The organism is Waltera acetigignens (assembly GCF_025567015.1).
Taxonomy (GTDB): domain Bacteria; phylum Bacillota; class Clostridia; order Lachnospirales; family Lachnospiraceae; genus Acetatifactor; species Acetatifactor acetigignens.
The window spans coordinates 104023-149266 of sequence record NZ_JAOQJO010000009.1 but is presented as its reverse complement, the minus strand read 5'-3'; the positions used below and the strand labels follow the sequence as shown (position 1 = coordinate 149266).

The 45244-nt window shown below is 44.5% G+C and carries 59 protein-coding genes and 2 pseudogenes; 55 read left to right on the top strand and 6 right to left on the bottom strand.

The features are described from left to right. Positions 1–107 precede the first annotated feature (107 nt). The 3 genes from OCV96_RS10275 (at position 108) to OCV96_RS10265 (ending at position 2797) form a co-directional block, all read left to right on the top strand. Positions 108–857, top strand: coding sequence for a hypothetical protein (locus OCV96_RS10275; RefSeq protein WP_118538316.1), 750 nt, complete (start codon positions 108–110; stop codon positions 855–857). A 347-nt stretch (positions 858–1204) separates the two neighbouring features. Then, a complete protein-coding gene (locus OCV96_RS10270) occupies positions 1205–1684 on the top strand; it encodes a sigma-70 family RNA polymerase sigma factor (protein WP_022313130.1) in 480 nt (159 codons plus the stop codon). Positions 1685–1828: 144 nt separating this feature from the next. Then, positions 1829–2797, top strand: coding sequence for an RsiV family protein (locus tag OCV96_RS10265; RefSeq protein WP_172594712.1), 969 nt, complete (start codon positions 1829–1831; stop codon positions 2795–2797). Between the two features lie 162 nt (positions 2798–2959). On the opposite strand, the gene OCV96_RS10260 is transcribed toward OCV96_RS10265, so the two are convergent. From OCV96_RS10260 to OCV96_RS10245, 4 genes are all read right to left on the bottom strand, one after another. Continuing rightward, positions 2960–4510 (bottom strand): recombinase family protein, encoded by a 1551-nt coding sequence (locus OCV96_RS10260; protein WP_262594458.1) that lies wholly within the window; start codon positions 4508–4510, stop codon positions 2960–2962. A 171-nt stretch (positions 4511–4681) separates the two neighbouring features. Next, positions 4682–5347, bottom strand: a complete 666-nt coding sequence (locus OCV96_RS10255) for an NYN domain-containing protein (RefSeq protein WP_262594457.1) — start codon at positions 5345–5347, stop codon at positions 4682–4684. A 563-nt stretch (positions 5348–5910) separates the two neighbouring features. After that, a complete protein-coding gene (locus OCV96_RS10250; RefSeq protein ID WP_317239296.1) occupies positions 5911–6387 on the bottom strand; it encodes an ImmA/IrrE family metallo-endopeptidase in 477 nt (158 codons plus the stop codon). Between the two features lie 18 nt (positions 6388–6405). Further along, the gene (locus OCV96_RS10245; protein WP_262594455.1) at positions 6406–6711 is read right to left on the bottom strand and encodes a helix-turn-helix domain-containing protein; all 306 of its coding nucleotides are present in this window, start codon (positions 6709–6711) and stop codon (positions 6406–6408) included. A 157-nt stretch (positions 6712–6868) separates the two neighbouring features. Here OCV96_RS10245 and OCV96_RS10240 point away from each other — a divergent pair, with 157 nt between their 5' ends. Together OCV96_RS10240 and OCV96_RS10235 are read left to right on the top strand one after the other, a co-directional pair. Continuing rightward, a complete protein-coding gene (locus OCV96_RS10240) occupies positions 6869–7093 on the top strand; it encodes a helix-turn-helix domain-containing protein (RefSeq protein ID WP_262594454.1) in 225 nt (74 codons plus the stop codon). Positions 7094–7107: 14 nt separating this feature from the next. Continuing rightward, entirely contained in the window at positions 7108–7281 is a 174-nt protein-coding gene (locus OCV96_RS10235; RefSeq protein ID WP_262594453.1) for a hypothetical protein, read from the top strand. Here OCV96_RS10235 and OCV96_RS10230 read toward each other — a convergent pair. Further along, positions 7244–7795 (bottom strand): hypothetical protein, encoded by a 552-nt coding sequence (locus tag OCV96_RS10230; RefSeq protein WP_262594452.1) that lies wholly within the window; start codon positions 7793–7795, stop codon positions 7244–7246. The two genes, OCV96_RS10235 and OCV96_RS10230, sit on opposite strands and share 38 nt — an antisense overlap. A 313-nt stretch (positions 7796–8108) precedes the next feature. On the opposite strand from OCV96_RS10230, the gene OCV96_RS10225 reads away from it, so the two are divergent. From OCV96_RS10225 to OCV96_RS10035, 39 genes and pseudogenes are all read left to right on the top strand, one after another. Continuing rightward, the gene (locus OCV96_RS10225) at positions 8109–8261 is read left to right on the top strand and encodes a hypothetical protein (RefSeq protein ID WP_262594451.1); all 153 of its coding nucleotides are present in this window, start codon (positions 8109–8111) and stop codon (positions 8259–8261) included. A gap of 269 nt (positions 8262–8530) precedes the next feature. Continuing rightward, positions 8531–8821 carry a hypothetical protein gene (locus tag OCV96_RS10220; RefSeq protein WP_262594450.1) on the top strand — a complete coding sequence of 97 codons (291 nt, stop codon included), beginning with the start codon at positions 8531–8533 and terminating at the stop codon, positions 8819–8821. Between the two features lie 215 nt (positions 8822–9036). After that, on the top strand, positions 9037–9417 hold the full coding sequence (locus OCV96_RS10215; RefSeq protein WP_262594449.1) for a hypothetical protein: 381 nt from the start codon (positions 9037–9039) through the stop codon (positions 9415–9417). 152 nt (positions 9418–9569) lie between these two features. Then, complete coding sequence (locus OCV96_RS10210; RefSeq protein ID WP_262594448.1) at positions 9570–10364, top strand: rolling circle replication-associated protein; 795 nt, start codon at positions 9570–9572, stop codon at positions 10362–10364. A 2-nt stretch (positions 10365–10366) separates the two neighbouring features. Further along, a complete protein-coding gene (locus OCV96_RS10205; protein WP_262594447.1) occupies positions 10367–10855 on the top strand; it encodes an RNase H family protein in 489 nt (162 codons plus the stop codon). 225 nt (positions 10856–11080) lie between these two features. Further along, on the top strand, positions 11081–11431 hold the full coding sequence (locus OCV96_RS10200; protein ID WP_262594446.1) for an HNH endonuclease: 351 nt from the start codon (positions 11081–11083) through the stop codon (positions 11429–11431). A 36-nt stretch (positions 11432–11467) separates the two neighbouring features. Beyond that, complete coding sequence (locus OCV96_RS10195; RefSeq protein WP_262594445.1) at positions 11468–11632, top strand: DUF1778 domain-containing protein; 165 nt, start codon at positions 11468–11470, stop codon at positions 11630–11632. A gap of 112 nt (positions 11633–11744) precedes the next feature. Further along, a complete protein-coding gene (locus OCV96_RS10190; RefSeq protein WP_262594444.1) occupies positions 11745–12899 on the top strand; it encodes a hypothetical protein in 1155 nt (384 codons plus the stop codon). A 375-nt stretch (positions 12900–13274) separates the two neighbouring features. Continuing rightward, positions 13275–14978 carry a DNA cytosine methyltransferase gene (locus tag OCV96_RS10185; RefSeq protein WP_262594443.1) on the top strand — a complete coding sequence of 568 codons (1704 nt, stop codon included), beginning with the start codon at positions 13275–13277 and terminating at the stop codon, positions 14976–14978. A 14-nt stretch (positions 14979–14992) separates the two neighbouring features. Further along, positions 14993–15595, top strand: a complete 603-nt coding sequence (locus OCV96_RS10180; protein ID WP_262594442.1) for a hypothetical protein — start codon at positions 14993–14995, stop codon at positions 15593–15595. A gap of 137 nt (positions 15596–15732) precedes the next feature. Further along, positions 15733–16167, top strand: a complete 435-nt coding sequence (locus OCV96_RS10175) for a hypothetical protein (RefSeq protein ID WP_262594441.1) — start codon at positions 15733–15735, stop codon at positions 16165–16167. After that, positions 16112–16348, top strand: a complete 237-nt coding sequence (locus OCV96_RS10170) for a DUF3850 domain-containing protein (protein ID WP_262594440.1) — start codon at positions 16112–16114, stop codon at positions 16346–16348. Before OCV96_RS10175 ends, OCV96_RS10170 begins: the two co-directional genes overlap by 56 nt. A gap of 14 nt (positions 16349–16362) precedes the next feature. Then, positions 16363–16866 carry an SAM-dependent methyltransferase gene (locus tag OCV96_RS10165; RefSeq protein WP_262594439.1) on the top strand — a complete coding sequence of 168 codons (504 nt, stop codon included), beginning with the start codon at positions 16363–16365 and terminating at the stop codon, positions 16864–16866. After that, positions 16863–17768: an SAM-dependent methyltransferase gene (locus OCV96_RS10160; protein ID WP_262594438.1), complete on the top strand. Its 906-nt coding sequence runs from the start codon at positions 16863–16865 to the stop codon at positions 17766–17768. Before OCV96_RS10165 ends, OCV96_RS10160 begins: the two co-directional genes overlap by 4 nt. A gap of 107 nt (positions 17769–17875) precedes the next feature. Further along, positions 17876–18139, top strand: coding sequence for a hypothetical protein (locus OCV96_RS10155; protein ID WP_262594437.1), 264 nt, complete (start codon positions 17876–17878; stop codon positions 18137–18139). Between the two features lie 153 nt (positions 18140–18292). Further along, on the top strand, positions 18293–18511 hold the full coding sequence (locus tag OCV96_RS10150) for a hypothetical protein (RefSeq protein ID WP_262594436.1): 219 nt from the start codon (positions 18293–18295) through the stop codon (positions 18509–18511). Between the two features lie 278 nt (positions 18512–18789). Then, positions 18790–19791, top strand: coding sequence for a tyrosine-type recombinase/integrase (locus OCV96_RS10145; protein WP_262594435.1), 1002 nt, complete (start codon positions 18790–18792; stop codon positions 19789–19791). Positions 19792–19839: 48 nt separating this feature from the next. Then, positions 19840–20268: a hypothetical protein gene (locus tag OCV96_RS10140; protein ID WP_262594434.1), complete on the top strand. Its 429-nt coding sequence runs from the start codon at positions 19840–19842 to the stop codon at positions 20266–20268. 133 nt (positions 20269–20401) lie between these two features. Continuing rightward, the gene (locus OCV96_RS10135; protein WP_262594433.1) at positions 20402–20971 is read left to right on the top strand and encodes a DNA-packaging protein; all 570 of its coding nucleotides are present in this window, start codon (positions 20402–20404) and stop codon (positions 20969–20971) included. Continuing rightward, the gene (locus tag OCV96_RS10130) at positions 20971–22344 is read left to right on the top strand and encodes a terminase (RefSeq protein WP_262594432.1); all 1374 of its coding nucleotides are present in this window, start codon (positions 20971–20973) and stop codon (positions 22342–22344) included. The genes OCV96_RS10135 and OCV96_RS10130 overlap by 1 nt, the downstream gene beginning before the upstream one ends. After that, positions 22341–23939 (top strand): capsid protein, encoded by a 1599-nt coding sequence (locus tag OCV96_RS10125; protein WP_425609809.1) that lies wholly within the window; start codon positions 22341–22343, stop codon positions 23937–23939. Before OCV96_RS10130 ends, OCV96_RS10125 begins: the two co-directional genes overlap by 4 nt. Next, complete coding sequence (locus OCV96_RS10120; RefSeq protein WP_262594430.1) at positions 23863–24084, top strand: hypothetical protein; 222 nt, start codon at positions 23863–23865, stop codon at positions 24082–24084. The genes OCV96_RS10125 and OCV96_RS10120 overlap by 77 nt, the downstream gene beginning before the upstream one ends. Positions 24085–24088: 4 nt before the next feature. Next, positions 24089–25735, top strand: a complete 1647-nt coding sequence (locus tag OCV96_RS10115; protein ID WP_262594429.1) for a phage minor capsid protein — start codon at positions 24089–24091, stop codon at positions 25733–25735. Between the two features lie 2 nt (positions 25736–25737). Then, on the top strand, positions 25738–25926 hold the full coding sequence (locus OCV96_RS10110) for a hypothetical protein (RefSeq protein WP_262594428.1): 189 nt from the start codon (positions 25738–25740) through the stop codon (positions 25924–25926). A gap of 190 nt (positions 25927–26116) precedes the next feature. Beyond that, the gene (locus OCV96_RS10105; RefSeq protein WP_262594427.1) at positions 26117–26740 is read left to right on the top strand and encodes a hypothetical protein; all 624 of its coding nucleotides are present in this window, start codon (positions 26117–26119) and stop codon (positions 26738–26740) included. Between the two features lie 19 nt (positions 26741–26759). Beyond that, positions 26760–27743, top strand: coding sequence for a phage capsid protein (locus OCV96_RS10100; protein WP_262594426.1), 984 nt, complete (start codon positions 26760–26762; stop codon positions 27741–27743). A gap of 9 nt (positions 27744–27752) precedes the next feature. Beyond that, a complete protein-coding gene (locus tag OCV96_RS10095; RefSeq protein ID WP_262594425.1) occupies positions 27753–28139 on the top strand; it encodes a head-tail connector protein in 387 nt (128 codons plus the stop codon). 4 nt (positions 28140–28143) lie between these two features. Further along, positions 28144–28482: a hypothetical protein gene (locus tag OCV96_RS10090; protein ID WP_262594424.1), complete on the top strand. Its 339-nt coding sequence runs from the start codon at positions 28144–28146 to the stop codon at positions 28480–28482. Next, positions 28479–28859, top strand: a complete 381-nt coding sequence (locus OCV96_RS10085) for a minor capsid protein (protein ID WP_262594423.1) — start codon at positions 28479–28481, stop codon at positions 28857–28859. The genes OCV96_RS10090 and OCV96_RS10085 overlap by 4 nt, the downstream gene beginning before the upstream one ends. Then, complete coding sequence (locus tag OCV96_RS10080) at positions 28856–29263, top strand: phage tail terminator protein (protein WP_262594422.1); 408 nt, start codon at positions 28856–28858, stop codon at positions 29261–29263. Before OCV96_RS10085 ends, OCV96_RS10080 begins: the two co-directional genes overlap by 4 nt. Beyond that, complete coding sequence (locus OCV96_RS10075) at positions 29260–29709, top strand: phage tail tube protein (RefSeq protein WP_262594421.1); 450 nt, start codon at positions 29260–29262, stop codon at positions 29707–29709. The genes OCV96_RS10080 and OCV96_RS10075 overlap by 4 nt, the downstream gene beginning before the upstream one ends. Positions 29710–29724: 15 nt before the next feature. After that, positions 29725–30021 (top strand): hypothetical protein, encoded by a 297-nt coding sequence (locus tag OCV96_RS10070; protein WP_262594420.1) that lies wholly within the window; start codon positions 29725–29727, stop codon positions 30019–30021. Between the two features lie 10 nt (positions 30022–30031). Next, positions 30032–30358, top strand: a pseudogene (locus tag OCV96_RS10065) (Gp15 family bacteriophage protein); the annotation flags it as partial. 198 nt (positions 30359–30556) lie between these two features. Next, positions 30557–33217, top strand: coding sequence for a phage tail protein (locus OCV96_RS10060; RefSeq protein ID WP_262594419.1), 2661 nt, complete (start codon positions 30557–30559; stop codon positions 33215–33217). A 12-nt stretch (positions 33218–33229) separates the two neighbouring features. Next, positions 33230–33631 carry a DUF6711 family protein gene (locus OCV96_RS10055; protein ID WP_262594418.1) on the top strand — a complete coding sequence of 134 codons (402 nt, stop codon included), beginning with the start codon at positions 33230–33232 and terminating at the stop codon, positions 33629–33631. A gap of 12 nt (positions 33632–33643) precedes the next feature. Then, positions 33644–35428: a hypothetical protein gene (locus OCV96_RS10050; protein WP_262594417.1), complete on the top strand. Its 1785-nt coding sequence runs from the start codon at positions 33644–33646 to the stop codon at positions 35426–35428. Positions 35429–35433: 5 nt separating this feature from the next. Next, the gene (locus OCV96_RS10045) at positions 35434–35646 is read left to right on the top strand and encodes a hypothetical protein (RefSeq protein ID WP_262594416.1); all 213 of its coding nucleotides are present in this window, start codon (positions 35434–35436) and stop codon (positions 35644–35646) included. Next, positions 35630–36331, top strand: coding sequence for a hypothetical protein (locus OCV96_RS10040; RefSeq protein WP_262594415.1), 702 nt, complete (start codon positions 35630–35632; stop codon positions 36329–36331). Before OCV96_RS10045 ends, OCV96_RS10040 begins: the two co-directional genes overlap by 17 nt. A gap of 13 nt (positions 36332–36344) precedes the next feature. Continuing rightward, a complete protein-coding gene (locus OCV96_RS10035; RefSeq protein WP_262594414.1) occupies positions 36345–37034 on the top strand; it encodes a hypothetical protein in 690 nt (229 codons plus the stop codon). Positions 37035–37045: 11 nt separating this feature from the next. Here OCV96_RS10035 and OCV96_RS10030 read toward each other — a convergent pair whose 3' ends face one another. Beyond that, on the bottom strand, positions 37046–37342 hold the full coding sequence (locus OCV96_RS10030; RefSeq protein WP_262594413.1) for a hypothetical protein: 297 nt from the start codon (positions 37340–37342) through the stop codon (positions 37046–37048). Positions 37343–37434: 92 nt separating this feature from the next. Here OCV96_RS10030 and OCV96_RS10025 point away from each other — a divergent pair, with 92 nt between their 5' ends. The 11 genes and pseudogenes from OCV96_RS10025 to phoU all read left to right on the top strand — a co-directional run. After that, positions 37435–37944 carry a hypothetical protein gene (locus tag OCV96_RS10025; protein ID WP_117467395.1) on the top strand — a complete coding sequence of 170 codons (510 nt, stop codon included), beginning with the start codon at positions 37435–37437 and terminating at the stop codon, positions 37942–37944. A 121-nt stretch (positions 37945–38065) separates the two neighbouring features. Next, on the top strand, positions 38066–38410 hold the full coding sequence (locus tag OCV96_RS10020) for a hypothetical protein (RefSeq protein ID WP_262594412.1): 345 nt from the start codon (positions 38066–38068) through the stop codon (positions 38408–38410). Between the two features lie 18 nt (positions 38411–38428). Next, positions 38429–38707 carry a phage holin family protein gene (locus OCV96_RS10015; protein WP_154495851.1) on the top strand — a complete coding sequence of 93 codons (279 nt, stop codon included), beginning with the start codon at positions 38429–38431 and terminating at the stop codon, positions 38705–38707. A gap of 1 nt (position 38708) precedes the next feature. Beyond that, positions 38709–39719 carry a GH25 family lysozyme gene (locus tag OCV96_RS10010; RefSeq protein ID WP_262594411.1) on the top strand — a complete coding sequence of 337 codons (1011 nt, stop codon included), beginning with the start codon at positions 38709–38711 and terminating at the stop codon, positions 39717–39719. Positions 39720–39859: 140 nt separating this feature from the next. Next, on the top strand, positions 39860–40096 hold the full coding sequence (locus OCV96_RS10005; RefSeq protein ID WP_262594410.1) for a hypothetical protein: 237 nt from the start codon (positions 39860–39862) through the stop codon (positions 40094–40096). 376 nt (positions 40097–40472) lie between these two features. After that, positions 40473–40976, top strand: a pseudogene (locus tag OCV96_RS10000) (N-acetylmuramoyl-L-alanine amidase family protein); the annotation flags it as partial. 118 nt (positions 40977–41094) lie between these two features. Then, entirely contained in the window at positions 41095–42015 is a 921-nt protein-coding gene (locus OCV96_RS09995; protein WP_118538320.1) for a phosphate ABC transporter substrate-binding protein, read from the top strand. A gap of 29 nt (positions 42016–42044) precedes the next feature. Next, positions 42045–42983 carry a phosphate ABC transporter permease subunit PstC gene (gene pstC, locus OCV96_RS09990; protein ID WP_022312748.1) on the top strand — a complete coding sequence of 313 codons (939 nt, stop codon included), beginning with the start codon at positions 42045–42047 and terminating at the stop codon, positions 42981–42983. After that, the gene (gene pstA, locus OCV96_RS09985; protein WP_118504108.1) at positions 42970–43863 is read left to right on the top strand and encodes a phosphate ABC transporter permease PstA; all 894 of its coding nucleotides are present in this window, start codon (positions 42970–42972) and stop codon (positions 43861–43863) included. Before pstC ends, pstA begins: the two co-directional genes overlap by 14 nt. A gap of 26 nt (positions 43864–43889) precedes the next feature. Further along, a complete protein-coding gene (gene pstB / locus OCV96_RS09980) occupies positions 43890–44648 on the top strand; it encodes a phosphate ABC transporter ATP-binding protein PstB (protein ID WP_022312750.1) in 759 nt (252 codons plus the stop codon). A 30-nt stretch (positions 44649–44678) separates the two neighbouring features. Beyond that, the coding region (gene phoU / locus OCV96_RS09975) for a phosphate signaling complex protein PhoU (protein ID WP_262594409.1) at positions 44679–45244 on the top strand (566 nt) is incomplete at its 3' end.

Genomic DNA, 45244 nt, shown 5'->3' with positions numbered 1-45244 from the left:
CAGAAAAAGTGGATCAGATCAGGCAGTATTTACACCTAATGACGCAAACAACTACAATACCGTAACTAGAACAATAACTGTTAAAGTAACTAAAGCAACACCGGTAATTGCAGAGAAAAGGAGATTCAATTAAGCCATACATCAAGGACGACAGCGGCAAGGAAGGCTGGGATGTTATCAAGCCACAGCTTGAAGAAGCTAAGGCAGGCGATACGGTAACGGTTGCAATGAACGGAACAACTGTAGTACCGAAAGATGTAATTGACAGTATCAAGGGCAAAGATACAACACTTGTTCTGGATATGGGAAATGGTCTTTCCTGGAAGATTTATGGAAAGGATATTACTGATGCAGCTGGAGATATTGATTTTGATGTGACAGTCGGAGCCGACGCCGGAAAATCCATTCCTGTGGATGTGATCAATAACGTGACCGGGGAACATTCTTCCTTGAATCTGACTCTTGCTTATGACGGAGAGTTTGGATTTGCAGCCACACTGACCGTCAACATGGAATCAAAGAATGCAGGACTGTATGCGAACCTGTTCTACTACAATGAACAGACCGGAGAACTGGAATTTATCAGCGCCGGACAGATTGATCCGGATGGAAATGTGGAACTTGTATTTACCCATGCATCAGATTACACGATTGTTGTTGATGCCAAGATTATGAGTGATAACGGTCAGGCAGACAACAAATCTGATGAAACCATTCCTGCACCTAAGACAGATGACAGCACTTCAAAATATGCATGGAATAATACGATAATCATTATTATAGGTATCTGTATTATACTGAATGTTTTTGGAGCTGTATTCTATGTAAGAAAAAAGAGTGGTTCTGAGGAAGAATAAGTATCTGACATAGTAATTGAATAAAAGTGGGAATGTGGGAGCGTACTGGCAAAGGGTGTAACAGTATAAACATGAAAAGCGGTGTATGTCTTGATGAAGAGACGTATGCCGCTTATTTGCGTCAAAAATGATAGAAAACTAAAAGAAAAAAAGAAAAAAGAAAAAAACTAAAGAAAAAAAGAAACTAAAAGAAAAAAGAAAAAAAACCTCAGTCTGGAATATTTTTTGTCGGTGAAACTTTTTGCGGGAATACAGCGTCAAAATCGTAGAATATATCAAAAGAATATGTGTTACAATAAATACCGAAAAATAATTGCATGCAGTTTTCAAAAGTGAGGAAAGGATATATGTCGGACAGAAAAAAAGAACAGGCGGTGGAGCGTGCCCTGACGGAAGGGTATGAGAAGTATTACCGTCTTGCTTATAGTTATGTACATAATGAAGCGGACGCGCTGGATATTGTACAGGAAGCAGCCTATAAAGCTATTTTAAAAAGTGACAGCCTGAAGGAGCCGCAATACGTGGAGACCTGGGTGTACCGGATCGTGATCAACGAGGCGTGCAGCTTCCTGCGCAGCCGGAAGGAGAGCGTGGATGTGGAGGAGATCCAGGCGGCAAGTGAAGATATCTATGAAAATATTGATTTAAAGCGCGCAATAGAAAATCTTGACCCAAAGGATCGTGCCATCGTAGTCCTACGATTTTTTGAGGACAGGCAGCTGGAGGAGATCGCGAAGATCCTGGATGAGAACCTGAGTACGGTAAAGAGCAGGCTGTACCGGGTGATGAAAAAACTGCGGCTGAACCTCGAGGGCAGCATGGGCTGAGCAATCCGTAGTCAAAGTCGTGGGATTTTGCCCCGACATCATATATAGGCAGGACATAAGACAGATACAGACAAAGAGATATAGGAAGATATAGGAAGAGATAACATGACCGGTCCGAACCGACCGGGCAGATGGAGAATAGATATGACAGAACAGGAACAGTTGAGACAATTAAAAGAGGAGTATGAGAATATGATAATACCCGAAGCGGGACGGGAACGGCTGCAGGCAGGTATCGACAGAGCCCGGATGGAGAAAAAAAGAGTAGAGCACGCCAGAAGGCGTTCTGCATGGACAGCAGTGGCGGCTGCAGCAGTCGTGATGATCGCACTGCCAAATACCAATATACAGATAGCCCATGCCATGGAAAATATTCCGTTGCTGGGTGGCTTTTTTAGGCTGGTAACAGTGCGGCAGTACAATTACAGTGACGAGAACCATGATGCTGAAGTAGAACTTGCACAGATCAACTATGGAGAAGACGCAGGAGAAGGTGCTTCCGTTGGAGAAGTGGCAGCCACTCCTAAGGGCACAGCAGCCGGAAGTGTGGAAGGTGTCGGACAGGAGGCTGCGGTAGCAAATCTGTCGGAAGACGGTGTGGAAGCGGTCAACCAGGATATGGAGGCTACGGTAGAGGAACTGATCCGTCAGTTCGAGGATACCTTATCCGAGGAAGGATACCATGGTCTGCATGTGTCCCAGGAGGTCGTTACGGACAATGAGAGGTATTACACCGTAAAATTAAGCGTGTTGGAGACGGAAGCCAGCGGCTACGAGAATAATCAGTTTTATACGATTGATAAACAGACGGGAAATGTGGTGACACTGGAAGATCTGTTTGTGGAAGGGAGCGACTATATTTCCGCGATCAGCGAGAACATTAAGACCCAGATGCAGGAGCAGATGGCGGCGGACGAAGGCGTGATCTATTTCCTGGATAATGACGATATGCCGGAATTCAATTTTCAGGGGATCACGGAGCAGACGAACTTCTATTTTAATGAAAAAGACGAACTGGTCATTGCCTTTGACGAATACGAAGTGGCTCCCGGTTCTATGGGAGCACCGGAATTTGTGATTCCGCAGGAAGTGACGGCAGCAATTTTAAAGTAAGCAAAAAATATCTAAATGGGGAAACTCCCGCATATCATGAAACAAAAGGATATGCGGGAGTTTTTTTATGTCATTGATTGTATTGGATGCGGGGCATGGTGGGGGATGACCGGAAATACAGCTACTATTCTATAACCCCAGTGTTTATGCGGGTTATAGGATTCATTCTACCATGAGGTAATAGTGAAATTCAAGGGTATTTGTATCCTTGTAGAACACAATCTTACGCACAATGCCCCGGAGAGCCTCCGCTTTCAGGTCATTTGGAGCATCACTTTCTATGATATCCAGGACAGACTGTACCCGGTTCAAGAACTGCTCTTTGTAATTCTCAGGGCCGGAGGCAGCAGTCGTCATGTCAGCCAACAAAGCTTCCAGATCGGCACGGCGCTTTTCAATCATTTCTTTATTTCGCTTGTAATCTTCCAGAGTATCAATTTCATTCATGTAAGCTTCCCGGATACGCTCCAGTTTCCGATCCAGAGAAGCCAGCTCGCGCTGGTAACGCTGGCAATCCAGTTCTATGGTTGGTTCATAGGTCCGGACAAGTTCAAAGGATACGTCTGTGGTGCTCTCCAATACGTCTCTAAGGGACGTAATCACAGAGTCGGTCAGTTTCTTCGCTGAGATGAACTGTGAGCCACTATGGAGCCCCTTCATGTATCCCAGACACTGGAAGCCTTCCCCAGATAGGTACGTGGTCCCGTTCGTGGACTTGCGGGGATAGCCTTCCTTGTGTGACAATGACTTACCGCAGACCGGGCATTTGACCAGACCGGACAGCCAGTGCTTGGCGTGAGAGACCGGATGCTCATAGCGGCCAGCCAGCTTCTTACTGCGTTCCCGGCGCTCTTGAACGATATTCCAGGTCTCCATATCAATAATAGGTTCGTGAAAGCTGTCTGCTATAATCCATTCGTCCGGATCACGGAGGGTACTGGTGGCACTGGATTCTCTCATGTTGTAGCGTACCTTGCCAATATAGAAAGGATTCTCCAGAATATATATGACACCTTCCTGGTCAAACTTCTTCCCGGTCTTGGTCTTATAACCGTGATCATTCAGCCCTCTGGTGATATAGTTGATGTCAGATCCTGAAGCGTACATGTCGAAAATTTTCCGGACTATGGCCGCCTCCTGCTCCTCTATAACAGGATTCTCATTCGGGGGTTTGGTGTAGCCCAGAGGCATCTTACCGTTATAGAGTCCCTTCCGGGCCCGGGAGAGCATAGAACGACGCACTTCCCCGGATAGATTCACGGAATAGAATTCATCCTGCCACTCTATGATCATTTCGATGAGTCGACCGTACATACCGTCAATCAGGGGTTCGCTGACAGACACCACATCAATTCCCAGTTTCTTCCGGAGCATGGACTTATAGAAGGTGCTCTCATCCTGATTTCTTGCGAAACGGCTGAATTTCCACAGTACAATGACATCGAAGGGCTTCGGCTTGGTCTTCGCCATTGCAATCATATTCTGGAAGGCATAACGGTTACTGGATTTACGGCCGGAGCGTCCTTCCTCTTCCACGAAGATAAATTCAGACGGCAACAAGATGTTATGCTGCAGACAGTACCGTTTGATCTCTTCCAGCTGGGACTCCGGAGAATACTCCAGTTGATCATCCGTGCTGACACGAATATAAGCGGCACCGGTGCGGATCTGCTCCGTGACTTCCGGAGATTTTCGCATCACTTTCTTAGACATTGCACATTCCTCCTAAGTAAATGTACGGAAAAATGGGCATAAAAATGCCCGGACATATGTTTGCATTGCAATCCGTCCGGGAAAATGATAAAATGCACTTGTTCAAGGTGATTTATCGGTTTACCCGGTAATCGGATCAGCTCCGGTGTTGGCGCACTGGGGCTGATTTTTTTACTTATTGGTTGGCGTGAACCGTTTATCGCAGGTACGCAGTCCATCTATATGTTCAAACAGATCTGGCTTAATAGGTGCACCCAGCGGATCGAGTATAAAATCAATACCTTCCCGACGGGCAAGTTTTGCAGCAGATACAAAGTCACTATCTCCGGAAATCAGGATGATCTGATCAACTTGATGCTTATATGCCATAGATGCAATATCCAAACCGATTTTCATATCAACACCTTTTTGATCTATCTCAATGCAAAAATCAGACTCTTGCAGATCCGAAAAAGAAATGGATCCGCGGCAGAGCTTTTTGACAACATCAGGACGGATAGTGTAATGAGCCTGTTCTTCGGCGAGTTTTCCTAAGCGGATGGCAAACTTTCTCTTTTTCTTCAGCTCAGTGAGGAATTCATTCATCCAGATATACAGGTCAGTTTTGGACAGATCCACCTGTTTCTGAAGAAAGGGGTGGAAAAGTCTTTTCGAAGCAGGAGGACAGTCATAGTAAAATATACGATACAGATCGTTATTATGTTCGCCATGAGAGTTCAGGTGGCGTTTGCAATAATTTGCCAATTCAATAGCACGATCCTTGGCAGGAATATCGCCTAGAACAATTTGAGCCCGCCTGCGATAGAATCCACCATCTACAAGTATAGCAGTTTTCATATATTATCCTCCGTATAAAATAAAAAGCTCCAGGGTTCGGTCATTCTCATATATTGAGAGACGTACAACCTGAAGCATTATTAACGTGTAACCTTAGCTACACATTTATATTATATGTTCAGGATTGATTTGTCAATACATATTACACAAAATGTGTATAAATCTGTGGATAACCATGTGTAAAACTATGTGTATATCAATATCATAGTAAATTGCACCGGTGCAATTTTTTAAAATGAAGATCATAAATATTATAAGCCGTATATTGTAGCACCAAAGATTTTACCACAGACAGGGCAAGAACGTTGATATAGTATATCGGGTAACTTTGGATAATTTTTATTCTTCCCATAAAGAGAAAACACCTGTTGATTATATTGTTTACAGGCAGTACAATTTCGATTTGCAGTAATAAGCACAGTATCAATATTCCACTCATTAATTTTAGGAATAATGCGTTTCAACGAGACGTTTTCGATATCCGAGGGTAACATAGTCGAAGAACGGATACTGTTAAAGATTTTAGTGAATCCCATATAAATTTCCCCTTTTCATATTAGTATTTATATCAGCTCCAACACCACTATCGGGTCGAAGTAGATAACATAATTATCATATTGCACGCAGATACCGTATTTGCTCCGATAACACTGCAGAGCTTCCTGCAGAAACTCCTCTGTGACACCCAGGTAATCAGCCATCTCATAAGAGGTAGTATAGTGTGCTTTATGGCAGGAGATGATGCCGTGTAATCCGATCAGTTTGTTGTAACTCCAGAGACGCGCCCGGAGCTCCTGCTTGCGGTTTGAATCGGAGGACTGATCGATAATGTCTCCAACGGTAGTGTGATAGTGTCCCAGCTCTTCTGCTAAAATGCAGCGTTTCTGAGTATCAGAGCGTAAATCTTTGCTAAGAGCAATGTGGTTATCTAAATACAATCCCTTAATTTGCGTTCCACAGAAATGTGAAGTTTCATCAACAGTCACATCTTGACTATCTGCGGAATCTAAAAGCATTTCATAATCTGTCAAATAAAACACCCCTGTTCACACAATGAATTATTTCCGGTTAGCTTTGATAAAGGCAGCATACTCTTTGATTTTTTCAAGTTCCTCTTCTGTATACTCAGAGCCATCAAAATGGGCGGCAATAGTATGAGGAGCATCTTCATCATCAACAAAGTATTCAGCATTAACTCCAAATGAATCTGCAATCTTTAAAAGAACATCAATATCAGCCTTTTTACTATCACGCTTAATCATAGAGTAAATGGTTTGAGGTGATACACCTATTTTATTGGCAAGCTCATTGGCATTAGTACCGTTTGCGTCCAGTAGTTGTGATAATTTACTTCCAATTCCCATAATCATATCCTCCGTTGCTATATGCTGAATGTATCACATAATGAATAAAAAGTAAACAAAAATATATGCAAAAGCATAAAAAACTATTGACAAGATACGCAAACGAATATATACTACGAGCATAAGTTATGCAAATGCATAAACGGAGGTGAGAAAAATGCCGTGCATCAACTTAAAAGGAGAAATGGCAAAAAACGGAATTACCATTGAAGCTATAGCTAAATTACTGGGAATTCATAGAAACAGTGCTGCAAATAAAATCAATGGGGATAGTTCTTTTACCATTGATGAAGCAATAACAATTCAGCGAAGTTTTTTTCCAAAGCTTACACTGCGATATCTTTTTGAAAAAGAATCGGAAGATGGCAGTGGCGATCAGTAAAGGAGGCAGCAGGAGTGGAAATAGTAATCCACAAAGAAGAGAGCAGGAATTTTTTACAAGTAGGAAAAGAAATGATAGAAGTATCGGATTATAGTTTAAAAAGCTCCGCAGACGGTTCCACAGAGCTTTCTGTAACTATAAAGGGAAATGTCAATGTATTTGAGACATCAGCCAACCTAATAATGTAGAGGATATTGCACTTGTGATCCAGGAGTTTCTTTCCATGACATCAGAAAATTTTGAGAACATTCCTTTTTGAGCAGGAATCCGATCATTAACAAGCATTTCTAACAATGAAAGAAGCTGCTGTAAATCATCTTTATCAGGTGAACTGGAAGATTGCACCTGCTCCTTCATTTGATTAATGGAATCGGAATAGTTTAAGGAAGCATGAACCTGAGTGCCAATGATAGATCCGGTTGCAGAGCCAATATTAAAAATAGGTCCGGTGGTAAGTGCCTTTTTTTGGTGTTCAGCTTCTGTTTCTATAAAACAGCGTAATTCGTGTGGTTTGCCTTGAAATGTTGCAGTTTCTTTGTCAATAACATAGAAACGATCACCACTTGGATTTGTGAGCCAATCATCAACTTGGATATCAGTACCGGGAAGAAAACCTATGTATCGTTTGCCGGTAGATTGTTCTTGGTTGATCAAGCCCTTCACTGGGTCAACAGAGCCGTTGTCCCGTTCAATGGAATACATAGAGCCCAGGCGTTTTATGAGGGATTCTAAAGGATTACGTATGTTAATACCTCCTGAAAATGATATAGGAGAATTACATCACGGAGAAGGCAGAATGGACAAGAGAACAAATAGATTGGAGATTCAGACTAGCAATAATAAAGGAAGGAGGCAGCAGGAATGGAGAGAATCGATAGATTATATGCTCTCTTAGAGCGTAATGACATTGATGAGAACACCAAGGCAGCGCTGCGGTGGGCAATCTTTGAGTTGGAGAATGCAACTTAGACAACCATAGCACCATAAGCTGTAGAAAAGCAGTCAGGAGGTACATATGCGGATTGTAAATTTAATCCACATCGGGGATCAGGTATTGTCATTGGATGACATGGATCCCATGAAAAAGGCAGAGATTGCCTTACGGCTGAATGAACAGAGTCTGAAGACCCTGGGATATGCAGTCAAGAAAAAAGAAGAATCAGCGTAACCACAAGTATCCGTGCCCTGTACGTGGTGTATTCCCAACACCACACTCCCCTTTTACACAATTAGCGTGTGTGTCCAGTCCTCCCCTGGCTGGGCACCACGTAGAGGGCATGGGGACAAGCATCATATTATAGATCACGCTTTGTGCGTGGTGTCATGCACCACGTCCCCCCGTAGATGTGCCGTACCTGCTATGGCGGCACGAACCTCTTTCGGTGTCCGGGTAGATTCCGGGCACCACGCAGAGAGCGTGATCGGAAAGGGATAAACATGGAAATGATTAAGTATTATGCCAAGGAAGTTGTGAAAAACAAAGACGGTCACAAATACTGGGAAGCCAGCAATTCGCAACTGGCAGGGTATGTCTATGATGAAGTGAAGCAGTCAGTGCCGGAGGCGAAATATTATAACTTTGAAGGTTTACAGATCATTACAACGAATGACAAGCAGGAGCATTCATTGCTGAGCACGCTGGAAGTAATGGAGGACCTTTGCAATGAAAGGATAATCCAGATACATAGACTGAGAGATCAGATATACGGAGGGGCTACGGATGTATAAAAATATTGCGATATCACTCCTCGGAGCGTGGGTTTTGAGGGATGTTTTTGGGACAACAGAAGTAAGAGAGCAGATCGCCATAGTCATGGGCCTGGCGGCTATGCTTTTTATTTTTTGCCTTTTTTGCGAGGATCAGCTGGAAAAATTACGGAAAAAGCAGGAAAGAATCCGGGAACTGGAGCAAAAGTTGGAAGAACTGAAGGGAGGCAGAGCAGGTGAAAACAGAACAGTACTACATGGACAAGCTGTTGAAGATGGGAGACGAATTTACGAAGGCGGTAATCCGGAAGGACTGGTTTCAAGCGAAGTATCTGTATGACAAGGCAAGCGCGGTCACGGTATTTCTGGAAGCACCGCAGGAGATCCGGGAACAGTTATTCGGACGTTACAACGAGGAAAGAGACGAAAAGGAGCAGGGTGCCTTTGATGACCGCTCCATAGCAAAGGTTATGCGGGAATGCCTGATCAAGAACAACCTGGGCTTTGAGTGCATGGTCTACCGGATCCCGGGCGAGGCAGGCTACTACGGTGCCAGACCGGCGGCAGACGGTTATTACATGCCGACCGATCAGAACCCGGCATATTTCGCGCAATAAAAAAGCCGGCATTTGGCGATGCCGGCGAGCTCACAGAGCTACTTATATAGACAAGATTATTGTAACTCTGTAAGCCAAAAAAGTCAAGAAAAATGGGGCTTTTCAAAGCCCCTGCGCACTTGATAAAGATATTAAAGTTAGGATACAGAGACATGGTTAAGAGAAAGAAAATAAGGCTAAGGCATGGGGATGTGCTGGATGTAGAAGAGTACCATGATGGGAATTATGGGGGGAAGGGTAAGACCAGACAGAAGAAGGAGAAGCCGACGAAGGAACAGGTGCGGTTGATCAACCGGAGGAATAAGGCAAGGCTGTGTCGGTGGAGGCTGATCCAGTACTTTGACCAGGGAGACCTGTTTATCACATGGACCTATGCGATGGAGAATAGACCTCCTGATATGGCGGAAGCGCTGAAGGACTTTCAGAAGGCAATGAGTAAGATCCGGAAGATCTACCGGGTAAGAGGAGCACCGCTCTACTGGATCCGCAACATTGAGCGTGGAACCAAGGGAGCCTGGCATATCCACCTTGTGATCAAGCAGACACCGGATGGTGATGCGGCTGCTATCGTGACCAAGGCATGGACAAAGGGTGGCACCTACGTGGCAGAGATCCGTCACAGCAAGTTTACCGGAGATGACATGGAACAGCTGGCGAATTACCTGACCAAGGATGAGCACACAGCGGAGACCAGGGCAGACGGCACACCGGGCAAGCCGAGGATAGCGGAGTCATCATACAATACCAGCCGTAATATGCCCCTGCCGGAGCCCAAAGAGGACAAGCTGGTCCGGTGGAAGCCGGAGGTCAAGCCGCCCAAGGGATACTACATAGCCAGGATCCATGAGGGCATCAATCCGGTTACCGGGTTTTTATACCGGAGTTACACATTGATCAGACTGAAGTGCACCGAGCGGAAGAGACCGCCGGGGAGAAGGAGGTGTTGATTTTGGAAAATGAATTGAAAGTAGTGGATATCTTTATAGGCACGACTCTCCGGGGATCCGCAAAGGGCTCCGGCCGGGCAATGTACATCATGAGGACAAAGCGCAAGAACGGCAGTGACTATGAAGCAGCTCCGCAGATCGTAGAGTATGACAATACCACGGAGAGCGAGTCAGTCCTGCGTGCCATCCGTGATGCCCTGCAGCGTCTCCATTATGCCTGCACCGTAGTGATCCATACAGAGTGCAGCTACGTGGCGTCAGCCATCACACAGCACTGGCCGGAGAAGTGGCAGAGAAACGGATGGAAGAGTGCCAAAGGCAATCCGGTGAAAAACGCTGTCCTGTGGGAAATGCTCCTGCAGGACGTAGAGGATGGCGGACATATCCTGCTGGCGGAAGGCGAGAAACACGAATATGCCGAATGGATGCGCTTTAACATGCCATTGAAGAGGGCATTAAAAGACATTTTCACAGAAGTACCGAAAAATTGACAGCATGAGTAGAGCACTCATGTTAGAGACGATTTTGTTGATGTCAACAAAACATGAAAAATATAACAATTTGACAGAAAAGCGGGAAACGGGGTACAAAAAGTACCCTAGTTGAACTACCGAGAAAAGCGAACCGTACACAATGTGTGTACGGTTGAACTACCGAGAAAAATCGGAAGTTGCACCGGTGTAACCGGGAAGAACTCAGTGAGGGAGGCAGCAGGAATGACAAAGAAATCAAAACAGGCGAGAGCGAGGGAGTTTAATACGACCTCCCGTCAAAGCATCAAGGAGCGTGACCAGAACCAATGTATCTTTTGCCAGATGGAGTACCGGATGGAAGAGGTGGAATGGACGGGTCAGGGTACGTTGAGCATTATGCATTATATTCCGCGGTCGCATGGTGGACTGGGAATACCGCAGAATGGAGCACTAGGATGTATCAGCCATCATATGATGCTGGACAATGGCAATAAGGGATATAGGGAAGAGATGTTGCAGATGTTTAAGTGCTACCTGCAGGATCATTACCCGGATTGGTCGGAGGATGCCTTGGTTTACAGCAAATGGAGATAGTGTACATACAAAAATGTATGTACAAAAGGAGCAAAAATGAAATGTAAAACGGAGCGCATCACAATCCGCATGACGCCGGAGGAAAAAAAGAAATTAGACTATTGCTCCGAAAAGATGGGAAAGACCCAGTCGGATATATTAATTAGCGGTATGAACAATTACTATACCGCCATCAAGAAGGCATTGGAGCAGATTAAATAAGCCTATTGGAGTGTACTCACAATTAACCATAAACATACAATGGGGCGGCCGCTGAAATATCCTCCAAGAGGCAGCAGTCGTCCGGAAAGGAGAAAGAGGGGTAAGAGGTTTGTTGGCAAGTGATAAAGAGCTTTTACTCCAAAGCAAAATGAAAGAAGAATTTAGAAGCAGGGTTTATACCGATAGACCTGATTATGCAGATTTTGAACCACCGAAAAAATTTCAGGCAATCGAGAGCATAATTGCAAAAAGATTGCGTGAGCATCCCAATGCGATATGCTCATATTCCGGAGGATCTGATAGTGACATCATGATTGATGTAATAGAGAGAACCAGAAGAATTTTCGAATTGCCGCCTGTCAAGTATGTATTCTTTAATACCGGTTTGGAAATGAAGGCAACGAAAGATCACGTACAATTTACGGCTGGAAAATATGGTGTAGAAATAGAAGAGTGCCGTCCTAAAGTTGGAATCGTCCAAGCGGTAAGAACGTATGGAGTACCGTTTGTATCGAAAATTATGTCATCAGGATTGTCGGAATGGCAGAAAAAAGGTATTCCGCTATCGATAGCAGATGAATATGAACAGGCTGAAGACAAGAGCGTAAAAAGGAAGGAACTGAAAGAAAGGTATCCGAATTGTGAAAGCGTTATAAATTTCTTGTGCTGCTGCAATTCTGAAGGAGAGCCGCGCCCCAATATACAGCTCGTAATTAACTCATCCAAGTACATGAAGGACTTCATAACGGAATATCCACCAGATTTTTCGATAAGTGCGGACTGCTGTATATATTGTAAGAAAAATGTAGCACATAATGTTCAGAAAGATTATGAAATGATAATCACAGGAGAGCGTAGGGATGAGGGTGGAATGAGATCTGTTCCAAGGAAAGATAACACAGCGCTGTGTTTTACGGAGATGAGTTCCGGACAGTATCGATTGAGACCACTTTATTATGTGTCTGATAGGGACAAGGCTTGGTATAAAGATTATTACGGAATACGGTACTCTGATGCTTATGAAGTGTACGGACTTACTCGTACTGGATGCTGCGGATGTCCCATATCATACAAGGCTATAGATGATCTGGAACTAATACGACCATATGAGCCAAATGTTGTAAAAGCAGCGTGGAATATATTTGGGAAAAGCTATGAATACCGGAAAAAGTATAACGAGTATAAGCGGATGCGGATGAACCAGGACAAAGAAGCTGCTGCCAATGTTGAAGGGCAAATGAGCATAGATGATTTTCTTAGAGAATAAGCGCATGGCAGCTTAACGCTGCCAAGGCCATACTAGATGGAACTGTTCGGATAATTCGTAGATTCGGAACCATAGCTCAGTGTATTGCATAAATACTGCGGAACAAAAACAGAATGCAAATTCATCAGGAAGAATTGTTGAAACTATTTTAAGTGTAATGAAAAGAATAACCAAAGAAATGGTTAAAAATTGTGTTTTAAGTATTTTAAACATAGGCATGTCTCCTTTGATATAAGTGTTTTTGAAATTTTATACCATTATTATGTCAGATTTGTAGCTACAAAAGATATTTCTGCATGGAAATTCAATTTTTAATCAAGAAAGGAGCCGAACCTCCAGCTGGGGTAACGATATATCGGGTTCCTGGAAGATAGAATGATAAACGGAGAATTGATAGTAGATAACTTTGCCGGGGGCGGTGGGGCTTCCACCGGGATAGAACTTGCAACCGGCTATAGCGTGGATATTGCAATCAACCATGATCCAAAAGCTATTTGGATGCACAAGGCTAATCATCCCAATACGAAACATTACTGTGAGGATGTTTGGCAGGTCGATCCGGTTAAGGCATGTAACGGGCATCCGGTAGGACTTGCCTGGTTCTCTCCGGACTGCAAACACTTTTCCAAAGCCAAAGGCGGTAAGCCGAAAGACAAGTTTATCCGTGGTCTTGCATGGGTGGCTTGTCGTTGGGCTGGACTTGTACGACCGAGGGTAATCATGTTGGAGAACGTGGAAGAATTTAAAACCTGGGGACCACTCAACAGAGGACATCATCCTATTAAGGCAAAACAGGGCAAGACTTTTGAGAAGTTTGTACAACAGCTTACAGATTTGGGATATGATGTACAGTTCCGTGAGTTGGTAGCTGCTGATTACGGAGCACCGACCATGAGAAAAAGATTTTTCCTCATTGCCAGATGTGACGGAAAGCCGATTGTGTGGCCGGAACCGACACACGCACCTGCGGACAGCGAAGAGGTAAAAGCAGGACTTCTCAAACCGTATGTTGGAGCATATACACAACTTGATTTTTCTCTTCCTTGTCCGAGCATTTTTGACACATCAGAAGAAATCAAGGAAAAGTACGGGATCCGGGCGGTACGTCCGCTGGCTCCCAAGACTATGGAGCGTATTGCCAGAGGATTGAAAAAATTCGTACTGGAAAATCCGGAACCTTTTATTATCCAGTGCAATCATGGCGGTGAGCGTAGGCCGAACGACATCCGGGAGCCGATGCCGACCATTACCGGAAAGCACGGGTATGGAATCGTAGAACCGTATATGGTACAGATCGGTCAGACCGGATTCACGGCGGACAGAAGTAAGGATGTAAGGGATCCTCTGACTACGATTGTGAGCAAAAATGAGCATTGCTTAATCAGTCCCACATTGATCCAGTACCATTCTGAGACAGCGCAGGGAGAAGTCCGGGGGCAGACAATTAAAGAACCAATTATGACGGTAGACGGATCCAACCGGTACGGTCTGGTTACATCATTCTTGCACAAATATTATGACGGTGGTTACAAAGGTGCAGGAGACAGTGTGGAAAAGCCGTTGCCAACGGTAACAGCGTGGGATCATAACAGTGTAGTTACAGCAAATCTTATTCAGATGAATAATCATTGTGATGGGCGGGATTTACGAGATCCTATACCAACAATCACCGCTGGGGATGGTCACTTCGGTGAAGTCAGAGCATTTTTGATTAAATATTATGGGCAGGGAACCGGACAGGACATTGAGGAACCTCTTGATACAGTGACATCCAGAGATAGATTTGGACTTGTGACTATTGAGGGTGTAGATTATCAGATCGTTGACATCGGATTGAGGATGCTGGAACCCAAAGAACTGTACGGATGCCAGGGATTTCCGGAAGATTACATCATAGATCATGATTACACCGGCAAGACCTATCCAAGAAGCGAACAGGTGCGCAGATGCGGTAACGCTGTTTGTCCGCCTATACCAGCGGCATTGGTCAGAGCAAATTTACCGGAACTGTGCGTGGCAGAGCGTACACCGAACATGATGATTAAGGCAGAACAGACCGGACAGCTCCGGTTTGCATAGGAGGTATACATAGTATGGGAAAGAAGAGACATTTGACACCGGCAGAGATTAAAGAGCAGTGCAAGCGGATCGCCAGGGAAAGCCGTATGGCTGACCGGACACCGTGGACAGCAATGGGAATCATGCTGTCGTATGTGATCATGCGAAAGGAAGGATTCAAGGGGCAGAGAATCTCCAGAATTGCAAACAAGGTAAATGAGATGGAAGCGGACTGGGCGGACGGCAAGATAGACCTTAAGGAGATCAGCAAGCGATTGTATGACAAAGCCGACTGGACCATAGAGTATAAGGCATATACGGTCGATGATATCACCGCCCGGAAGGGATCCTATCAGTACTGGCTAGATAGCAAGCAGATTGCACCGCAGAATACCATCAATGAGCAGGCAACGAGGTATATGCTGTTCTTATTCACAGCCTTGATGGATGAGTACGGATTTGGTAAAGATCGGCTCACCAGAGTGGAAGAATACATGAATGAGCTGTTGCTGCAATACCAAGAGGACAAGACCACCGTCCGGGAATGGTCCCGTGCATTACTCGCGGAAGTCGGGGTGGTCATGGAGCCGCCCGTGGATCCGCTTACGCAGACGGCAGGCAGCATCATGACGGGGTGAGCGGAAGCTGAAATGTAATATTGGTATTTGAGTTAATTAAATAAGCCTTTTGGAGTGTACTCACGAACAACCATAAACATAGTCACGGGACGACAGCTGAAAATCCAAGAGGCAGCAGTCGTCCGGAAAGGAGAAATATGCAGGAGTATAAAGACTGGGATGGAACCCTTCTTCTGGATCCGGCACCTACGGTCCAGCATGTACATATAGGAGATATCATAAAGATCAAAATAAATGACGAGGACCGTATCGGCCGCACGAGCAAATACTGCGAATACGAAGTCATAGGAGTTTACCCACGGAACGTGCTGACCAGGGATAAAAAGACCGGATTCCGCCGGGGCTTTTCTTACGGAGATCTTCTGACAATGGGATTGGAGAACCAGGATCCGGAAATAGAGACCATGCGTAGATCATATGCCAAGGATCAGCGGAAAGAGAGCATATCCATGACACGCAGCTCTTTTAACCCAGATTATGATCCGGAAAACTACCGAAAGAAGAGGAAAAAGAAGAATGAAGACAGTGGAGAAGAAAATCCTGCCGAAATACTTCCAGGCAGTGAGGGATGAGAGAAAAAACTTTGAGCTTCGTAAGGATGAAGACAATATACAGCCGGGAGATGTCCTGATACTAATGGAATGGGAGAATGGAGAATATACTGGCAGGACAGAGGTGCGCCGGATCCGGTATGTGCTCCGGGATGTACCGGAATATGGACTGATGCAGGGTTACTGTATCATCGGATGGTAAAGGAGGCAGCAGGGATGGAATTACAGGAACTTACAAATAAAGTACTGAGATTATTTGATGCGAAGACAACCGAAGATCTGCCAGAGAAATTGCTGGCTGCAGTTCAAAATAATGATGAGACAGTGTATGAAAAATTTTGTGAGAATGTAAAAGATTTGAGCATCGACTGGTTACAAATGATTTTTCAGTATTACCATGCAGATAGAACGGAAAAAATGCAGGATTATACACCTAAGAGCTTAGCTGTGTTTATGGGAAAACTTGCAGGAAAATCAGATATAGTTACAGATATGTGCGCTGGATCAGGGGCATTGACAATTCAAAAATGGAATATGGACAAGAACCAAAAATTTGAATTATATGAATATGACAGCAAGGTAATGCCATTTCTACTGTTCAATATGGCAGTTAGAAATATTGAATGTAAAGTATATCATTCAGATGTATTGAAACAGGAAGTATTTCACACATACAAAATCGCAAGAGGAGAAAAATTCGGGAGATTTACGGAAATATGAAAATGAAGAAAACCTTAATATCAAATCCACCGTATAACATGAAATGGGAAATACCGCCATTCGCACAGATACAACCACGATTTGCTAAATGTTATGTAGTGCCACCAGCAAATAATGCGAATTATGCATTTGTACTAACAGGGCTGGAAAAACATGACAGGTGTGTTTTCCTTCTGCCGGCTTCTATAATGAGCAGCAATCAAAAGGAGGAAAAGGCAATAAGAGAATGGTTAGTAGAGGAAAATCTGGTAGAAGCGGTGATTGTCTGCCCGGACAACATGTTTGAGTCCACTGGGGTGGGAACCTGTATTGTTGTTCTGGACAAAAACAAAGGACATGCAACCACGGAAATGATAGACATTAGGAATAGATATGTAGAGGAAATCAGAGATCAAAAAGGGCAATATGGTGGAAACTCTCATACTAACAGGATCTATCAGAAAAAAATAAAGATTATTCCGGAAAAAATAATGGAAGATGTGATGGATGCAATCGGGAAAAGAAAAAGTATTCCAGATTTTTGCAAACCAGTAAGCATTGAAAAAATAAAAGAGGATAAATATTCTCTTTTGGCGAGTCACTATCTTGATATACAGGAAGAGGAAGTAAAGCATAGAAGTTATGAAGATATTGTAGAAGACCTGAACAGGGTGGTGAGAGAAAAAAACGCATGTAAACTAACAATCAACGAAAGTCTAGCGAAAGGAGTGGGATTCGATATCGAAATGTATAAAAATGATCAGCAAGATACTGGACTGAATGAACTGCTTGTAAAACTAGGAGCACCACAGATTGAAAAAGATAATTATTTTTCAACATCAAAGAATAAAAACGAAATCCGATTTGAGAATAACAGCAAAGATATTCTGTCAAGCATCTTGGTGATGATTATGCAGACATAATATTGCATCGGTAGATGAAGCCTGCGCTCTGTTTGTAGACAGGATTCGGGAAGCAATAGCAAGAGATAAGGATCAGTAAACTGAAATTTACAGTAGAAAGGAGAAACATGATAATTCCAAGAGAAATAAGAGAAAAAATAGAACAGAGAAATCAGCTTGATGAAGAGATAGCTGGTTGGTTCCAGGAGAATGTAGATGCTTATGGATGCGATATAAAAAACGCTTATGTGGTTGATGAACCGAAAGGAGAAGAACAGATTGAAGAGGGGGAATATTGTAAGCAGTCAATTTTGGGCGAGGACTGGTACATAGGACAGTATTATTGGAAGATGGACAATGGCAAGTATTTATGCATGGATTTTGAAATATAGCTTAAACAATATTTATGTAAGAAAAATACGAAAAAATTGAAAAAATAAAAATATTTCTCAAAAAATGCTTTTCTTTACGGTTTTTTTTGACATATCCATATGTAAGACAAATACGTCTTGCAAAAATATGAAAACCTATGGGAGGAAATGCAAATGAGAAGACACAACAATTATGATGATTACGATCTGGATCCGAATTACGACGAGAGTAATGTAGACCTGGACAGCTACGAGCGCGAAGCGGATTACTATGAATCTGAATGTGCTGAGGGAGTAACAGTGAAAAATTACGCTGATACTAATGATCCTGTTTGCGAGAGGCTACATAACTGGAATGACTGTTTCTGGTTTCGGAAGTATTTCGGAATGTAGTACAGTATGTACTACGGTAGATCTGGGAGTGTCGTACATATCTGTGCGGCATTCCCGGGATTTTCTAGGAAGATGAAAGGAGTGATAGAAAAGAAAATTTTGTAAAAGTGTAATAAGTACATAATACACCGTTTGAAATTCCAGCTGCAGAAGGACTGCAAACAATCACATAATAATAGCGGTACAACCACCGACCAAAGTAGACTGTACCGCTCAACTGCTTAAGATCATCATATCACACGGATGTTTCTTAGGCAACGAGAAAATGAGGTGCGCATATGACTAAAAATGATTTAATCAACGACGTAGCTTATGAATTACGTGACAGCATGACCAGGGAACAGATCGACCGGATGAAGATTACGCTTTATGTAAAGTTGCAGGATTTTGAGCTGGCAGAGATCAAACAGCTGCCTATGACTATGGAGCATGACAATGAGTGGTTAATGCAAAGGTATTGTGTAGACAGCGTGGCAGCAGGACTCCATGCCGGAACTATCAGGAGTTATATTGGAATCATAAAGAAATTCTTTGACTTTGTGAATAAAAATTATAAATATGTGACAGCGCAGGATATCACAGATTATCTTGCTATAAGGTCCTATCGTGATCACATCAGCCACAATTATAAATCCACAATATACCGGTATCTCTGCACGTTCTTCAGCTGGGCATTTAAGAAGCGACATATCCAAAATAATATTGTTGATGGAGTAGACAAGGTCAAGCAGATCAAGAAAAAGAAGGTACGATTGACAGATGAGGAAGTTGAAACTATCCGCTATGCGCTGCAAACGCCAAAGGAAAAGGCATTGTTTGAATTGATGATTTGTACCGGCATGCGTGTAGGTGAAATCTCTTACCTCAATGTGTCAGATATTGATCTGACAAATAAGCAGGTATCAATTTACGCAGAAAAAACGGATACCTACCGCACCGGAATGCTTACGCCAGTAGCGGTGATGGCATTAAGAAATTATATCGGGGACAGGCCTGGGACAGATCCGCTGTTTTTGGCAGATCGGGCACCGCATAACAGAATGAAAGAGTATGGCATCGAAAAGCTGGCTAAAGAAATGGCTGTCCGGGGAGGAGTAACCAGGATAACAGCAACCGTGCATGTGTACCGCAAGACATTTGCAAGCGTATTATACCGCAAGACGGGTGATGTATTGCTGGTGAGTAAATTGCTGGGTCATGCAAAGCCTGACATGACGGTCCAGTATTACCTGATAGATGACATCGAAGAGATGCAGCACAAGTATAACAGAGTAGCATAGTAACAGCACCGGAAGTTGCACCGGTGCAACAGAAAGGAGAAAGCATCGATGCAAAGAATTAACAGAGCAAGCTGGAGGATTATCGAAACTATATTATTAAGGTATCCCCAACGAAAGAAAGAATATGAGGAGTACATATCGGACATTATGGCATCACCGGCGGGAGGCAGCAGTCGTCCGTCGGATCCTGCCAAGGAAAGAGACAAGGCACAGTCTGTCACAGAGGCAAAAGCCCTGAAGATGACATCCGTATACCATGAACGGATCAAGAAAGAGATTGAGGCAGTGGAATTTGTATATAATTCTCTTCGACCAGAAGAACAGAAGGTAATCCGGATCAGGTACTGGAGTAAAGGTCTCAGAGCACCGATTCCCTACCTAAAAATCGGTGGTGCCTCGTACAGTGAGAGACAAATGAAGAGGATAGTTTTTAAGACTATAGAACAGATTGGAAGGTATATTGGGGAGTTAAAGTAAAAGATGGCATGATTTCGCATGTCAAATGTGATAATATAGTATCGTGATAAATTAGTGACAGGGCAATGCAGATAGCTGCGTTGCCTTTTTTCGTGGAGTTGCACCGGTGCAACTTTAGAGAGATGGTGAGCAGATGGCAAAGGGCAAATATAAATATTGGCTGACACCGGAAGGCTTACTAAAGCTGGAAGGATGGACAAGGGATGGACTAACAGAAGAGCAGATCGCTGGTAATATGGGAATCTCCAGGTCTACATTAAATGAATGGAAAAAATTGTATCCGGACATTTCGGACACCCTAAAAAGGGGAAAGGAAGTTGTGGACCTGCAAGTAGAAAATGCGCTCTTGAAAAGGGCACTGGGATATCGGTATACAGAAGACAAATATGTAAGCGTTCCGATGGAGCAGGAAGAATATAGTCAAAAGCTATTTGAATATATGAATCGCTACAAACTGGAGCATCCGGAGGCAACAGATGATGAGCTGATGCTTGTAAGAGAGAAGTTTCCCAAAACAAAAGAAATGCTTGTGGAACGAAAAGTAAAAGAAGTAGAGCCGGATACCACAGCCCAGATATTCTGGTTGAAGAACCGAAAACCAGATAAATGGAGAGATAAACAGGATGTCCAGATCTCCGGAGAACTCAAGTCCGAACAGAGTAAACTGGATGACCTGATCAGACAGATGCGTGGTGATGGGTAATGAGCGCAAGTAAGCTCCTGTTGTCAGAGAAATACAAAGCATTCCTGAAATGTGATGCTCCGGTGGAATTTCTGGAAGGAACCACGGCGGCAGGTAAAACAACGGTAGGAATCTTCAAGTTTATGCTTAAAGTAGCGGAAAGTCCCAAGAAGCTTCACATCATTGCTGCGGATGACACCGGAACTGCTGAGAAGAACATCATCAACAAAGACCTTGGTATACTGGATAATTTTGGCATTCTGGTGGAATATAACGGCAGTGGAACCAAAGACGATAAGATTCCACATCTGATTCTGCATACTGGCAGGGGAGATAAAGTCATTTATGTGCTGGGCTACGGTAACAAGAGAAAGTGGAAGAAGGCCCTGGGTGGACAATATGGCTGTCTGTACATAGATGAAGTAAATACCGCAGACATAGATTTTGTCAGAGAAGCATCCATGAGATGTGATTATCTGATGGCAACACTAAACCCAGACGATCCGGGACTGCCGGTGTACAAAGAATATATCAACTGTGCACGTCCTCTTCCGGAATGGAAGGATGAGACACCACAGGAAATCATAGAGGAACTGAAAGAAGAGCCAAAGGACGGATGGATCCATTGGTTCTTTTCTTTTAAAGACAATGCAGGCCTTCCACCGGATAAACTGCAGATGATCCTGCAAAACACACCGAAGGGAACAAAGATCTGGAAAAATAAGATCCAGGGTCTCCGCGGAAAAGCGACAGGGTTGGTATTCTCCAACTTTGTCAGAAAGAAACATGTTGTTACTGCTGCATGGGTGAAGAAACAGATTGCAGATGGGAAGATCCGTTTCAGGAAGTTTACGGCCGGACTGGATACATCATATTCCTCAAAATCTCCGGATACCATTGCAATGATCTTCCAGGGCATTACGGATGACCGCAAGCTGATCACACTGGCTGAAATGGTGTATAGCAATGCTGATCTCAGTGTGCCGTTGGCACCATCTGACACAACGGTAAAGTTTATAGCTTTTCTGGATAGATGCAGATCGGAATGGGGATTTGCAAAAGAATCCTTTGTTGACTGCGCGGATGCGGCGACAATAACAGAACTTCGGAAGTATAAGCGCCTGCATGGGTGCCTTTACAATTTCATTGAGTCCTACAAAAAGGTAACAATACTGGATCGTATCAATTTACAGCTGGGATGGATCCAGCAGGACTGCTATCTGGTAGTTGAGGATTGCACAAACCATATCTCAGAATTGGAACGCTATTCATGGGACGAGGAAGAGGATGTCCCGGTACCGGAGGATAAGAACGACCATACGATCAATGCAAACCAGTACGGATGGATTCCATACCGGAATATGATTGGATTCGAGGAGGATAAACAGAGGTGAACCTGATGGAAAAGATAAATGAGAATATCAAAAGAGGTATACGGAGCTGGCTGAATGTTTCTCCGGCGAATCCTTATGTGTTCAATATCAATGAGATGATGGACTTCGAGGGGAATGCGATCCGAAACCGCATCTGGTATCGTGGTGACAGCAACGAACTGGAGCAGTTCTATGAGCAGAATGCGGAATATGCAGATAAATATAAATTCTGGTCCAGCAAGAGTACACCGGGGATGGAAATGCGCAAGATCCACACAGGTGTTCCGGAGCTTACGGTGAGAACTCTGGCAGCAGTAGTCCTTCCAGATATGGGGGAATTTGAATTTTCCTCAGAGAACGAAATGCAGAAACAGATATGGAAAGACATTGCAAAGCCTGAGAATAATAACTTTGCCGATAAGGTAGAGGATGCAATCAAAGAAGCACTGTATATCGGAGACGGGGCTTTTAAAGTGTCCATTGATACAGAAGTCAGTGAGTATCCGATTTTAGAATGGTATGCCGGGGATCGTGTCGAAATCATACGGAAAAAGGACAAGGTCCGGGAAGTGATATTTAAGACACCATACAGCGGAGGAGGAAAGACATATGTGCTCAATGAGGTATATGGATATGGGTATGTAAAGAACGAACTGTATCTGGATAACAGACAGGTTCCGCTGACTACACTACAGATAACCAATTCACTGGAAGATGTGACCTTCGATAAAAGCGTTATGCTGGCGGTGCCTATGATGTTCTATAAGTCGGCAAAATATGAAGGACGTGGCGGAAGTATCTTTGACGGAAAGGTGGACAACTATGATGCGCTGGATGAAGTATGGAGCCAGTGGATGGATGCGCTGAGAGCAGGAAGAGCCAAAACATATATTCCGGACTGTCTGGTTCCGAGGGATCCGGAAACAGGAGCTGCGATAACACCGAATCCGTTCGATAACAGATATTTTGCAGCAGAAGGAGACCAGCGCGAAGGGCAGAAAAACGTAATCAGTACAGACCAGCCGAGCATTCCTCATGACAGCTATCAGGCTTCCTACTGTACGGCACTGGACCTTTGCCTGCAGGGGATCATCAGTCCTTCTACACTGGGGATTGATGTAAAAAAACTGGATAATGCAGAAGCGCAGCGTGAAAAGGAAAAAACAACGCTGTACACAAGAAACATTATCGTGGAAACTCTTCAGACAGTATTGCCACAGGTAGTATCCATGTGTATCAACGCATATCACCTGATGAAGAATGAGGCAGTGGAAAGTGTAGAGGTAAATCTCCCATTTGGAGAATATGCCAATCCTTCATTTGAATCTCAGGTGGAAACAGTTGGTAAGGCAAAGCAGAGCGGAATCATGAGCATTGAGCGCTGTGTGGAGGAACTATACGGTGACAGTCTGGACGATGATTGCAAACGAGAAGAAATCGCAAGGCTCAAGGCAGAGCAGGGGATTCAGAGCATTCCGGAGCCGGAGATCAGAACGGATGCAGGAGAATTCAGGATAAACGGATTTACTGGAGGTAGTGATGGAAGTAAAAGTAGCGAAAAAAACATACCGGATGAACCGGGAGGAGTACCAGGGGCTTCTGAAGGTGGCCAGTGAGCAGGTACCGAAAGGAATCTATGCAGTGGAAAAAGGTAATTATGCGGAACTCCGATGTGATCATTGTACCAGCGTCACGCAGATCAAGACATTGACCAGACAGTTTAAAAGCCAGGGATTCAAGGTATATGCAAACGGCAGGTGATTAGATGCCTAAGATAAATTCAGAATATGATATCGGAGCAGCATTCGAAGCTATTGAGAATGAACTCATTGCTTCCATGATCCGGAATATGCGAAGACATAAGATTGAGGAAATCGATGAAGATAAGCAGTGGTCCATGTGGCAGACAGAGCAGCTCCGGTCGTTGGAAAAGTACAGAAAAGAGAATCAGGAACGATTTGGTACAAAATTTAAAGACATTAATAACCGGATCGAAGCGCTGATCAGTACTGCCAGGGATGAAGGAGATATGGAGCAGGAGATAGCCATACTGGAGGCTATAAAGAAAGGTTTCCCAGCAAGAAGAGTAAGTCCGGGAGCATCGGCGGCATTCTTCCGGTTGAACCAGAGGAAGCTGGAGGCGCTGATCCGGGCGACCACATCAGACATGGAAAAGGCTGAGACAGCCGTCCTGCGCATGGCAAATGACCAATATCGTAAGATTATTTTTAATGCTCAGGTATATGCCAACAGTGGAGCAGGGACTTATGAGAAGGCGGTAGACATGGCCACAAAGGATTTCATTGCCGCTGGTCTTAACTGTGTGGAATATACCAATGGATCCAGACACACATTGGCAGACTATGCGGACATGGCAATACGGACAGCCAGTAAGCGTGCATACCTGCAGGGGGAAGGGCAGAAAAGGCAGGAATGGGGGATATCCACGGTGATCATGAATAAGCGTGGAAATCCCTGCCCCAAGTGTTTACCGTTTGTTGGTAAGATACTGATCGATGATGTATGGAGCGGTGGAAGCGCCAAGGATGGACCATATCCCCTGATGAGCGCGGCAATAGCAGCAGGACTATACCACCCTAGATGCAGAGACAGCCACACTACCTATTTTCCAGAACTGGAGGATTTGGATAATGAATACAGTAAAAAAGACATAGAAAATATCGAAGAACAGAACAGGAAAGAAGCAAGACAGCAATATGCAGAGAGACAGGAGAAAAAATTCCATAGATTAGCATCATTTTCACTGGATCCGGAGAATAAAAGCAAGTACCGTGCGAAGGAAAAAGAATGGAGTCAGGAAACGGAAGACCGGTATAAAGTTCCTGATGAGGTGAAAGTGCCGAGATCGGATACTCCGCAGATCATGATCGATTTAGTGGATCAGTACACAAGAGATGAGTGCATCAAGATAGATGAACTGTCAGAATATGCATTTTCGTATGATCTTGATAATGATTTGATAATTATCAATCCGAGACATCCGCAGTATGAAGAGGAGAACTACAAGCATGTGCTGGCGCATGAAATAGCCCATAGAATTGATCATAATGAGTATGGCAGTCCCATGTATGCTGAATTCGCAGAGGCAATAAAAAATACAGAAAACAAAATATTGCAAAAAAAGGAGAAGTATCAACGGAGACTTGCTGTAAATGGTGATTTAGAGTACAATTACTTCATCAGTGATATAATGTCATGCATAACAGACAATGTGATTACAGGAGTATACAGACATGAATCACAATACATAGGTAAACCCGGATATGCGGAGTCGGAGATATTTGCGGATATATATGCTGCATTGTATCAGTCGGATGATATAACTGTAGAATTCATAAAAAGTGAATTGCCAGAGCTATATGAAGCATTTATGAAAGTGCTAAAGAGGTAATTATGTTCAAAAAAGAATTTGTTGAAAAAATGAAAAACGATGAGGAACTGCAGGAGTTGCGCAGGAAAGTATTATCCTTCTCCGAAAAAATGGGAGATGCCGCATACATCATCGGAAAAGATAAAAGCTATGAGGATTATAAAGAACGTTTGCGAAGAATGGTAAAAGAACATGAAGCCACCGGTCAGTAGATTGGTGGTATTTTTATCTCGAAAAAAGAAAATTGCACCGGTGCAACAAATAATCTGGAATCAACACGCTTCATGGCGTGTTTTTTTATGCCCAAACACGAGCAAGGCAATAAACTGCAGCGTGACCGGAGACACCGAAGACAATGGATCGCAGTAAGGGTGACACCCTCAAAATGGAAAGGAGCACGTTATGTTTTACAAGACAGTAAGAAGATTCTTAGACCCCGATGGAAGCCAGGGCGGAGCACCGGCAGGAGAACAGACTGATCAGCAGTCACAGCAGAATGCAGCACCGCAGATTGACTATGGAAAAATCCAGCAGATGTTGGATGGAACGCTTGCGGCAAAAGAGGATACGGCATTGAAAGCCTATTTCAAGCAGCAGGGGCTTTCCCAACAGGAGGTGGAACAGGCTATAGCAACCTTCAAGGAACAGAAGGCGGCAAATCAGCCGAATGTGGAAGCATTGCAACAGCAGGCTGCAACCGCTGTGGCCGAGGCAAGACAGGCACAGATCCAACAGGCAGCGACGATGGCAGCAGTCGGACTGGGAATCAGCGTAACATCCATCCCGTATCTGTTGAAGATGGCAGATTTCAGCCAGGCAGTAGGACAGGATGGAAAGATCAGCAATGAGAAACTTACGGAAGCCCTGAATAAGGTGCTGGAGGACATTCCTGCATTAAAACCGCAGGAGACAGATACTACTGGTTTCCTTCATGTAGGGACAGGCGGAGATCCTTCGCAGCATACACAGCAGGCAACCGTACAACAGCAACAGACACCGACCAAAAGATGGAATCGGTGGAACTAAGGAAAGGAAGGTATAAGATATGCCTAATTTAAACTATGCACAGCAGTGGAGTCCTGAACTCCTGCAGATTCTGATGCAGGGAGCGTTAACCTCTCCCTTCATTACATCTAATGTAAGATGGCTTGATGCGAAGACATTCCACTTTACACAGATGAGCACCACTGGTTATAAGAATCACAAGAGAACCGGTGGTTGGAACATGGGATCCTTCGATCAGACAGATGTTCCGTTTACAGTAACCCATGACAGAGACGTTCAGTTCCTGGTAGACAAGGCAGATGTGGATGAGACCAACGCAACTGCATCCATGCAGAATATCTCCAGAACTTTCGAACAGACTCAGGTAGTGCCTGAGACAGATGCCCTGTTCTTCTCCCGTGTGGCACAGGTGGCACAGAAGACAGAGGGATACCACAGCGAGACTGCTATTTCTGCTTATACCAAGGCAAAGGTATTCGGAATGCTGAAGGATATCCTTGCAAAAGGTAAGCTGAGACGGTATAAGGCAAACGGCAGCCTGCTTATGTATGTGGCCAGCCCTATTATGGATGCACTGGAGCAGTCTACAGAATTTACCCGTAAGATTGAACTTACGCAGATCGCTGAGGGCGGTATTGGTATCGAGACCAGAGTAACGGAAATTGATGGCGTTCCCATCATGGAGGTTATTGATGATGAGCGTTTCTATGATGCTTTCGACTGGGAGCCTGCTGAGGGTGGATTTGCTCCTCTGAAAAAAGTTGCAGCAGACAGCACGCATAATATCGAAGCGGTAACCGGAGCTCATAAGATCAATGTACTGGTGGCATGCGGACAGACCTGTAAGACGGTTCCCAAGATCGCGTCTATCTATTATTTCAATCCCGGAACACATACCGAAGGAGACGGATACCTGTACCAGAACAGATCTCTGTCTGATACCTTTGTATTCCCGAATGGTCGTGACGGCAAAGTGGACAGCGTCTATGTAGATGTAGATACCACGGAGTACACCGGGGAGTAAGGAGGACCTATGTCCTACAAACCTTATGTAAGCAAAGAAGAATATAAAGATAGCTATAATGGCAGCGTGATTCCTGACGGAGATCTTGAAAGAGTACTTCGTCAGGCCTCCCGGCATATTGACAGCCTGACATTTAACCGGATTGTGGCAGCAGGATTCGACCATATGACAGCTTTTCAACAGGAGACCATCAAAGAGGTTGTCTGCATGCAGGCAGATTTCGAATATGAGAATGCAGATGAAATCAATACGATTTTATCCAGCTATAGCATAAATGGAGTATCCGCACAGTTCGGAAGTTCCTGGAATGTTTTCATGGAAAAAGGTATTGCCATGAAGCGGGATGTCTATTCGTTGCTGATGCAGACGGGTCTGTGTTGCAGAATTGCGAGGTGATTCCATGAAATATCCGTGTCTGGTGCCCAAAAGATTATGCAAGACATATATCTCCGTTGCGATAGATCAGGAAGGACTGAACAAATACGGGGAGCCATTGAAGCCGGTGGAATATTCTGGAAAATGTAACTATCAGGATAAAGCCAAGACTGTGCTGACATCGGAGAAGAAACTCATAGAGATTACAGGGACAGCATTGTTTCCCGGAGATATATGCCCGGAGCTTACGGTCATATCAGGAGGCAGTGCGGTGATATTCGGTGCAAAACGCAGGATTCTTGAGGGCCGTAAGGCGAGAAACCCGGATGGAACAGTCAACTATACGGAGGTGCTGCTGATATGATCAGTGTAAATTCTACAGTAAAACTGAATTTTCCGAAGATTCAACAGCTCACAAGAGCACAGGTGGTGGCTTTAGAGCAGACCGCTGAGGCGTTGCATACCAATGTAGTGCAGGCACAGGTGTTCCCAAGGGATACCGGCAATCTGCAAAACGAGAGCACTTTTGTTGATTATTCGGAGAGCAGCCAGGGAAAAGTCAGTATCATATCCAGCACACCCTATGCAAGACGGCTTTATTTCCACCCGGAATATCATTTCCAGAAGACGGAGAACCCGAATGCAAGAGGCGAATGGTATGAGGACTGGATCTCTGGGAAAAAATCAGAGTACTGCCAGAAAGCATACAAACAAATATACAGGAGGATTGCCGGATTATGATGTTATCGGATGTGCGGGATTATGTGGAATCCCTTGAACTGGCAGACCATGTATATATGGGAAGCCTGCCGGACAAGCAGGAGAAGTCCATCGGTGTTTATAACAGCAAACATCAGCAGGAGTATAAGACAGCATTAGGAGGACCACAGCTTGCATCTTACGGGACAAAATATGTCACCCTGTTGATTCACTGGAATAATTCGCCGAGAGAATCAGAAAAGGCAGCCATGACAGCATTTGATGCGGTGAAGGCTGCAAGAAATGTAACGGTCAACGATCAGTTGATAAAATTTATACAGCCTCTTTATGAACCACAGGATGTCGGAAAAGATGATGCCGGTATCTGCGAATGGGTCATAGAGATGGCTGTTATTTATGAGAAAGGAAAAGGTGAAAAAGAATGAGCACACCTATTACAGGAGTATATCCATGCTATGAAAACCAGTTCCAGATCAATGCGGCAGCAAGCGGTGTAGAAAAGAAAATGGTTGATATTGCGGACTGCGAGACATTCAGTGTATCTTTCGATAATGGAGTAGAGGAATGGCATCCGTTTACAGAAAAAGGATGGGTGAGACGCCTGCTTACCAGTAAGGGAGTTACCATATCCGTAACTGCGAAACGTAACGTAGGAGATGCCGGTAATGATGCTGTAGCAGCACTTGCGTGGGTAAACGGCCGCTCTGCAGAGAAAGATGTCCAGTGGACATTCCCCGACGGAACCGTGGTGCTGTTTGCCGGAGCAGTCGTGAACGTAAAGAACATTGGAGCAGGAGACTCTACAGCTGTGGCACCGTTGGAATTCGATATTATGAGCAATGGAAAACCTGAGATTACTCCCGCAGCATAAAAACAGGAGGCTATTATGGCAAAGAAAATCGTAGATATTACAGAAAAGCTGAGTTTTGACGAGAACCCGGTATTGAAGATTAAGGATGTTACCGTAGAAGTAAATTCCGATGCAGCCACTGTGCTGAAGATCATGGGTATTTTTTCGAAGGGTACATCAGCTAAAGAAGTGTTGGCGGTATATGAACTGATTTTTAATGAGAAGGATCGGAAAAAGATCGATAAACTGAATCTCCAGTTCAAGGATTTCCAGACAATCATCATGGCAGCAGTAGACATGATCACGGGAGACGAAGAGCCGGGAGAGCAGTGACCCGTACTATGATCTGATCGGAGATTACAGTCTGATCGTATCATCCTTCCAGGCGCAGTACGGGATTCGGCTGTCAAAAGAAATTGATACCATGAAGTGGGATGAGTTTAGGGATCTTCTTATTGGAATCGGACCGGAGACACCGCTGGGACGGATCGTAGCAATCAGGGCCGAGGAGGATAAGGATATTTTAGACCATTTTACTCCGGAACAACACAGAATCAGGAATGAATGGCGTGCAAACAGAGCAAAAAAGGTAGCACCTGATAATATGGCAGCAGTACTTGATCAACTGAAGAATGCGTTCATTTCTCTGGCAGGGGGCGATATACATTGAAAAAGTAGATAAGAAAAAAGTAGATAAGAAAAAAGTAGTGTGTCCTTACTGTGGGCATCCGGTGAATGCAATGCAGACGGAAGATGCACATTGCAGGGGAATTTATTTCCGATGTAAAAATAAGGACTGTAAAAAGATTTTTGAGTTGAAGTTATAAGACGCTGTGCCGATGTGCCTGTCTTAGAAGGCAGGCTGGTTATGAGTGAAGCTACAAGCGTTGGACAGATCGGACTCGATCTTGTTGTAAATAAAAAAGATTTTAATAAGCAGATGAGCGGCATCCAGAACCTTGCCACGAAAGTTAGCAAGAAACTGGCTGCCGCTTTTGCTGTAAAGAAACTCGTAGATTTCAGCGCAAAGTGTATCGAACTGGGATCAGATCTGAGCGAGGTGCAGAACGTTGTAGATGTGACTTTTCCTGCAATGTCAAAGCAGGTAGATAAGTTTGCACAGAATGCCTCAACAGCGTTTGGCTTATCCGAAACAATGGCAAAGAAGTATACAGGTACCTTCGGAGCTATGGCAAAGGCATTCGGATTTGGTGAACAGCAGGCATACGATATGTCTACCACGCTGACTGGACTGGCAGGAGATGTAGCATCCTTTTATAACATTACACAGGATGAAGCATACACCAAGCTGAAATCAGTATTCACAGGTGAAACAGAGAGCCTTAAGGATTTAGGCGTCGTCATGACGCAGACGGCCCTGGACGCTTATGCAATGGCAAATGGCTATGGTAAGACCACAGCAGCAATGTCAGAGGCGGAGAAGGTCGCACTACGGTACTCTTTCGTGCAAAGTAAACTTGCGACGGCATCCGGGGACTTTATGCGGACTTCTGACGGCTGGGCTAACCAGGTAAGGATCCTGAAATTACAGACGGAGTCTTTTATGGCGGCAATCGGTCAGGGACTGATCAATGTATTGACACCGGCTATCAAGGTGATCAATACATTGATGGGGAAACTGGTGCAGCTTGCGAATGTATTTAAGGCTTTTACAGAGAAATTTACAGGGAAAAAGGCGGATAATGTTGCTTCGGGAATGCAAGCAGCAGAGGCTGCTTCGGCAGGTGTCAGTGAAAATATCAATGCCGCCGGGAAGGCAGCAAAGAAATTGGGAGGATTACTGTCCTCAGATGAATTGGATTTACTGTCCCAGAAAACTGATACATCTGCGGCAGCAGGAGAAACATCTGGAATAGACATTGCAGGACTGCAGACCGCAACTAAGACAGCGGAAGAAAGTGCTGATAAAATCACGCAGAAATTTTCCGATGCATTCAAAAAGATTCCGAGTGTCAGGACATTTATTGATCAGCTCAATAATGGACTAAAGAAGATTGATTTTGCCGGTCTGAAAAAGAATTTTATCAGAGTAACGACACAATTACAGCCTCTGGCAAAGACAGCAGTTAAAAATCTTGAAACCATCATAGATCCATTGGGTGGATACATGGGGAACAGGATAGGAAATAAGATCGCTGTTACAGTTAAGTTGGTAGATATTGGACTGGATGGAATTGCTGGTTATCTGGAAAAGAACAGCAGTAAAATACAATCCTGGAGCGAGGATGTCAGCCAATCTATAGCAAACGGGTTCATCAATCTCACAGAGATTAATGAGCAGACCTACAATAACCTGCTGGGGGCACTGGATAAGGCAAGACCGGAAATCACAAAGGGACTAGAAGATATTCTGACAGGTTATAATGATTTCGGTATGTCCCTAGGGACGATCCTTGCAAGCGGATTTGATATAGCTACAGAGCACACGTCACAGTGGATGCAGGATAACCAGGAACTGCTGGAAGGTACACTGACAGAATTGTTTGAATTTGGTGGCGAATGCGCATCACTGGTCGGTCAGATTGTAGGAGATTTAGGAAATTCACTTACAGAATGGTGGGATTCCAACGGCAGCAGTGCTTTCGGCAACATAGTTGATGCCTGGAATGATATCAAGAAGACGGTTTTAGAACTGTGGAATGATATTGTGATGCCAGTACTGAATCATGCCAAGGAAGCGTTGCAAGAACTATGGGAAGAAAACCTCAGACCACTATGGGATAACATTCTTGAACTGATTAGTTCAGTAGGAGATTTTCTTGCAGCTACATGGAGCACAGTAATTAAACCAATTATCGGGTATCTGGCACCTACAATCAAGCAGGTGGCAGACATTGTGATAAACATCATGTGTACTGTATTCGCCACCGTGTCAGACCTTATATCCGGAGCTATGAAAATATTAGGGGGACTGTTGGACTTCCTCACCGGAGTGTTTACAGGCAACTGGAAAAAGGCATGGGAAAGCTTACAGAAAATTACGGATGGAATCTGGCAGGCAATATGGGGATCTATCAAGGGAGTATGTAATCTGATCATTGACGGTGTGAATGCAATGATTTCACTGATATATTCTACACTACGCAATGTGGTAAATGGAATCGGAAGCGTCGCAAAAAAGGCAGGAGATCTGGTAGGAAAAGACTGGGGGTTTGAGATGCCGAGTGATCCTCCGCAAATTCCAAAACTGTGGAATGGTGGATATGTCAAGGCAAACACACCTCAGCTTGCCATGATCGGTGATAACCGACATCAGGGAGAAATTGTATCACCGGAAGATAAGTTACAGAAAATGGCACTAAGCGCAGCACAGGCGGCAGCGGGATCGGGAGGATCCATATCTGCGGAAAAGCTGGATAAGATCATTACATTGCTGGAGACTATCATCAGAATATTGGCGTCAGGCAATACGATAGAAATCAATGGTGTAAAATTTGCGGAACTACTGAAAAAGATAAACAGGGAGTACTTTAAGGCAACTGGAAATTACCTGTTGCTGGATGTATAAGGAGACAGCAGGATGGCATTTCAGGCATGGTTATTAAAAGTGGGAGATACTGATATTTCAAAGTATGTAGATATTGAGACCTATAAGGTGAGTCCGGATCAGCGTGCAGATCTGGACTCTGACAGAAATGGTTTGAATATTTTATACCGGGAAGTTGCAGATCATTATACAACAAAAATTGAGTTCAATACGATTCCACTGGAAGCATGGGAAATGACAGAATTTCTACAAGCAATGGAAAAAGCGTACATAAAGGAGAAGGAAAGAAAGGTTATTGTAACTTATTTCGATGTAAATACCGGAGGATATAAATCGGGAGAAATGTATGTACCAAATTATACAGTAGAGACAAAAAGTTGGAATGGCATGGAATTATGGTATAAGCCATTACGTGTTGCGTTCCAGGAGTATTAAGAGGGAGAGGAAATGATAGATTATAAATATAAAGATTTTTATAATGACACATCTGTCTCCAAAAAAATGCAGATTGAATGTAGTGATGGAAGTGTGCTGAATGAGGAGGACTGGAAAGGTGAAAGCGCAGAACTCACAGAGAGACTATGCTCAGAGAGTGAAATAAGTTTTGGCAGATGTGAGGCGAGTACTTTCAAATTGAGGGTCAGGGAACGGGTAGTACCTCTTGCAGGGAAAAAGATATCAGTATCAGTAACATTGGAAGGAGTCGATGAGGCTCCTTTTATGATGGGAGTTTATAAAGTGGATTCTGATGTACCTACGGCAGATAGAAGATATCGGGATATTGTGGCCTATGATGCCATGTACGACCTCCTGAATGCAGAGGTAGCTGGGTGGTATAACAGCCTGACATTTCCAATGACGCTTAGACAGTTCAGAGATAGCTTTTGTGCTTATGTCGGTGTGGAACAAGAAGAAATCACACTGGTCAACGATGATATGGTGGTAGAAAAAACTATCGATCCGGGAGAGCTCCCGGGGAAAACGGTTATTGAATCCATCTGCGAGATTAACGGATGTTTTGGGCACATCGGTAGAAATGGAAAACTGCAGTATGTGGTGCTGGAACAGATGATCGAGGGTCTGTACCCCGCGGATGATCTGTATCCGGCAGATGACCTTTACCCTGCAGATCCGATGGGAACAGCGGAGGTATCCAGGAGCAATTATATCTCCTGCCAGTATGAGGATTTCATAGTTCAGCACATTGATAAGTTACAGATTCGGCAGGAAGAGAACGACATCGGTGCTATCTCCGGTACTGGCAATAACTGTTACATCATAGAGGACAACTTTTTGGTGTATGGAAAGTCTGCGGCAGAACTGCAAACTATAGCCGATAATGTGCTGAGTGTAATCGGTGTCGTATGGTACCGTCCGGCACAGGTGGAAGCCCGCGGCAATCCCTGCCTGGAGGTAGGGGATGGCATCTTGTTGCACACGACTCGGGAGACCATTTATACCTATATCCTGCAGCGCACATTAAAAGGCATACAGGCACTTCGTGACAGCTATACGGCGGAGGGCGAGGAATACAGGACCGGACAGGTCAATGGCATTATGAAGTCCATCATCCAATTGAAGGGTAAGTCGAATGTCCTTACCCGGACAGTGGAAGAGACCCGGCTGGAAATGAAAGATATCGAAAATGACTTATCTACAGAGATAAAAGTGGTAGCAGGAGAGGTTGAATTAAAGGTATCGAAAGATAATCTTATTGCAGAAATAAATCTGACACCGGATAAGGCACTGATCAAGGCTGAGAGGATAGATCTGGTCGGGCTTGTAAATGCAGATGAGATGGTGATCAAGTACGCGACCATCGAAACCTTGAATACTACCAAACTGGAACTAAACAACCTGATTGCCACCAAGGCAACCATCGACTCTCTCAATGCCGTCAGTGGCCGCGTAGGATTACTGGAGGCGGATCATGTGACTACATCTGATCTGTCAGCCGTATCAGCCCGTCTGAGCAACGTGGAAGCCAACTATATCAGCGCCAGCACTGTAAAGGCAGACTACATGGAGGTATCCAACTGGACATCCTCTGGGGTGATTAAAGCGGACAGAATCAGCGCTGCGACTATCGTAAATAAGCTATCAAGCGTTGATCTGGTCAGCGTAAGAGCAATGGGTGTCAGCGGGTACATGAATTATAAAGGTACAGTAGTTGCGTGGAGAACAAAAACCATTAGTGGGACTGTTATAACTTATTTGGGACCGGAGGATTAAGAGATATGAGCAATTTAGAAATCAAGGAATTTAGTCAGGCAATCGCAAATTTTGTAGAAGCATCTCCGTTGCCGGAGGAAGTTAAGCGCATGGCATTGCAGGAGAATTTGGCACGACAGGAACAGAAAGCCAGGGATGCATTGATGGCAGAGATTGCGGCCAGGGATGCTGCCGAGGTTGCAAAACAGGAGGTGAAGCAGGATGCAGAGAGCGTATGACTGGGAAGAGGATTACTGGGAGAATAAACCATCTATCAAAACAGCATTAAATAAGACCAACATGGACAAGCTAAGTAATGCGACTCGCATTATTGACGAGCGTGTGATTACACTGGATCTGACTAAGCTGTCAACTACAGAGGCTAATGGGATGATCACGGGAATTACCATTAATCAGGATAATGGCGATATTACGGTTACTTATTATTCTGGAGCAACCAAGGTATTACATACCCTGATGGCACAGATTGCCATCAACTTCGGCTATGATCCGGTTACCGAGCAGCTTATTATCTACTTAAAAGATGGAACAGAACAGTACATAGATATGTCTGCACTCATCACGCAGTTTGAATTTTTAGACTCGGATACTATTTATTGGACCATCGGGAAAGATGGCAAGGTAAAAGCTGATATAAAGAAAGGGAGTATTACGGCGGATAAGCTGCAGCCGGATTACCTGGCGGATATTACCGTACAAGCAGAAACGGCAACACAGCAGGCATCTGCGGCGGCATCATCTGCAGCACAGGCCAAGATAGATGCGGATCGAGCAGAATCGTATGCAAAAATCACTGAACCTAAGTTCTATCTGGATGAAACCACGATGAACCTTTATATGAAGGATGGCGCAGGAGTGGATTTTGTAGTAGTTGATAATGTTTTATATTGGAAGGTAGCATAAGGAGGACAATGACATGGCAGCACCGGAAGGTTACAATGCTCTCGGAAAAATCGGAATATCTTACAAAGGAGATTACGACTCCAATACCACATATGAGCGACTGGACGCGGTTGAACATAACGGCAGTACATATCTGGCTATTAAAGATGCTCCGGACGGAGCTCCCAGGGATGATAAGGTAAACTGGATCTATCTGGCCAAAGGGTTCAGCGGTGACATCGGAGATTCCGAGATCACTTTTACCGAGGCAGAGAACCGCGAGAACATTAATACGGGCGAGAGCGTAAAGACGGTCTTTGGCAAGATTAAAAAGTTTTTTGCGGACTTGACCGCACCGGCATTTGCACAGATGATCACCACAAAGGAGGATCTGTTAGCTACCAAGGCTACCGGATATGTGCCGGATGCCAAGGCGGTAGCAGATGCATATACTGAGTTAAATGGCAAGTTAAATAATTTTTGCCAATTTTATAATAGTACTGGAACGCTAGGTGTTGCTCTTAAAGAATATTCTGTTAATTTTGTTCTAAAATCACCATTCATACTTATAGTTGGTGCCAGTACTGGCTCATATTTAGTATTTGGTTATTGTGGTACGTCAGGATATTATGCAGGAATCGCCACTGAAATGACTGGATCAAATAAATTATTTACTTTTTACGCAAACGATAGAGGAAACACACCTTCTTTTTCAGAAAAATAGTTTATAATATCCTAATCAGCTATATATGAAAAGCTCGCAGAATAATAGCGTTCAGTTGACACATATAACATTATTATACCATTTGATTTATCAATATATAGCATATGGTTACCACCGTCAGAATCAGCCGCATTCGCTCTAACATATGCGGTTTTAGGATAATATACTTTTGCAATCCTACCAATAATTAATGATCCACTTGACTGTTCGGCTGTAATTTGCACTCCAAAAGTTATAAATACTCTATTACCAATTTTTGTAATGGTATTATCTGTATTTCCCCATGATGTGCAGTTAGCCAATGACAAATCAGAATCATTTTCAAAGTTGCTTAACTTGCCATTTAACGAAGTAAATCAGATGGCGGGCGCAGCCACAAGAGCGCCAGAAAGGAGCCCACATGGGTTACATTAAATTTAAAAATAAAGAGACCGTACAGAAGGTCATAGTATCTGAAGAGAGTCCTCATGTGATCAGAATCACCGGAGACAATCTCGTTGTAAATACTGACGGCTTCAGTCTCTATCTGGACGAAGATTGCAAATATCCGCTCGATAATGGTGAGTATGAGGCATACAATACTTTGTTCCGAGAAGGTGACGGCTGGTATGAGCTGTCCGATGACGGATCTGTCTATGTTGAGCCGGTTGCACCGGTGCAACCGGAGCCCACAGAGGAAGAACTGGCAGAAATGGCCAAACAGGAACAAATCCGACAGGTAACAGCACAGATCAATGACTTGAAGGTACAGATTGCTGCAAGCGACTATAAAGTAATCAAGACCTACGAGTATTCTCTGCTGGGAGAGCAGGCGGAATACGACATGGAAACAGTCCATGCTGAGCGACAGAATCTCCGGGATCAGATCAACGCACTGGAGACGCAGCTGACAGAATTAACAGCAGAGTAGGAGGCTGCCAATGAGAGCAAGAGACGGACCCGCGTAATTACATAGCAACCATTGAGCCAAGAGCCGATTACTTCCCTGCCGGGAGGTGACCGGCTTTTATATTTGAGTGAGGTGCGGCAACATGAACGAAACCGAAATGGAACATCGGCTTACAGAGGTAGAATCCAGATCAAAATCCAATACTCATAGGATTGATAAGTTGGAGAGAGTGACGGAAGAAATCCACACCATGTCAAACACAATGATTCAGTTGGTGGAGGAAGTAAAACACACCAACGAGACGGTATCAAGCTTGGATCAGAAGGTTGAAAAGATGGACAGCCGAGTGGATGATATGGAGCGTGCTCCTGGGAAAGAGTGGAGTAATGCAAAGAGAACAGTTTTTAATACCATTGTTAGCGGACTTATAGGAGCTATAACTACAGGACTTATCTGGGCTGCGGTACGGGCATCCCAGATGTTTTAAGAAAGAGAGGATAACATTATGGATTTATCATTTTTATTGCAACTCGTAGACCCCATCATTTTGGGAATCTGTCTGCTGACAGGTTATGTGCTTAAGGAGGCATTTGACAAGTTTCCCAACAAGTTTATTCCGCTTGCATCCCTGAGCATGGGAACCATCATTGCAATCATTATCCACCTACAGGCCGGTATCAATGCAGAGGTTGTATTGGGCGGAATGATCTCGGGACTGGCTGCCACCGGCATGTATGAACTGTTGAGGAATCTGCTGGACTTTGACGGAAAGAAGGAGGAGTAACATGAAACAGGCATTATATAAAGGACCGGACATTTCCAAACACAACGGAAATGTCAACATAAAGAAGGTGCGCGATGCAGGATACAAGCGTATCGGCATTCGGGCAGGGTATGGTAAAAATAACGTTGATGAGAAGTATGTCAGCAATGCGCTTGCATGCGTAAATCTGGGAGTTTTAGCTATTATTTACTGGTTTTCCTACGCTTTTTCTGAGCTCATGGCAAAAAACGAAGGGGACTATTGCTGTGATCAGGTCGAGAAATACTGGGAAAAATGTCCTGTCGCATATGACTGCGAATATGACACTGTACGCTATGCCAGAACTAAGGGGATAAATATCACAAAAGATCTGGCAACGAATATGGCCATTGCGTTTTTGTCGAGAGTAAAGGAAAGAGGACACGTCCCGGTGATTTACACTAATCGGGATTACCTTAAAAATTACTTTGATATGGACAAGATTGTGGCAACGCTGGGAAAGGTGTATGTGTGGTATGCTAGGTACGGAGTGTCTTTGAGCGAAGCTGAACTGAATCTGGCCGATATCTGGCAGTATACGTCCTCTGGAGTTGTGCCTGGAATCAGTGGCAAGTGTGATATCAATATTTTTTATACAGACTTCGAAATGGTGTCAGTACCGGCGGAGCGTGAGGAAGTATGTAACATCAACATCCAGAACTTCCAGGAAGCTGCAAATGCAGATGGGTATCGGGATGAACAAGGGAGAAAGCTGGTCGAAGATGGCAAAGATGGTCCCAATACTCAGTATGTGCGGCGGCAGATCTGCCTGCAGGCGAAGAGAGTCGGGCTGATCTATAAGGTTGGCTCCACAGGAGCGGTAGTTAAGTGGTGGCAGACACGTTGTAACGAGATCCTTGGCGGTAATCAGGACACTGATGGCAGGTATGGCAAGACTGCCAGAACGGAGACAATCAAGCTGCAGAAAAAGCTTAATCTCACAGCCGATGGTAAGGCGGGATATAACAGCCTGCAGGCGGCATTCTATAATTGACGGATCAGCAGAAGGTATGGTACTCTGAATTTAACCCATAGAATCCTTGTCATGGGAGAAAGGACGAAGAACAAGAAGGGGTGTTCTTCGTCCTTTTTATATTAACTGGCAAGTTAGGTAACTATGGTAATGATATAGTTATGGGAAAATTATTATCAATAAATGATAACTATATATTGGATTTATTTAAAAACGCACCTGTCAATTATAGTCCAACTTTTGGGCAATTAAATATAGGTGGTCCCATAGTAGCATATATCATGCAAAAGCATTCAGATTATTATGGAGGTGCTGTTATAGTATTTGGTTATAATAATCTAAGACCTATCTATTATCACATTGGAAATGACACAATAGATGCAGAATACTATTTGTAATCAAAGTATAATTACTGATTAATCTATAAGATATTTTATCTAAATATTATTGTAAAACTTAAATTAGTTATCATTTTAGCCATCCCATAGGTGGCATTATCAGGAGTACACGTAAACGAAAATCCACAATTAGTTTTTACAGATACATTACATTTAGATAGTACGTTTCCAAAACTGTCAAAGTCCACTCTGTTCAATTTAATTTCATAATTTGTGTTTTTTGTGACGAACGGTAATGGTACATATGCAACAACCAATTTATTGTCAAATGCATATCCGATTATTCCAATGATATTACTCAGAGTAATACTATTACCAACCGACTGATCTATTAACTTGCCATTTACTATACAAACATAAAAATAATAGTAGCCGTATTTCCGGTCACGGTGGTGCGAACCCCGGGGCCACCTATAATGGAAGAAAAGAAAGTGAGGATGCGCTGGCACTGACACTGGCGGTGGGAAGCATCTTAGAAGAAAACGGAGTGGATGTGTATTACACCCGGACCACAGATATCTATGAGTCCCCCTATCAGAAGGCACAGGAGGGAAATGAGGTGGGAGGAGATTATTTTGTCTCGATCCATCGCAATTCCAGTCCTTATCCGAACCAGTACAGTGGAGTGGAGAGTTTAGTCTACAACCGCTATGGAGCGGCAGCCAGGATGGCGTACAACATCAATGCCGGACTGGAGCAGGTGGGGTTCGTAAATCTGGGAGTGAATGAAAGACCGAATCTGGTGGTGCTCAACAGCACAAATATGCCGGCTGTGCTGATAGAAGTGGGATTTATCAATACGGATGCGGACAACGAACTCTTTGACAGCCGGTTTGACGAGATCGCCCGGGCTATTGCCGACGGCATTCTGGAGAGCATCTGATTTTACCTAATTCTTACAAATAAATTACCGGACTGTGATATTATGTGAATTTCCCCCATGTTAGTATGATTGCGTAATCAAGAGAAAGAAAAACAAAAACATGGAGGACATTATTATGAGAGTAAGACACAGCAAATTATTAGCTCTGATCGGAGCAGGAATATTAGCAGTAACCGCATTGGTTGCATGCGGTAACGGTGATGCAGCCACAGCACAGCCTTCCGCAGTAGAGAGCAGCGCAGCAGAAAGCACTGTGGCAGAGAGCAGCGCAGCAGCACCTGCTGAGACCACCACAGATCTGTCCGGCAGCATTTCCATGGTAGGAAGTACTTCTATGGAGAAATTAGCCAATGCACTGAGCGAAGCTTTCATGGAAGAACATCCTGATGTAACTGTAACCGCTGAATTCGTAGGATCCGGTGCGGGTATTGAAGCTGTTACCAACGGAACCACAGATATCGGTAACTCTTCCAGAAGCTTAAAGGATGAGGAAAAGGCAGCAGGCGTTGTAGAGAACGTAGTAGCTATCGATGGTATTGCAGTATGTGTAGACCCTGCTAACGAAGTAGCAGATCTGACCAAAGAGCAGTTGACCAACATTTACAATGGCACAGTTACCAACTGGAAAGAAGTTGGCGGTGCAGATGAGCCTATCATCGTGATCGGTCGTGAGGCAGGTTCCGGTACCAGAGGCGCGTTCGAAGAGCTGGTTGATCTGGTAGACGGCTGCAAATATGCAAACGAACTGGATAGCACCGGTGCTGTGATCGCAAAAGTGGCATCTACTCCCGGAGCTATCGGATACGCTTCCCTGGATGCACTGGATGACAGTGTTAAGGCACTTTCCCTGGAAGGTGTAGAAGCTACCGCAGAGAATATCAAGGCCGGTAACTATTTCCTGAGCAGACCCTTCGTAATGGCTACCAAGGGTGAGATCTCCGAGCAGAACGATCTGGTACAGGCATGGTTCGATTTTGTACTGGGTGACGAAGGACAGCAGGTTGCTTCCGAAGTTGGTCTGATCACAGTAAAATAATAGCCCGACACAGAAAAAGGAAAAAAGCGATGAATAGTGGAACACACGCTTCCGTAATGGGAAACAGAAAAAATAGAGCGGTCGTTGAAACTGTGGCACAAATAGTATTTACCATTTGTGCCTTCTTCGCCGTACTGGCGGTAGTTTCTATCACCTTATATATGATCATCAGCGGTACCCCCGCTATTATGAAAGTAGGTCTGGGAGAGATCCTGTTCGGCACGGAATGGATGCCAACGGCGGCAGATCCGAAATTCGGTATTCTGTGGGTTATCCTGACTTCCATCGTCGGTACGACGCTGGCTATCCTGCTTGGTGTGCCCATCGGCGTGCTGACGGCAGTATTCCTGGCAGAGGTGGCACCCAGACCCTTAGCTGCCATTGTAAAGCCTGCGGTAGAGCTGTTAGCTGGCATCCCTTCCGTTATCTACGGACTGTTAGGAATCTACTTACTGAATCCTCTCATGTATAAATTAGAAAGACTGATCTTCCAGGGATCCACGACACACCAGTTCACCGGCGGTGCAAACCTGCTGTCAGCCGTGATCGTACTGGCGATCATGATCCTGCCCACTGTGATCAATATCAGTGAGACTTCCATCCGGGCGGTTCCTGCAGGAATCAAATCCTCCTCTCTGGCCCTGGGAGCCTCCCATGTACAGACTATTTTCCGCTCCATCCTTCCGGCAGCAAAATCCGGTATCGTGACGGCTATCGTTCTGGGAGTGGGACGTGCCATCGGCGAGGCTATGGCGATCACACTGGTATCCGGTAGCAGCGTCAATGTGCCGTTGCCATTTAACTCCGTGCGATTCCTGACCACAGCTATTGTCAGCGAGATGGGATATTCTTCCGGACTGCACAGACAGGTGCTGTTCACCATCGGACTGGTGCTGTTTGTATTTATTATGATCATCAATATCGTATTGAATAAAATACTGAAAAAGGGGGCGGATGACAATGAATAAGGACACCTTATATGTAAAAAGAAAACGCCCCACAGACATGCTTTTGCTGGCAGCCATTTATGTCTCTGCCACACTGGCGGTGGCACTTTTACTGGGAATTATCCTGTATGTCTTCGTAAAGGGCATCCGCACCGTTAACTGGGCATTTTTAACGACGGTGACCAGTGCCAGAAAGCAGACCACCGGTATTGCGGGCAACCTGTTGAATACCCTGTACATCATCGTGATCACTCTGTTGATCGCGACCCCCATCGGCGTGGGAAGTGCCATTTATCTGAATGAATATGCAAAACCCGGCAAGCTGGTCTCCATCATTGAGTTCACCACGGAGACACTGTCCGGTATTCCTTCTATTATTTTCGGCCTGTTCGGTATGATCTTTTTCGGAGAGACTTTGGGCTTCGGCTATTCACTGCTCACCGGTTCCTTTACCCTGACATTGATGGTACTGCCCCTGATCACAAGAAATACGCAGGAAGCATTGCGCACCGTGCCGGACAGTTATCGTACCGGTGCGTTGGGAATGGGATCCACGAAATGGCATATGATCCGGACGATCCTTCTGCCGTCTTCCATGCCAGGTATCGTCACCGGTATCATTCTGGCACTGGGACGTATCGTGGGAGAGTCTGCGGCTCTGTTGTTCACTGCGGGAAGCGACTACAAGCTGCCGAAGTTCACCGGAGTTTTCGGAGACAATCTGGCAAAGCTGGCTCACAAGGCCATGGAGTCTGGTGGTACTCTGACCATCGAATTGTATTTACAGATGCAGAAGGGACAGTATGATAATGCTTTCGGTATCGGTTGTGTTCTGATCATTATCGTATTGATCCTGAACCTCCTGACCAAGCTGGCGGCGAATAAGCTGAGACGAGAGTAAGAGAAATCACAAGAAGGAGAAAATATATGGCTAACAGTAAAATATCCGTGGAAAACTTAAATCTCCATTATGGAGAGAACCACGCACTGAAAGATGTAAATATGGAGATCGCAGACCACGCCATTACCGCATTTATCGGTCCCAGCGGCTGCGGCAAATCTACTTTTCTACGTTGCCTGAACCGGATGAATGACCTGGTGGACGGCTGCAGAGTCGAAGGAAAAGTAATTCTGGATGGAGAGGACATTTACGATAAGCGGGTGGATACCACATTGCTTCGTAAAAAGGTCGGCATGGTATTCCAGCAGCCCAACCCTTTTCCCATGTCCATTTATGACAACATCGCCTACGGTCCCAGACTGCACGGCATCAAGAATAAAAAGGAACTGGATGAAATCGTGGAGCGTTCTCTGCAGGGTGCCGCTATCTTTGAAGAGGTAAAGGATCGCCTGCACAAATCCGCGTTGGGACTGTCCGGTGGACAGCAGCAGAGACTGTGTATTGCCAGAGCACTGGCAGTATCTCCGGAGGTACTTTTGATGGATGAACCCACCTCCGCACTGGACCCGATCTCCACGCTAAAGATCGAGGAACTGATGGAGACACTGAAGAAAAAATACACCGTGGTCATCGTAACCCACAATATGCAGCAGGCAGCCCGTGTGTCGGATGACACCGCATTTTTCCTGGTAGGGGAAGTCATAGAGAAAAATGCAACCTCCGAGATCTTTGCAAGACCTCAGGACAAACGGACAGAAGACTACATCACCGGACGGTTTGGATGATTTTGGATGAGAAGATAGGAGGAATGGGAGATGTCACCCAGAGTATTATTTGAACAGGATCTTGAGACTTTGAAAAATAAAGTATCTGAGATGGGAGAGCATGCGGAGATCAGTTATGACCGTATGGCGTATGGAATTCGTGAGAACAAAGAAGACATTCTGAAGACGCTGTTGAATACAGATCATACCATGGTGGATATGCAGCGAAGTATAGAAGCTATGTGTCTGAGCCTGCTGACCAGACAGCAGCCGGTGGCCAGAGATATGCGTCTGGTATCCGCAGCGCTGAAAGTGGTACCGGATATTGAACGGATCGGAGACCATGTGGCAGATATTGTGGAACTGTACCTGCGTATGGGCAACATGAATCCCGAAGGAAAACAGGAACATCTGTTGCTGGAGATGATGGAAGAAGCCAAGGAGATGATCCACAATTCGGTGGAGGCATTTGTGGAAGGTGATGAGGCAAATGCAAGAAAAGTAGTAGAACATGATGATGTGGTAGATGATCTCTTCAACGAAGTCAAAACGGGAATGATGCAGGCTATCAGAGAGCAGAGCCTGGATGCGGATCGTGTGGTGGATTATCTGATGAT

What these genes read in the sequence shown, in the direction of transcription:
- OCV96_RS10045 (WP_262594416.1), top strand. Translation starts at nt 35,434, where the DNA reads ATGAGCAATTTAGAAATCAAGGAATTTAGTCAGGCAATCGCAAATTTT.
- OCV96_RS10245 (WP_262594455.1), bottom strand. Translation starts at nt 6,711, where the DNA reads ATGGGAATTGGAAGTAAATTATCACAACTACTGGACGCAAACGGTACT.
- OCV96_RS10230 (WP_262594452.1), bottom strand. Translation starts at nt 7,795, where the DNA reads ATGTATTCCATTGAACGGGACAACGGCTCTGTTGACCCAGTGAAGGGC.
- OCV96_RS10240 (WP_262594454.1), top strand. Translation starts at nt 6,869, where the DNA reads ATGCCGTGCATCAACTTAAAAGGAGAAATGGCAAAAAACGGAATTACC.
- OCV96_RS10175 (WP_262594441.1), top strand. Translation starts at nt 15,733, where the DNA reads ATGCAGGAGTATAAAGACTGGGATGGAACCCTTCTTCTGGATCCGGCA.
- OCV96_RS10100 (WP_262594426.1), top strand. Translation starts at nt 26,760, where the DNA reads ATGCCTAATTTAAACTATGCACAGCAGTGGAGTCCTGAACTCCTGCAG.
- OCV96_RS10120 (WP_262594430.1), top strand. Translation starts at nt 23,863, where the DNA reads ATGGAAGTAAAAGTAGCGAAAAAAACATACCGGATGAACCGGGAGGAG.
- pstA (WP_118504108.1), top strand. Translation starts at nt 42,970, where the DNA reads ATGACAATGAATAAGGACACCTTATATGTAAAAAGAAAACGCCCCACA.
- OCV96_RS10005 (WP_262594410.1), top strand. Translation starts at nt 39,860, where the DNA reads ATGGGAAAATTATTATCAATAAATGATAACTATATATTGGATTTATTT.
- OCV96_RS10265 (WP_172594712.1), top strand. Translation starts at nt 1,829, where the DNA reads ATGACAGAACAGGAACAGTTGAGACAATTAAAAGAGGAGTATGAGAAT.
- OCV96_RS10095 (WP_262594425.1), top strand. Translation starts at nt 27,753, where the DNA reads ATGTCCTACAAACCTTATGTAAGCAAAGAAGAATATAAAGATAGCTAT.
- OCV96_RS09995 (WP_118538320.1), top strand. Translation starts at nt 41,095, where the DNA reads ATGAGAGTAAGACACAGCAAATTATTAGCTCTGATCGGAGCAGGAATA.
- pstB (WP_022312750.1), top strand. Translation starts at nt 43,890, where the DNA reads ATGGCTAACAGTAAAATATCCGTGGAAAACTTAAATCTCCATTATGGA.
- OCV96_RS10165 (WP_262594439.1), top strand. Translation starts at nt 16,363, where the DNA reads ATGGAATTACAGGAACTTACAAATAAAGTACTGAGATTATTTGATGCG.
- OCV96_RS10015 (WP_154495851.1), top strand. Translation starts at nt 38,429, where the DNA reads ATGGATTTATCATTTTTATTGCAACTCGTAGACCCCATCATTTTGGGA.
- OCV96_RS10140 (WP_262594434.1), top strand. Translation starts at nt 19,840, where the DNA reads ATGCAAAGAATTAACAGAGCAAGCTGGAGGATTATCGAAACTATATTA.
- OCV96_RS10185 (WP_262594443.1), top strand. Translation starts at nt 13,275, where the DNA reads ATGATAAACGGAGAATTGATAGTAGATAACTTTGCCGGGGGCGGTGGG.
- OCV96_RS10270 (WP_022313130.1), top strand. Translation starts at nt 1,205, where the DNA reads ATGTCGGACAGAAAAAAAGAACAGGCGGTGGAGCGTGCCCTGACGGAA.
- OCV96_RS10170 (WP_262594440.1), top strand. Translation starts at nt 16,112, where the DNA reads ATGAAGACAGTGGAGAAGAAAATCCTGCCGAAATACTTCCAGGCAGTG.
- OCV96_RS10225 (WP_262594451.1), top strand. Translation starts at nt 8,109, where the DNA reads ATGCGGATTGTAAATTTAATCCACATCGGGGATCAGGTATTGTCATTG.
- OCV96_RS10010 (WP_262594411.1), top strand. Translation starts at nt 38,709, where the DNA reads ATGAAACAGGCATTATATAAAGGACCGGACATTTCCAAACACAACGGA.
- OCV96_RS10135 (WP_262594433.1), top strand. Translation starts at nt 20,402, where the DNA reads ATGGCAAAGGGCAAATATAAATATTGGCTGACACCGGAAGGCTTACTA.
- OCV96_RS10145 (WP_262594435.1), top strand. Translation starts at nt 18,790, where the DNA reads ATGACTAAAAATGATTTAATCAACGACGTAGCTTATGAATTACGTGAC.
- OCV96_RS10195 (WP_262594445.1), top strand. Translation starts at nt 11,468, where the DNA reads ATGAAATGTAAAACGGAGCGCATCACAATCCGCATGACGCCGGAGGAA.
- OCV96_RS10110 (WP_262594428.1), top strand. Translation starts at nt 25,738, where the DNA reads ATGTTCAAAAAAGAATTTGTTGAAAAAATGAAAAACGATGAGGAACTG.
- OCV96_RS10080 (WP_262594422.1), top strand. Translation starts at nt 28,856, where the DNA reads ATGATGTTATCGGATGTGCGGGATTATGTGGAATCCCTTGAACTGGCA.
- OCV96_RS10255 (WP_262594457.1), bottom strand. Translation starts at nt 5,347, where the DNA reads ATGAAAACTGCTATACTTGTAGATGGTGGATTCTATCGCAGGCGGGCT.
- OCV96_RS10130 (WP_262594432.1), top strand. Translation starts at nt 20,971, where the DNA reads ATGAGCGCAAGTAAGCTCCTGTTGTCAGAGAAATACAAAGCATTCCTG.
- OCV96_RS10060 (WP_262594419.1), top strand. Translation starts at nt 30,557, where the DNA reads ATGAGTGAAGCTACAAGCGTTGGACAGATCGGACTCGATCTTGTTGTA.
- OCV96_RS10025 (WP_117467395.1), top strand. Translation starts at nt 37,435, where the DNA reads ATGGGTTACATTAAATTTAAAAATAAAGAGACCGTACAGAAGGTCATA.
- OCV96_RS10220 (WP_262594450.1), top strand. Translation starts at nt 8,531, where the DNA reads ATGGAAATGATTAAGTATTATGCCAAGGAAGTTGTGAAAAACAAAGAC.
- OCV96_RS10115 (WP_262594429.1), top strand. Translation starts at nt 24,089, where the DNA reads ATGCCTAAGATAAATTCAGAATATGATATCGGAGCAGCATTCGAAGCT.
- OCV96_RS10050 (WP_262594417.1), top strand. Translation starts at nt 33,644, where the DNA reads ATGATAGATTATAAATATAAAGATTTTTATAATGACACATCTGTCTCC.
- OCV96_RS10180 (WP_262594442.1), top strand. Translation starts at nt 14,993, where the DNA reads ATGGGAAAGAAGAGACATTTGACACCGGCAGAGATTAAAGAGCAGTGC.
- OCV96_RS10160 (WP_262594438.1), top strand. Translation starts at nt 16,863, where the DNA reads ATGAAAATGAAGAAAACCTTAATATCAAATCCACCGTATAACATGAAA.
- OCV96_RS10150 (WP_262594436.1), top strand. Translation starts at nt 18,293, where the DNA reads ATGAGAAGACACAACAATTATGATGATTACGATCTGGATCCGAATTAC.
- OCV96_RS10040 (WP_262594415.1), top strand. Translation starts at nt 35,630, where the DNA reads ATGCAGAGAGCGTATGACTGGGAAGAGGATTACTGGGAGAATAAACCA.
- OCV96_RS10260 (WP_262594458.1), bottom strand. Translation starts at nt 4,510, where the DNA reads ATGTCTAAGAAAGTGATGCGAAAATCTCCGGAAGTCACGGAGCAGATC.
- OCV96_RS10085 (WP_262594423.1), top strand. Translation starts at nt 28,479, where the DNA reads ATGATCAGTGTAAATTCTACAGTAAAACTGAATTTTCCGAAGATTCAA.
- OCV96_RS10155 (WP_262594437.1), top strand. Translation starts at nt 17,876, where the DNA reads ATGATAATTCCAAGAGAAATAAGAGAAAAAATAGAACAGAGAAATCAG.
- OCV96_RS10075 (WP_262594421.1), top strand. Translation starts at nt 29,260, where the DNA reads ATGAGCACACCTATTACAGGAGTATATCCATGCTATGAAAACCAGTTC.
- OCV96_RS10055 (WP_262594418.1), top strand. Translation starts at nt 33,230, where the DNA reads ATGGCATTTCAGGCATGGTTATTAAAAGTGGGAGATACTGATATTTCA.
- OCV96_RS10090 (WP_262594424.1), top strand. Translation starts at nt 28,144, where the DNA reads ATGAAATATCCGTGTCTGGTGCCCAAAAGATTATGCAAGACATATATC.
- OCV96_RS10210 (WP_262594448.1), top strand. Translation starts at nt 9,570, where the DNA reads ATGGTTAAGAGAAAGAAAATAAGGCTAAGGCATGGGGATGTGCTGGAT.
- OCV96_RS10020 (WP_262594412.1), top strand. Translation starts at nt 38,066, where the DNA reads ATGAACGAAACCGAAATGGAACATCGGCTTACAGAGGTAGAATCCAGA.
- OCV96_RS10070 (WP_262594420.1), top strand. Translation starts at nt 29,725, where the DNA reads ATGGCAAAGAAAATCGTAGATATTACAGAAAAGCTGAGTTTTGACGAG.
- OCV96_RS10105 (WP_262594427.1), top strand. Translation starts at nt 26,117, where the DNA reads ATGTTTTACAAGACAGTAAGAAGATTCTTAGACCCCGATGGAAGCCAG.
- OCV96_RS10035 (WP_262594414.1), top strand. Translation starts at nt 36,345, where the DNA reads ATGGCAGCACCGGAAGGTTACAATGCTCTCGGAAAAATCGGAATATCT.
- pstC (WP_022312748.1), top strand. Translation starts at nt 42,045, where the DNA reads ATGAATAGTGGAACACACGCTTCCGTAATGGGAAACAGAAAAAATAGA.
- OCV96_RS10200 (WP_262594446.1), top strand. Translation starts at nt 11,081, where the DNA reads ATGACAAAGAAATCAAAACAGGCGAGAGCGAGGGAGTTTAATACGACC.